Source organism: Flavobacterium branchiicola, assembly GCF_018383905.1.
Lineage (GTDB): Bacteria > Bacteroidota > Bacteroidia > Flavobacteriales > Flavobacteriaceae > Flavobacterium > Flavobacterium branchiicola.
Window position 1 is genome coordinate 185,402 of record NZ_JAGYWA010000007.1, and the last position, 57,671, is coordinate 243,072.

The 57,671-nt window shown below is 33.3% G+C and carries 55 protein-coding genes (2 of these 55 running past the window's edge); 23 read left to right on the forward strand and 32 right to left on the reverse strand.

Annotation, left to right across the window (positions count from 1 at the left end; all coding sequences use genetic code 11):
- The 5 genes from KHA98_RS18120 to KHA98_RS18140 form a co-directional block, all read left to right on the forward strand.
- Positions 1–195, forward strand: the final stretch of a protein-coding gene (locus KHA98_RS18120; protein WP_213259303.1) for a hypothetical protein. 399 nt of this gene lie to the left of the window's left edge; only the last 195 of its 594 coding nucleotides appear in the window; the start codon falls outside the window, past its left edge; its stop codon occupies positions 193–195.
- A gap of 53 nt (positions 196–248) precedes the next feature.
- Positions 249–593: a cupin domain-containing protein gene (locus KHA98_RS18125; RefSeq protein WP_213259304.1), complete on the forward strand. Its 345-nt coding sequence runs from the start codon at positions 249–251 to the stop codon at positions 591–593.
- A 198-nt stretch (positions 594–791) separates the two neighbouring features.
- Positions 792–1,928 carry an MFS transporter gene (locus KHA98_RS18130; RefSeq protein ID WP_246522414.1) on the forward strand — a complete coding sequence of 379 codons (1,137 nt, stop codon included), beginning with the start codon at positions 792–794 and terminating at the stop codon, positions 1,926–1,928.
- Between the two features lie 60 nt (positions 1,929–1,988).
- Positions 1,989–2,921, forward strand: a complete 933-nt coding sequence (locus KHA98_RS18135) for a peptidylprolyl isomerase (protein ID WP_213259306.1) — start codon at positions 1,989–1,991, stop codon at positions 2,919–2,921.
- Between the two features lie 92 nt (positions 2,922–3,013).
- On the forward strand, positions 3,014–3,313 hold the full coding sequence (locus KHA98_RS18140) for a cytochrome c (RefSeq protein WP_213259307.1): 300 nt from the start codon (positions 3,014–3,016) through the stop codon (positions 3,311–3,313).
- Between the two features lie 111 nt (positions 3,314–3,424).
- On the opposite strand, the gene KHA98_RS18145 is transcribed toward KHA98_RS18140, so the two are convergent.
- The 3 genes from KHA98_RS18145 to KHA98_RS18155 all read right to left on the reverse strand — a co-directional run bounded on the left by KHA98_RS18145 (position 3,425) and on the right by KHA98_RS18155 (position 5,799).
- Positions 3,425–3,820 (reverse strand): GreA/GreB family elongation factor, encoded by a 396-nt coding sequence (locus KHA98_RS18145; RefSeq protein WP_213259308.1) that lies wholly within the window; start codon positions 3,818–3,820, stop codon positions 3,425–3,427.
- Between the two features lie 384 nt (positions 3,821–4,204).
- Positions 4,205–4,759, reverse strand: coding sequence for a thioredoxin family protein (locus tag KHA98_RS18150; RefSeq protein ID WP_213259309.1), 555 nt, complete (start codon positions 4,757–4,759; stop codon positions 4,205–4,207).
- A gap of 146 nt (positions 4,760–4,905) precedes the next feature.
- Positions 4,906–5,799 carry an alpha/beta fold hydrolase gene (locus KHA98_RS18155; protein WP_213259310.1) on the reverse strand — a complete coding sequence of 298 codons (894 nt, stop codon included), beginning with the start codon at positions 5,797–5,799 and terminating at the stop codon, positions 4,906–4,908.
- Positions 5,800–5,932: 133 nt separating this feature from the next.
- On the opposite strand from KHA98_RS18155, the gene KHA98_RS18160 reads away from it, so the two are divergent.
- Positions 5,933–6,268 (forward strand): tRNA-binding protein, encoded by a 336-nt coding sequence (locus tag KHA98_RS18160; RefSeq protein ID WP_213259311.1) that lies wholly within the window; start codon positions 5,933–5,935, stop codon positions 6,266–6,268.
- 159 nt (positions 6,269–6,427) lie between these two features.
- Here KHA98_RS18160 and KHA98_RS18165 read toward each other — a convergent pair whose 3' ends face one another.
- The 3 genes from KHA98_RS18165 to KHA98_RS18175 form a co-directional block, all read right to left on the reverse strand.
- Positions 6,428–6,976: an RBBP9/YdeN family alpha/beta hydrolase gene (locus KHA98_RS18165; RefSeq protein WP_213259312.1), complete on the reverse strand. Its 549-nt coding sequence runs from the start codon at positions 6,974–6,976 to the stop codon at positions 6,428–6,430.
- A gap of 123 nt (positions 6,977–7,099) precedes the next feature.
- A complete protein-coding gene (locus KHA98_RS18170; protein ID WP_213259522.1) occupies positions 7,100–7,468 on the reverse strand; it encodes a PUR family DNA/RNA-binding protein in 369 nt (122 codons plus the stop codon).
- A 69-nt stretch (positions 7,469–7,537) separates the two neighbouring features.
- Positions 7,538–9,316, reverse strand: a complete 1,779-nt coding sequence (locus KHA98_RS18175; protein ID WP_213259313.1) for an ABC transporter ATP-binding protein — start codon at positions 9,314–9,316, stop codon at positions 7,538–7,540.
- Positions 9,317–9,519: 203 nt separating this feature from the next.
- On the opposite strand from KHA98_RS18175, the gene KHA98_RS18180 reads away from it, so the two are divergent.
- The 3 genes from KHA98_RS18180 (at position 9,520) to yajC (ending at position 12,061) form a co-directional block, all read left to right on the forward strand.
- Positions 9,520–10,626 carry a Glu/Leu/Phe/Val family dehydrogenase gene (locus tag KHA98_RS18180; RefSeq protein ID WP_317192580.1) on the forward strand — a complete coding sequence of 369 codons (1,107 nt, stop codon included), beginning with the start codon at positions 9,520–9,522 and terminating at the stop codon, positions 10,624–10,626.
- A gap of 195 nt (positions 10,627–10,821) precedes the next feature.
- A complete protein-coding gene (gene nusB / locus KHA98_RS18185) occupies positions 10,822–11,733 on the forward strand; it encodes a transcription antitermination factor NusB (protein WP_213259314.1) in 912 nt (303 codons plus the stop codon).
- 52 nt (positions 11,734–11,785) lie between these two features.
- On the forward strand, positions 11,786–12,061 hold the full coding sequence (gene yajC, locus KHA98_RS18190; RefSeq protein WP_213259315.1) for a preprotein translocase subunit YajC: 276 nt from the start codon (positions 11,786–11,788) through the stop codon (positions 12,059–12,061).
- A gap of 645 nt (positions 12,062–12,706) precedes the next feature.
- On the opposite strand, the gene KHA98_RS18195 is transcribed toward yajC, so the two are convergent.
- The 6 genes from KHA98_RS18195 to KHA98_RS18220 all read right to left on the reverse strand — a co-directional run bounded on the left by KHA98_RS18195 (position 12,707) and on the right by KHA98_RS18220 (position 20,876).
- A complete protein-coding gene (locus tag KHA98_RS18195) occupies positions 12,707–13,294 on the reverse strand; it encodes a YdeI/OmpD-associated family protein (RefSeq protein ID WP_379732262.1) in 588 nt (195 codons plus the stop codon).
- Positions 13,295–14,572 (reverse strand): peptidase T, encoded by a 1,278-nt coding sequence (pepT, locus tag KHA98_RS18200; RefSeq protein ID WP_213259316.1) that lies wholly within the window; start codon positions 14,570–14,572, stop codon positions 13,295–13,297.
- A gap of 115 nt (positions 14,573–14,687) precedes the next feature.
- Positions 14,688–15,824 carry a formylglycine-generating enzyme family protein gene (locus KHA98_RS18205; protein ID WP_213259317.1) on the reverse strand — a complete coding sequence of 379 codons (1,137 nt, stop codon included), beginning with the start codon at positions 15,822–15,824 and terminating at the stop codon, positions 14,688–14,690.
- 158 nt (positions 15,825–15,982) lie between these two features.
- A complete protein-coding gene (locus KHA98_RS18210) occupies positions 15,983–16,969 on the reverse strand; it encodes a DUF6515 family protein (RefSeq protein ID WP_213259318.1) in 987 nt (328 codons plus the stop codon).
- Positions 16,970–17,056: 87 nt separating this feature from the next.
- Positions 17,057–18,277 carry an OprO/OprP family phosphate-selective porin gene (locus KHA98_RS18215; protein WP_213259319.1) on the reverse strand — a complete coding sequence of 407 codons (1,221 nt, stop codon included), beginning with the start codon at positions 18,275–18,277 and terminating at the stop codon, positions 17,057–17,059.
- A gap of 160 nt (positions 18,278–18,437) precedes the next feature.
- The gene (locus KHA98_RS18220; protein WP_213259320.1) at positions 18,438–20,876 is read right to left on the reverse strand and encodes an arylsulfatase; all 2,439 of its coding nucleotides are present in this window, start codon (positions 20,874–20,876) and stop codon (positions 18,438–18,440) included.
- Positions 20,877–21,202: 326 nt separating this feature from the next.
- On the opposite strand from KHA98_RS18220, the gene KHA98_RS18225 reads away from it, so the two are divergent.
- On the forward strand, positions 21,203–22,237 hold the full coding sequence (locus KHA98_RS18225) for a quinone-dependent dihydroorotate dehydrogenase (protein WP_213259321.1): 1,035 nt from the start codon (positions 21,203–21,205) through the stop codon (positions 22,235–22,237).
- On the opposite strand, the gene KHA98_RS18230 is transcribed toward KHA98_RS18225, so the two are convergent.
- Complete coding sequence (locus KHA98_RS18230) at positions 22,223–22,939, reverse strand: DUF3307 domain-containing protein (protein ID WP_213259322.1); 717 nt, start codon at positions 22,937–22,939, stop codon at positions 22,223–22,225. The two genes, KHA98_RS18225 and KHA98_RS18230, sit on opposite strands and share 15 nt — an antisense overlap.
- On the reverse strand, positions 22,936–23,550 hold the full coding sequence (locus KHA98_RS18235; protein ID WP_213259323.1) for a SatD family protein: 615 nt from the start codon (positions 23,548–23,550) through the stop codon (positions 22,936–22,938). The genes KHA98_RS18230 and KHA98_RS18235 overlap by 4 nt, the downstream gene beginning before the upstream one ends.
- 477 nt (positions 23,551–24,027) lie before the next feature.
- Here KHA98_RS18235 and KHA98_RS18240 point away from each other — a divergent pair, with 477 nt between their 5' ends.
- The 4 genes from KHA98_RS18240 (at position 24,028) to guaB (ending at position 28,604) form a co-directional block, all read left to right on the forward strand.
- Positions 24,028–24,894 carry a beta/alpha barrel domain-containing protein gene (locus KHA98_RS18240; RefSeq protein WP_213259324.1) on the forward strand — a complete coding sequence of 289 codons (867 nt, stop codon included), beginning with the start codon at positions 24,028–24,030 and terminating at the stop codon, positions 24,892–24,894.
- Between the two features lie 79 nt (positions 24,895–24,973).
- Positions 24,974–25,525: a hypothetical protein gene (locus KHA98_RS18245; RefSeq protein ID WP_213259325.1), complete on the forward strand. Its 552-nt coding sequence runs from the start codon at positions 24,974–24,976 to the stop codon at positions 25,523–25,525.
- On the forward strand, positions 25,522–26,922 hold the full coding sequence (locus KHA98_RS18250; RefSeq protein ID WP_213259326.1) for a DUF5723 family protein: 1,401 nt from the start codon (positions 25,522–25,524) through the stop codon (positions 26,920–26,922). The genes KHA98_RS18245 and KHA98_RS18250 overlap by 4 nt, the downstream gene beginning before the upstream one ends.
- 209 nt (positions 26,923–27,131) lie before the next feature.
- Entirely contained in the window at positions 27,132–28,604 is a 1,473-nt protein-coding gene (guaB, locus tag KHA98_RS18255) for an IMP dehydrogenase (protein ID WP_213259327.1), read from the forward strand.
- A gap of 124 nt (positions 28,605–28,728) precedes the next feature.
- On the opposite strand, the gene KHA98_RS18260 is transcribed toward guaB, so the two are convergent.
- The 17 genes from KHA98_RS18260 to KHA98_RS18340 form a co-directional block, all read right to left on the reverse strand.
- Positions 28,729–29,874, reverse strand: a complete 1,146-nt coding sequence (locus tag KHA98_RS18260; protein ID WP_213259328.1) for an FAD-dependent oxidoreductase — start codon at positions 29,872–29,874, stop codon at positions 28,729–28,731.
- A 234-nt stretch (positions 29,875–30,108) separates the two neighbouring features.
- Complete coding sequence (locus KHA98_RS18265; protein WP_213259329.1) at positions 30,109–30,990, reverse strand: L,D-transpeptidase; 882 nt, start codon at positions 30,988–30,990, stop codon at positions 30,109–30,111.
- A gap of 88 nt (positions 30,991–31,078) precedes the next feature.
- The gene (locus tag KHA98_RS18270; RefSeq protein ID WP_213259330.1) at positions 31,079–32,035 is read right to left on the reverse strand and encodes an alpha/beta hydrolase; all 957 of its coding nucleotides are present in this window, start codon (positions 32,033–32,035) and stop codon (positions 31,079–31,081) included.
- Between the two features lie 43 nt (positions 32,036–32,078).
- Positions 32,079–32,663 (reverse strand): NUDIX domain-containing protein, encoded by a 585-nt coding sequence (locus KHA98_RS18275; RefSeq protein WP_213259331.1) that lies wholly within the window; start codon positions 32,661–32,663, stop codon positions 32,079–32,081.
- A gap of 53 nt (positions 32,664–32,716) precedes the next feature.
- A complete protein-coding gene (locus tag KHA98_RS18280; protein WP_213259332.1) occupies positions 32,717–33,988 on the reverse strand; it encodes an adenylosuccinate synthase in 1,272 nt (423 codons plus the stop codon).
- 91 nt (positions 33,989–34,079) lie between these two features.
- Complete coding sequence (locus KHA98_RS18285; protein WP_026981862.1) at positions 34,080–34,538, reverse strand: Fur family transcriptional regulator; 459 nt, start codon at positions 34,536–34,538, stop codon at positions 34,080–34,082.
- A 184-nt stretch (positions 34,539–34,722) separates the two neighbouring features.
- Positions 34,723–35,265, reverse strand: coding sequence for a hypothetical protein (locus KHA98_RS18290; RefSeq protein WP_213259333.1), 543 nt, complete (start codon positions 35,263–35,265; stop codon positions 34,723–34,725).
- A gap of 36 nt (positions 35,266–35,301) precedes the next feature.
- On the reverse strand, positions 35,302–37,521 hold the full coding sequence (locus tag KHA98_RS18295) for a RelA/SpoT family protein (protein WP_213259334.1): 2,220 nt from the start codon (positions 37,519–37,521) through the stop codon (positions 35,302–35,304).
- Positions 37,522–37,695: 174 nt separating this feature from the next.
- The gene (locus KHA98_RS18300) at positions 37,696–39,231 is read right to left on the reverse strand and encodes a serine hydrolase (protein WP_213259335.1); all 1,536 of its coding nucleotides are present in this window, start codon (positions 39,229–39,231) and stop codon (positions 37,696–37,698) included.
- A gap of 16 nt (positions 39,232–39,247) precedes the next feature.
- Positions 39,248–40,039: a TrmH family RNA methyltransferase gene (locus tag KHA98_RS18305; RefSeq protein ID WP_213259336.1), complete on the reverse strand. Its 792-nt coding sequence runs from the start codon at positions 40,037–40,039 to the stop codon at positions 39,248–39,250.
- A 188-nt stretch (positions 40,040–40,227) separates the two neighbouring features.
- Complete coding sequence (locus tag KHA98_RS18310) at positions 40,228–41,313, reverse strand: alkaline phosphatase family protein (RefSeq protein ID WP_213259337.1); 1,086 nt, start codon at positions 41,311–41,313, stop codon at positions 40,228–40,230.
- Between the two features lie 72 nt (positions 41,314–41,385).
- Positions 41,386–42,756 carry a S41 family peptidase gene (locus KHA98_RS18315; protein ID WP_213259338.1) on the reverse strand — a complete coding sequence of 457 codons (1,371 nt, stop codon included), beginning with the start codon at positions 42,754–42,756 and terminating at the stop codon, positions 41,386–41,388.
- A 54-nt stretch (positions 42,757–42,810) separates the two neighbouring features.
- Positions 42,811–44,142, reverse strand: a complete 1,332-nt coding sequence (locus tag KHA98_RS18320; protein ID WP_213259339.1) for a DUF58 domain-containing protein — start codon at positions 44,140–44,142, stop codon at positions 42,811–42,813.
- Between the two features lie 184 nt (positions 44,143–44,326).
- Positions 44,327–45,340 (reverse strand): AAA family ATPase, encoded by a 1,014-nt coding sequence (locus KHA98_RS18325; protein ID WP_213259340.1) that lies wholly within the window; start codon positions 45,338–45,340, stop codon positions 44,327–44,329.
- Between the two features lie 136 nt (positions 45,341–45,476).
- Positions 45,477–46,682, reverse strand: coding sequence for a DUF4350 domain-containing protein (locus KHA98_RS18330; protein WP_213259341.1), 1,206 nt, complete (start codon positions 46,680–46,682; stop codon positions 45,477–45,479).
- On the reverse strand, positions 46,675–47,448 hold the full coding sequence (locus KHA98_RS18335; protein WP_213259342.1) for a DUF4129 domain-containing protein: 774 nt from the start codon (positions 47,446–47,448) through the stop codon (positions 46,675–46,677). The genes KHA98_RS18330 and KHA98_RS18335 overlap by 8 nt, the downstream gene beginning before the upstream one ends.
- Before the next feature lie 27 nt (positions 47,449–47,475).
- Positions 47,476–48,441, reverse strand: coding sequence for a stage II sporulation protein M (locus KHA98_RS18340; RefSeq protein ID WP_213259343.1), 966 nt, complete (start codon positions 48,439–48,441; stop codon positions 47,476–47,478).
- Positions 48,442–48,461: 20 nt separating this feature from the next.
- Here KHA98_RS18340 and KHA98_RS18345 point away from each other — a divergent pair, with 20 nt between their 5' ends.
- The 6 genes from KHA98_RS18345 to KHA98_RS18370 all read left to right on the forward strand — a co-directional run bounded on the left by KHA98_RS18345 (position 48,462) and on the right by KHA98_RS18370 (position 54,209).
- Positions 48,462–49,205: an RDD family protein gene (locus KHA98_RS18345; protein ID WP_213259344.1), complete on the forward strand. Its 744-nt coding sequence runs from the start codon at positions 48,462–48,464 to the stop codon at positions 49,203–49,205.
- 115 nt (positions 49,206–49,320) lie between these two features.
- A complete protein-coding gene (locus tag KHA98_RS18350) occupies positions 49,321–50,184 on the forward strand; it encodes a hypothetical protein (RefSeq protein WP_213259345.1) in 864 nt (287 codons plus the stop codon).
- Between the two features lie 66 nt (positions 50,185–50,250).
- The gene (locus KHA98_RS18355) at positions 50,251–50,859 is read left to right on the forward strand and encodes a trimeric intracellular cation channel family protein (RefSeq protein WP_213259346.1); all 609 of its coding nucleotides are present in this window, start codon (positions 50,251–50,253) and stop codon (positions 50,857–50,859) included.
- Position 50,860: 1 nt separating this feature from the next.
- A complete protein-coding gene (locus KHA98_RS18360) occupies positions 50,861–51,811 on the forward strand; it encodes a GNAT family N-acetyltransferase (protein ID WP_213259347.1) in 951 nt (316 codons plus the stop codon).
- On the forward strand, positions 51,808–52,932 hold the full coding sequence (locus KHA98_RS18365; protein WP_213259348.1) for a DegT/DnrJ/EryC1/StrS family aminotransferase: 1,125 nt from the start codon (positions 51,808–51,810) through the stop codon (positions 52,930–52,932). Before KHA98_RS18360 ends, KHA98_RS18365 begins: the two co-directional genes overlap by 4 nt.
- 2 nt (positions 52,933–52,934) lie before the next feature.
- Positions 52,935–54,209, forward strand: coding sequence for an O-antigen translocase (locus KHA98_RS18370; protein WP_246522418.1), 1,275 nt, complete (start codon positions 52,935–52,937; stop codon positions 54,207–54,209).
- 97 nt (positions 54,210–54,306) lie between these two features.
- Here KHA98_RS18370 and KHA98_RS18375 read toward each other — a convergent pair whose 3' ends face one another.
- Entirely contained in the window at positions 54,307–55,212 is a 906-nt protein-coding gene (locus KHA98_RS18375) for a glycosyltransferase family 2 protein (protein WP_213259349.1), read from the reverse strand.
- Positions 55,213–55,266: 54 nt separating this feature from the next.
- Between KHA98_RS18375 and KHA98_RS18380 the strand changes: the two genes are divergently transcribed.
- The 3 genes in view from KHA98_RS18380 to KHA98_RS18390 are tightly spaced (at most 16 nt apart) and all read left to right on the forward strand, a layout consistent with a single transcriptional unit that may run on beyond the window.
- Positions 55,267–56,358, forward strand: coding sequence for a glycosyltransferase (locus tag KHA98_RS18380; protein ID WP_213259350.1), 1,092 nt, complete (start codon positions 55,267–55,269; stop codon positions 56,356–56,358).
- A gap of 16 nt (positions 56,359–56,374) precedes the next feature.
- Positions 56,375–56,767: a sugar 3,4-ketoisomerase gene (locus KHA98_RS18385; RefSeq protein WP_213259351.1), complete on the forward strand. Its 393-nt coding sequence runs from the start codon at positions 56,375–56,377 to the stop codon at positions 56,765–56,767.
- A protein-coding gene (locus tag KHA98_RS18390) for a glycosyltransferase family 4 protein (protein ID WP_213259352.1) crosses the window boundary here: on the forward strand, positions 56,764–57,671 show its 5' portion. 169 nt of this gene lie beyond the right edge of the window; the window shows 908 of its 1,077 coding nt (coding positions 1–908); it begins with the start codon at positions 56,764–56,766; the stop codon falls past the right edge of the window. The genes KHA98_RS18385 and KHA98_RS18390 overlap by 4 nt, the downstream gene beginning before the upstream one ends.

Sequence of the window (57,671 nt, forward strand, 5' to 3'; positions counted from 1 at the left end):
AGAAAATTCGATTATTATATGGGAATCTGGACTTCGGCAGTAGCAATTATGGGACTTTATATGATTATTCAAAAAGTAACAACAGTAAATATCGCCAATGCAATCGTGAGTATATGTTGTGCAATTTCAACGATTAGTTACGGTATAAAAATGATTATAAGCGGGCAGAAAGCCATAGTAAATAAAGAAAGTTAAGATTTCTAAAGTAAAAGCGACTTTTATCGTATTAAGAATTAAATTAAAAAATTATGCAAGCAACAAGCAAAGAGTTTATAATAGGAGATGAAATAGAGTGGGAAGTTGTAGGAGAAGGAATTAAACGCAAAATCCTGGCTTTTGATGATAAAGTAATGCTGGTAAATGTTCATTTTGAAAAGGGCGGAATTGGCGTTTTGCACGATCATTATCACTCGCAGGTGACCTATATTGCAAGTGGTAAATTTGATGTAACCATTAGCGGTGTAACTCAGACTTTAAAAGAAGGAGATAGTTTTTATATTCCGCCGCACGCAGTTCACGGGGTGGTATGTTTAGAAACCGGAATGCTTACAGATGTTTTTAGTCCGGCAAGAGAAGATTTCTTAAACTATTAAAAGGTTAAAATAAAAAAATAAACCATATAAGTAATATAAGAAAATTTAAGGGTTTAGTTTAAATGGACTTATATTACTTATATGGTTAAACAAAATGACGTTTATTTAAACCTAAAATTTATATTTTTTTTAAAGTTTTGATAAAGATTAGATTGGTATTTTTGCAAAATGAATTTATCTAAAACGAATGTCCTTTTTATGGCAGTTTGCACTGGTCTTATAGTTGCAAATCTTTATTACTGCCAGCCTTTGATTGTTTTAATTGCCAACGAATTTAAAATTCCCGAAGCCAGCGCCGGAACGATTACCTATCTAACTCAGGCGGGTTATGCAATTGGTTTATTTTTTATGGTGCCGCTAGGTGATAAAATTGAACGAAAAAAACAAATTTTAATGACCACTTTTGCTTCTGTTATTGCATTGTTAATCGCAGCAACAGCAAAAAGTTTTTTCATTCTGCAAATTGCATCTCTGTTAATTGGAATCTCTTCGATTGTACCACAGCTTATTTTGCCTTTGGCGGCTTCGCTAAGTACACAGGAACAGCGCGGAAAAGTTATCGGAACTATTATGAGCGGTTTATTGGTAGGGATTTTACTTTCCAGGACTTTAAGTGGCTTTATTGGTCAGATTTTAGGATGGAGATCGATGTTTTACATTGCGGCAGGAATTTGTCTTTTGATCTTTTTTGTCATTCAGAATAAATTCCCGGTAAATAAACCACAATTTCAGGGAACTTATGGACAGTTAATTCAATCCTTATTTACTTTAATAAAAACACAACCGGTTTTACGTGAAGCTACAATGATTAATGTTTTTAGTTTTGCTCAGTTTGGAGCTTTCTGGACAACAATGGTTTTATTGCTTTCGGGTGAACCGTTTCATTTTAATAGTGCTACAATTGGATTATTCGGTATTGTAGGTGCTTCAGGAGCTTTAGCAGCGCCGTTGGTTGGAAGAATTGGAGATAAAGGAAATTCGAGAATTGCTGTAGGTTATGGTTGTTTGTTGATATTGATAAGCTTTTTAGTGTTTTATTTTTCAATAGAAAGTGTAATCGGAATCGCAATCGGAATTGTATTTATTGATATCGGAATTCAGGGTGTTCACATTTCGAATCAAACCAGAGTTTATTCGTTATTACCTGAGGCCAGAAACAGATTAAATACCGTATTTATGTCATTTAGCTTTTTAGGAACAGCAGCCGGATCTGCATACGGATTATTTTTGTGGAATCTGGGCGGATGGCACGCAGTTGCTATTGGTTGTATGATTTTATCGTTATTAGCATTAACAGTTTACGGACTTACTTATAAATCAAAATCTAAAAAATAGAAAGCATAAATTGATAAAAAATTAATTTGTAAATTTGCATTCAAATAAAAAATAAGAACAATGGAAAACGGAATATACGCTAAATTTAACACTAGCAAAGGTTCGATTTTAGTAAAATTGACACACGATTTAACACCTGGAACTGTAGGAAACTTTGTAGCTCTTGCAGAGGGGAATATGGAAAATAAAGTAAAACCTCAGGGAAATAAATTTTATGACGGATTAACTTTTCACAGAGTAATTCCAGATTTCATGATTCAGGGAGGTTGTCCTAAAGGAACTGGAACTGGAGATCCAGGTTATAAATTTGATGATGAATTTCACCCAAGTTTAAAACACGATCGTCCGGGAGTTTTAGCAATGGCAAATTCAGGACCTGCAAGTAATGGTTCTCAATTTTACATTACTCACGTTCCAACTTCATGGTTAGACGGAAAACATACTGTTTTTGGTCACGTAATCGAAGGTCAGGATATCGTTGATGCTGTGGCTCAGGGTGACGCTTTAGAAAGTGTTGAAATTTTGAGAGTTGGAGAAGAAGCAGAGAAATTTAACGCTATCGAAGCTTTTATTGGTTTAAAAGGTGCTCGTCTAAAACGTGAAGCAGCTTTAAAAGCAGAATCTGAAGCAAAAATGGAACAATTAGCTGCTGGTTTTGATAAAACGGAAAGCGGTTTACGTTATAAAATGATTCAAAAAGGAGACGGAAAAAGAGCTGAAGCTGGAAAAACAGTTTCTGTTCATTATGAAGGTTCTTTAGAAAACGGAAAAGTTTTTGATTCTTCTTACCCAAGAAAAAAACCAATCGAATTTAGATTAGGTCAAGGACAAGTTATCGAAGGATGGGATGAAGGTATCGCTTTATTACAAGTTGGAGACAAAGCTCGTTTTGTAATTCCTTCTGATTTAGGATACGGACCATCAGGTGCTGGAGGAGTTATTCCACCAAATGCAACTTTGATTTTTGACGTTGAATTAATGGACGTTAAATAAGAATACACAAACAATTTAGTATTGTTTTAAATAATAATCCCATTCGGTTGCCGAATGGGATTTTTTTTATATTTACTTAAAAAACATAGTAAATGAAAAATATTTTAATCCTTGCCGGACTTGCATTATTTGTGGCTTCATGCGGAACGCAGAAAACTGCAGCCGTTGCTTCAGCTCCTGTTGAAACTGCAAAAGCAGTAGCATTAACACCTGAACTGGAAGCAGGTAAAAATTTGTATGATAACAATTGTGCAAAATGCCACAAATTGTATGAGCCAAAGAGTTTTACCAAAGAAGACTGGACTCCGATTTTGGTAAAAATGGGTAAAAAAGCAAAGCTGGATGAAACCCAAATGGCATCAATTACAAATTATATCGATTCGCAATTGTAATTTGGTATTTAAGAGAAAGCATAAAAAAAGTGTTCAATATTTATTGAACACTTTTTTTATTTTCAAATAGATATAAAAAAACACCTTCACAATATGAGGTGTTTAAAAAAGTTAAGAATGATGTACAGCCGAATTGTCTACTGTGATTATTTTTAAAGTTTTGATGCCGGCAGGTAATTCCCAATCAACTTCATCATTTTCTTTAAAACCAATAATAGCAACACTTAAAGGTGCTAAAATTGAAATTTTTGATTGTTTTAAATCAGCAGCTGATGGCAAAACAATCTGAATTTTCATTTGCTTCTGCGCCTTGACATCTTCAATAGTTACCATAGAATTGATTCTGATAACAGATTGGTCAAGTTCGCTTTCTTTGCTAATTACAGCACGATCTAATTCCTGCGAAAGCTGATTTGCTTCTTTAGTATTTGTCGAATTTTTACTTTTTAAAATCAATTCTCTTAGAAATTGATAATCTGATTTACAGAATGTGGGTGTTGGTTTCATATCTATTTGAATTTATTATGGTATTTAATTGAACGAATTTTCTTCTTTTGTATTTATAAGAACAAGTCGCTTTATAGCCTTGAGTTAAGGAGACTTTTCTAAAATGTTTTGAATGTGAAAAACAAAAAAATATTTGACCAAATTGATTTTTGTCAAATAAAAAGATGTTTAAATTGATGTAAATCCTCCGCCTGAAAGAAGAAATGAAATAGACGGAGGCCTAATTAATAAAGGCCTTACTATGTGAAATAAATACAGCAGAAAGCGGCTTTCTTGTAAAAGAAAACAGCAATAAAGAAACTGTAAATATTGTTATAGTGCTCACAATGAGTAATGTTAATTGATTTGCAAAGATAGTAAAACTTTTCCTATTGCTTACAAATTTTATTTCCATTTAATATTACAACCAATACTTGGCTTTTGGATTTCGCTTAAAGTTCGGTTATAAATTAAGGCATCGATCGCGCTTCTTAAGTCATTTCCGCTTAACGGGATGCCATTTCCTGGTCTTGAATCGTCCAATTGTCCTCTGTAAAACAATCTGTCCTGATTATCAAATAAAAAGAAATCCGGGGTGCAGGCTGCTTCGTAAGCTTTTGCAATTTCCTGAGTTTCATCAAACAAATAAGGAAAGTCTATTTTGTTTTTAAATGCAAATTCCGTCATCATTTCCGGTGAATCTTCAGGATATTTTTCAATATCATTGCTGGAAATCGCAACAATACCAAGTCCCTGAACACGATAGTCATTTGCAATCATTACAATTTCTGTAATTACATGAAGCACAAAAGGACAATGATTGCACATAAAAATAACAAGCGTTCCTTTTGAACCTTTTAAATCTTCAAACGAATAAATGTTATTCGAATTGGTATCTTTTAAATAAAATTCGGGAGCAATTGTTCCAAGCGGAATCATATTTGAAGGAGTTCGTGCCATTTTTACAGAAAATTAATAATCAAAAATAGCTTTAAATTTCTGTATAAAAAAAGATTGCAAAGGATAAATGTAGAGACAAAAAATAGTTTTTGCCACAGATTAAAATGATTAATGGGATTTTTAATCTGTGACAAAGAATATAGTTTTTATGAATTCAAAAAATCTAATAAATCCTGGTTTAAACGATCTTTTTCTGTGTAGAATAATCCATGTGGTGCGCCTTCGTAAACAATGTATGTATTGTTTGCAATGGATTGTGCTGCTTTTTTTGAGGTCAGATCTATAGGAACAATTTTATCATCGTTTCCATGAATAATTAACGTTGGAACATTTACAGTATGAAGTTCATCTCTAAAATCAGTAAGAGAAAATGATTCTGCACACTTTAAAGTTGCGCGAGGAGAAGCAAAGGAGCAAAGCATTCTGTAATATTCCAGTAAAGGTGTGCTCAGTGGTTTATTGATAATGTTTATTCCAAAAAAGGTCTTTCCGAAATTATCTACAAAACCAATTCGGTCTTGTTTTATGGCAGCAGCAGTTGAATCACTTTTTTCTCTCGGATGTCCATCAGGATTATCTTCGGTTTTTAATAAAAATGGAATTATAGAGGATATTAAAGCGGCTTTTGTTACGCCTTTTCCCTGATATTTACTGAAATAACGAACAACTTCGCCACCGCCCATAGAAAAACCAACAAGCGTTGCATTTTCTAATTGAAGCTGCTCAATAATTTCGCTTAAATCATCCGTTAAGGTATCATAATCGTAACCATTCCACGGTTGTGATGATTTGCCAAAACCACGACGATCGTAAGCAATTACCCTGAAGTTATTCTGCACCAGAAATTCAATTTGGTACTCCCACATTTCGTTTGAAAGCGGCCAGCCATGAATCAGGATTACAGGTTTTCCTTTTCCGTAATCTTTTACATAAAGCTTTACATTTTGGGCTGTTTCAATATATTTATCGCTATTTTGCTGATGGATATTAGAATCTAAATCTCTAAGAGAAGGACTGGTATTTATTACACTATTTTCCATTATTTATAATTTTTACAATTAGTTTATAAGAATGAATAGTAAAATTAAAAGCAGAATGTAAAAAGCGGTTATAGAATTAATGCTATTAATTACAAAATTAATAGGTTTGTAAATAAACAATATAAAAAGTAAAATGGATTTAACCTGGAATGAATTTGAAAGAACAGATATGCGCGTGGGAACAATCATTGAAGTTAATGATTTTCCTGAGGCTAGAAAACCAGCATTTCAATTAACGATAGATTTTGGCTCAGAAATCGGCATTCGCAAATCATCGGCACAAATTACCAAACGATATACAAAGGAAGATTTAGTAAACAGGCAAATTGTGGCTGTTGTCAATTTTCCAAGAAAACAAATTGGAAAGTTTATGAGCGAATGTCTGGTTCTTGGTGCTGTAGGCAAGGAGGGAGACGTAATATTGCTGGCTCCCGATTTTAAAATTGAAAATGGATTGCGAATTGGGTAAGTTTTTAATTAAACACATAGAAACATAGTTAAAAATAAAATTTTAAAAAAGGCATTTCATTTGCTTAAACAAACATAGCTATGTGTGAAGAAACGGGTTTCTTTTTTTGTTGCCTTTTTAGCGTTTTAAAATCTATGCTTCTATGTGTTAAAAATTTTACTAAGAGTTAATTTTATCAATTAATTGGCCTAAAATTTTCTGTCCTTCTTCCCAATATTTCAAATCAGAATCGGAGTTGATATGACCTTGTTCTCCGATATTTATAAATTCACTTCCCCATTTTTCAGCAAAATATTGTTTTCTTTCGAATGAAGCATAAGGATCATTTTCGCTGGCCACTATAATTGACGGAAAAGGCAATTTGTAAATTGGCATTGGTGAAAAATTTCGAATAATATCCGGAGTGTGTTGCGGTGAATCTACATCGGCTGGCGCTACCAGTAAGGCACCAATTATATTTTTGTTTGAATGAGTTTCTGCCCAGTGTAAAACTAAAGAGACTGCAAGACTGTGAGCGACGAGAACAGTTGGTTTGTCAAGTTTAGAAACTTCTTCATTTAAACGTTTTAACCAGTCTTCTTTAACAGGTTCGTCCCAATTGTCCTGAACTAATCGAATTGAATTTTTAAATTTTTCGTGCCAAAAGGTTTGCCAGTGTTTTTCTCCGGAGTCTCCTAATCCTGGTAAAATTAATAGTTGTGTGTCCATTGCCGTGGATTTTATTTAAAAGGTTGTTGTAAACTTCTATTAAAATAATAGAATTTAAATATATAAAAAAAGTCCAAAATGTAAAACAAATTGGACTTGTACTTTTTAAAAAGTTATTTAGGACTAAATATCGTCAAAATCAATATCGGTAAAGCTAGATCTTTGCCCTTCAGGTTTCTCAGAACCGTATTCTTTTTTAAAATCTTTTTGATGTCTTTCAGAGATTACTTCTTCGCCTTTGTGGTTCAAAACGTAAGATGTCATTTCTTCTAGTATTTCGGCAAAAGCACTAAAATCTTCTTTGTACAAGTAAATTTTGTGTTTTTTAAAATGAAAAGAACCATCTTCTTCAGTAAATTTTTTACTTTCAGTAATCGTGATATAGTAATCGTCAGCTTTTGTAGCTCTCACATCAAAGAAATAAGTTCTTCTTCCTGCTCGTAATACTTTAGAAAAAATCTCTTCTTTTTCTAACATGTCATTTTCTCTCATAATACGTTCTATCATTTTTTGGAATTAATAGTACTCAAAAATCATAAAAAATTATCTATTACGCAACAATTAAAGTAATTCTTTTTCCGAAAGTTGTTTTAAATATAACGATGCATAATAACCTTCCTGATTTATTAATTGATTATGAGACCCTTGTTGAATAATTTTTCCATCCTCTAAAATAATAATTTTATCGGCATTTTTTGCCGACGAAACACGGTGGCTTACAATAATTGTAGTTTTATCTTTACAAATTTCGAATAAATTATTCAGGATTGTTTCTTCAGTTTCTGTATCTACCGCCGATAAACAATCATCAAATAACAAAATAGCCGGTTTTTTAATTATAGCCCTTGCAATAGAGACTCTTTGCTTTTGTCCGCCCGAAAGTGTAATACCTCTTTCGCCCAGAATCGTATCATATTGTTTGTTAAAAGCTACAATATTATCGTGTACAACAGCATTTTTGGCAGCTTCAATTACTTCTTCATCAGTAGCATTCTGATTGCCAAATTTGATATTGTTTTTGATAGTATCCGAGAATAAAAAAGCATCCTGAGGTACAATTCCGATATTGTTTCTTAAATCATTTAAATTTAAAGTACTTATTTCATTTCCGTCAATAGCGATTTTTCCATCGGTAACATCGTAAAGGCGTGTAATAAGATTTAAAATTGTTGATTTACCAGAGCCAGTTTTACCTAAAATGGCTAAAGTTTCTCCATTTTTAACGGAGAAAGTAACATTCTTTAAAGCTTCAATATTGGTGTCTTCGTAAGTGTAACTAACATTTTCGAAAGCGATTGAGCCCTGAATATCTGAAGGATTTGGATTATTGTTTTTGATTTCCGGTTCAATTTTCAAAAATTCATTTAAACGTTTTTGAGATGCTTCGGCTTCCTGTACCATTGATGAAACCCATCCCAAAGATGCTACTGGCCAGGTTAGCATATTTACATAAAGAATAAATTCTGCAATTGTTCCGATATTCTTAATCGTTCCGTTAATGTACATTATACCTCCAAAGTATATTACAACCAGATTACTAATCCCGATAAGAGCAATCATTAAAGGTCCAAAAAGAGATTGTACTTTTGCCAGATCTAAGCTTTTACGTTTGCTTTCGTCGGCAAGATTAATCATATTGTTTTGATGTTGATCTTCCAGAGAATTCGCTTTAATGACACGAATCCCTGAAAAAATTTCCTGCGTAAAACTGGATACTTTAGATAAATATTGCTGAAAAGTGGTACTTCGTTTATTGATCTCAGAACTTAACTTAAAAATGCAGTAAGAAAGTAAGGGTAACGGAAGAAGTGTGTACAACGTTAGTAACGGCGAAACATTGTACATATATATAATGACAATTGCAAAACGAATAAATGTATTAATAGTATACATTACTGCCGGGCCAACATACATACGAACTTTAGAAACGTCTTCACTAATACGATTCATTAAATCTCCGGTACGGTTTTGTTTGTAGAAATTTTGTGACAGCGTTTCATATTGTCTGAAAACTTCATTTTTTAAATCAAACTCAATATGTCGTGACATCACGATTAAAGTCTGACGCATTAAAAAGGTTAAAAACCCCGCTACAATCGCACTTCCAATGATTAACAGTACGTTATGAATTAAATCTTGTCTATAAAAAGCTCTAATAATGGAAGAATTTTGATCTGCCTCTGAAAGTTTTAGAAAGCGCTCAATTACATTAAAAGAGTGACTGACAAGCTTTGGAGTGAATAAAAAGAAAATTTGTGCGATTATGGTGATTAAAATTCCAAAGGAGAAACTATATTTATATTTGATGAAATATTTGTTCAAATAGCTTAATTCTTTCATTTTTTTAAGAAATTCAATGTTGAAATGTTTTTGTTTTATAAATTACGTTCAATTAAAAGTAATGAATTGTACGATTTAATCAGAACAAATCGATTATTATATTGTTATTTTAAAGATAAAAAATTAGCACATGTGTATTTTTTAATTATGTTTGAGATGTCTTTTTGACAAATTCATAATTTTAACTAATTAATACTAGCGCTATGGATGCAACTTTCGCAACTGGAAAGGAACTTCAAAAAATGGATCCTGTTTTTGGTCAATTATCTTTTGACGATCACGAACAAATTGTTTTTTGCAATGACAAAGATACAGGTTTAAAAGCAATTATTGGTATTCATAATTCGGTTATGGGACCAGCTTTAGGAGGAACTAGAATGTGGAATTACAATACTGAATGGGAAGCATTAAACGATGTTTTGCGTCTTTCAAGAGGTATGACTTTTAAATCTGCTATTACCGGACTTAATATTGGTGGAGGTAAAGCAGTTATTATTGGTGATGCTAAAACACAGAAAACGCCTGAGTTAATGCGTAAGTTTGGTGAATTTGTTCACTCTTTAAGCGGAAGATATATTACTGCTGAAGATGTTGGAATGGAAACAAAAGACATGGACACTGTTAGAGACGTAACGCCTTATGTTACGGGAATCTCTGAAGAAAGAGGTGGTTCTGGAAATCCTTCTCCGGTAACAGCTTACGGTGTTTATTTAGGAATGAAAGCGGCTGCAAAAAGCCAGTTTGGTTCTGACGTTTTAGACGGTAAAAAAGTTTTGGTTCAGGGAATTGGACACGTGGGTGAAGCTTTGGTTGAGTATTTAACTAAAGAAGGAGCACAGGTTACAATTACTGATATCAATGAAGAAAAATTATATCAGGTTGCTTCAAAATATAATGCAACTATCTATACTGGCGAAGATTTATATACTGCAGATGTTGATATTTATGCGCCTTGTGCAATGGGAGCAATCCTTAATGACAATACAGTAGACAAAATTAAAGCAAAAGTTATTGCCGGTGCTGCAAACAATCAGTTGGCAGATGAGAATGTTCACGGTGCAAGATTACAAGAAAGAGGTATTTTATACGCTCCGGATTTCTTAATCAATGCTGGTGGAATTATCAATGTTTATGCTGAATTGGCACATTATGGTAAAGCTGAAATCATGACTAAAACCGAAAATATCTATAACACTACTTTAGAAATTATCGATTATGCTGTGAAAAACGGAATTACAACGCATAAAGCTGCTCTTACAATTGCTCAAAATCGTATTGATGCAAGAAAAATAGAAAACAGCAAAAAATAATAAAATTAGAATTTATTGTTGAAGAAGTCTCAGCTTCGGTCACAGTTTTTTGATATATCTTAGAACTGTGACTGAAATCTGAGACTTTTTTTGTCGATTTAATTTTATTATAAGCTCTGAAATACTTATTTTTGCAAACTAATTTTTAAAAGTTCTTACAAGGTGGTAAATAGAAGACACATACGCGTTAAAGTAATGCAATCCATTTATGCAATGCATCAAAGCGGTTCTGATAATATGGAAAAAGAAGAGAAATTTCTTTTTTACAGCATAGATAATATTCAGGACTTATACCTTATAATGCTTTCTTCATTGATTGAAATTTGCAAAAAAGAATCTGTATTCCTGCATTTATCAAGTAAAAAACACCTTGCAACTGCAGCAGAACGTAATCCGAACGAAAAATTTGTCAAGAACAAAATGTTTCAGCTTCTAGCTGAAAGCAATTCTCTTAGCATCGCTTTAGAAAACCGTAAAATCAATAACTGGTCTTTAAACGATGATTATATCATTTTGCTTTTAAATGATATTAAAGCGAGCGATTTGTACAAAAAATACATGAGCAATAACGTTAATACTTTTGAAGAAGACAGACAATTTGTAATTGACTTGTTTGAAAATGTTATTGTTCCAAATGAAAAATTATATGAGTATTTAGAAGACGATAAATTAACCTGGGTTGATGATATTCCAGTTGTAAATACACATATTATCAAACAGTTGAAAGCAGTTAAAACCGAAGATCCGGATGCTTTCAGAGTTCCGAAATTATACAAAGATGTTGAGGATAAAGATTTTGCAAAAGACTTGTTCAGACGTACTGTTTTGAATGAAGCAGTTTTAGCAAAAGAATATGATGACAAAACACCAAACTGGGACAGTGAGCGTATTGCCGAAATTGATACTATTATCCTTAAAATGGCGATTTGTGAGTTCTTGAAATTTCCATCGATTCCAGTAAAAGTAACTCTTAACGAATATTTAGAAATTGCAAAAGAGTATTCTACACCAAAAAGTAGTATTTTTATCAACGGAATTTTAGATAATTTGGTTAAAGAACTGGAAGCCAGTAAAAAGATGGTTAAAGTTGGACGAGGCCTTATGTAATAAAAGGAAATTCCAATTAAATAATATTAATTAAAAATCAAAAACAAAAATTATGCAAGATTTATTAAAGTTTGCTCCATATTTATTAATGTTCGTTGTGCTTTATTTCTTTATGATCAGACCACAACAAAAAAGAGCAAAAAATGAAAAAGAATTTGAAAGCAGCCTAAAAGTTGGTGATAAAATTATCACTAAAAGTGGTATTCACGGTAAAGTTGTTGAGCTTGCAGAAACTACAGTTATAATCGAAACAATGTCAGGAAAATTAAAATTAGAGCGTTCTGCTATTTCTATGGAAATGAGCGCAGCTTTGAATAAAAAAGCGTAATTTTTTTTCTAAAAAAATAAATTTGAAAATCCCAAATTCCATATGGAGTTTGGGATTTTTTTCTGCACAATTATGTCATAGTGAGGAACGCGGATAAAACGGATTTGCTATCGCAAAAGAGCGGATTAAAACGGATTTTAATCTGATAGTTTGTCACTTCGAACGAAGAGAGAAATCTTGGAGAGTAGCTCCGCAATGTATGTTGCCAATCTTTGTAGAGTTTCTAGTGCGATTTCTCTCTTCGTTCGAAATGACAAACGACTGGAGTTTGGTTTTTTTTGCACAATCATGTCATAGTGAGGAACACGGATAAAACGGATTTGCTATCGCAAAAGCGCGGATTAAAACGGATTTTAATCTGATAGTTTGTCATTTCGAACGAAGAGAGAAATCTTCACGAGTAGCTCCGCAATGTATGTTGCCAATCTTTGTAGCGTTTCTAGTGTGATCCTTCCTTCGTCAGGATGACAAACTGCACGGAATATAGCAATAAGAAAAAACCTTTGTCAAAGTTTAAAACTTTGACAAAGGTCTCATATTATTTGGTTCTTCTCCCGAAGCTTCGGGACGGTCAGAAGACAGGAGTATTGGAATTTGGAATTTGGAATTTTCCCGATAGCTATCGGGATTGGAATTTAAAAATACTTACCTGTATTTATCATTCAGTCCAATATTCCCTAATATCATCGGAATAACTTTTTCGATTCTTGTAATCTTTGTTTTTTCCTGTTTGGCAGTTTCTATATATTCTAAAAACTCATATTGCTTGTATGGAGAAAATTTCTCAAAAGCTGCTGCCAAAGCCGGATTCTGAGCCATTTCTTTTTCCAGAAGTTCAGATACAATCGCTTCTTTTTTTGAAGGTTTAATAACTTTTCCTTGTTTTTCGTTTTCAATCGACTCCTTGATGTATTCCAAAATCACTTTTTCGTCAATTTCTTCTTTAGAAGCAAATCGCCATTGCCTCAAAGATTTAGTAATTTCTTCCTGAGCATTGATTAGTTTCTTTTTCTCATCTTTCAGGAAAACACCATTAAAAAACCACAATGCAAAATAATCTTTAAATCCGCCAATCCCGACAACATTTTTCTTTTGATAAACATAAACCGGACCACCCCATTTAGTGGTTTCGGTTAGTTCTGTTTTGTCAATAATAGCTTTAAGCAGAAGCAATTCCTCTTCCCACTGTCCGCCATATTTCCACATGCCTGTATTTTCGGATTTAGATTCCAATTATTTTTTCTTTTTAGATTTTTCAGTTATATCAAAAATCCCCGGAGTTGCTGTTAATTCAGCAATTTTCACGATTACTTCTGTTGCTTTCTGGATGCTTTCTGCAGGAACATATTCGTATTTTCCATGGAAGTTATGGCCGCCCGCAAAGATATTTGGACAAGGTAATCCCATAAATGATAATTGAGAACCATCTGTACCACCACGAATAGGTTTTATAATAGGTTTTATATCCAGTTCACGCATTGCTTTTTCTGCAATATCAACAATATGTTTTACCGGAAGTACTTTTTCTTTCATATTGTAATATTGGTCTTTTACAACAGCAATTACAATATCTTCACCAAACTTCTTCGCGAATTTTTTATTGAATTTTTTAGCGATTTTAAGAACAAGTTCTTTTCTTTTTTCGAATTTCTTTTTGTTGTGATCACGAATAATCAACTCCAAAACAGTTTCTTCGATGTTTCCTTTAATGTGGTGTACGTGGAAAAATCCTTCGTAGCCTTTAGTTTCCTGTGGAGTTTCGCCTTTTGGAAGTTCATTGATAAATTCATTTGCCAAAAGCATTGAATTGATCATTTTTCCTTTTGCATAACCGGGGTGAACACTTTTTCCTTTAAAAGTAATTTTTGCTCCGGCAGCATTAAAGTTTTCATATTCTAATTCGCCAATCTGACTTCCATCCATGGTATAAGCCCATTGTGCGCCAAATTTTTCAACATCAAAATGGTGTGCTCCACGACCAATTTCTTCATCTGGTGTAAACCCAATTCTGATTTTTCCGTGTTTAATTTCAGGATGCTGAACTAAATATTCCATAGCAGAAACAATTTCTGTAATTCCGGCTTTGTCATCTGCACCTAATAAAGTAGTTCCGTCAGTTGTAATGATCGTTTGTCCTTTATATTGAAGTAAATCTTTGAAGTAATCCGGAGAAAGGATAATATTTTTTTCTGCATTCAGAACAATATCTTTTCCATCATAGTTCTCAATAATCTGAGGTTTTACATTCGCTCCGCTAAAATCCGGAGAAGTATCAAAATGAGAAACAAAACCAATTGTAGGAACTTCGTGATCAACATTACTTGGCAGTGTTGCCATAATGTAAGCTTTGTCATCGATAGTTACCTCTTGTAAACCAATTGCTTTTAATTCTTCAACAAGTTTATTGGCAAGGTTCCATTGTTTTTCTGTACTAGGAGTTGTTTGTGAATTTGGATCTGATTCAGTATCAATTGTTACATAACTGATAAAACGATCTATGATATGTTGCATTTTTTTAGTTTTTTAGCAAATATAGAAATTTTTCAGTGGTATGATTTTAAAACTTATCCACTGTTTAAACAAAAAAGAGGTCTGTACTATTTTACAGACCTCTTTTGTTATTTGTTTACTTGCTTTTGACACATCTAAAACCAAGATGGTTTGCAGCAGATCTAACTTCACCTTTTCCTCTTGTTCCAACCATGTATCGGGTACAATATTGATCTGTACATAAAAAGGAACCTCCACGGTGTACTCTCTTTATTTGAGTTGGGTCATTTGGATCATTGTAAGCATCAGGTCCTTGTGGGTTTTTTGCAACCTGACCGCTTTCTGCCAGGGTTTTGTAATAGTCGGTACTGTACCAGTCATTTACCCATTCCCATACATTTCCTGCCATATCATACAGACCGTAAGCATTTGGTTTAAACTGAGCTGTTGGTGCAATTCCTTTAAATCCATCTTCGCCCGTATCACCATCTTTTATTGGAAAATGCCCCTGATAAATATTGGCCTGAAATTTCCCTTCAGGTTTTAATGAATTTCCCCACGCGTACAAGTTTCCTGTTTTTCCGCCTCTGGCTGCAAACTCCCATTCAGCTTCGGTAGGAAGTCTTTTTCCTGCCCATTTTGCGTAAGCTTCAGCATCTTCATAAGCGATATGTACAACAGGATATTTTTCTTTTCCTTTTATACTACTTTGTGGACCTTCAGGATGTTTCCAGTCTGTGTTTGGTTCGTAGCGCCACCATTGTAAAAAGTCTCCTAAATTTACGGCAGAAGTAGTTGGTGTAAAAATAACCGATCCTGTTATTAAATCTTCCTCTCTGGCTGTCGGAAATTCTTCTTTTGTTGGTTTTTGTTCTGCAACGGTTACATAGCCTGTGGCTTTTACAAATTTTTCATATTCTTCATTTGTTACTTCGGTTTCATCCATATAGTAGCCATCAACATAAACGCGATGTATAGGAGCGGCATCTTTTGTGACCCCTTTTATACTGCATAAACTTTCGTCTTCAACATTTGATCCCATCGAAAACTCTCCACCTGGAATCCAAACCATTCCTTTTGGCGCTTTCCCGGTTGGTTTTGTTTTATTCTCGATAGTAGGCTTAAATGCAGATTCGTCTGTAGGATTTGGAGTTTCGGCACAATCCATAGCTGTTGCTTTTTGCGTTGGTGCAATTATTTTAGTATAGCTATAAGCAATTGAGATAATGGAAATGGTTAATATGGCAAGTATCCAATAGGTTTTATTTTTCATTATGGCTTGTTTGAAAGAATTAATAAAGTAAGAATAAAGTTATAAAAATAATATAATAGTAGAAATAAATTATTTCAGATCTGAAATATTTTTTTTCAAATATATAAAATATATTAATACTATAGGATTAATAGTATTTTATATGATTTTGCCAGATATTATTTATCTTCCTGAACATCAACAACCTCGTATTTGTCTTTGCCGTCGACTTGAACAGGTTGATAATAGGTTTCGCCAAATTTTACATATTTCGCATCACCTATGGTGACCTCTTCACCACCTTCTGGTAAATTATCTACTAGAGTTCCCGCTGTAGGTGCTACAACCTTGTAGGAGCTTCCGTCTTTTTCATAATAAGTTCCTCCATAATAATAGTTGTTGACTGTTCCGGTATTAACTGTTTCTGCACCACTAGGAATATTATTTACAGTTCCTCCAACCGGCGCAGGTACTGCAGTATAACCTCCACTAGTCGATGTGTACCAAACTCCCTGATCATAATGATATTTTGTGTTTTCAACACTAACTACAATTGCAGTTACGGCTAAGGTTGCCACAAAAAATCCCCAAGGATGCCAAACTGGTCCCCAGTAAAAAGGTCTGTATGGGCGTGGATAGTAAGGGTGATAGCAGTTATATCTGTACCCTCCGTATCTGTAAGGTGGTCTTGTATACGGTCTTACTCCTGGTCTTACAACAGTATTGCGATTGTTTCGAACATGTACACTATTGTTTACATTAATATTTACATTGTTTCTGTTTCGGTTAACCGTATTACCGCTGATATTGGTATTTCTGTTATTTGAATTTCTATTATTTGAGTTATTGTTTCTAACGGTATTATTGTTAACAATTTTTGAATTATTGTTAGAGGGCCTGTTTATTTTGGTTCCCGAATTATTCCCTCCTGGTCTTGTTGAATTAGAAGGCCTGTTTGCCATTGGTCTGGATTGTGTTGCAGGTCTTGCTTCTCTGGTTGGCCTTGCTTGTGTTGCGGGTCTAGCTTGTCTCGTTGCGCCACCACCACCAGCTCCGTGAAAACCACCACGGCCACGTTGTGCAAGGCCATCAGTCGAAATCAAAAAAAGTGATCCTGTAAAAAAAACAAGTGCTATTTTTTTTACTGTTTTGGTTATGTTTTTCATTATCAGATTTTTAGTTTTATAAAGTTATTAAAAAAAAGATTTTAGCTGTAAAATTTAACTATATTTCCAATTAAAGATTTTTCGCTGCTATAAGGAAATATCCCATTGAATTCTAAAGCGCCAGCCTTGCTCTAAGGGCAGTGTTTTGTCCTGAAAACTAAAATAACTGACTTCTGAGGTTAATTTATTTTTATGTCCTTTAAAAAACCAGTTAAAAGCAATCGTTGTTTCATCCTGCAGGTTTTGTCGCATTGAATTATCAGGACGATAGGCGGCATGTCTTGCGGCCATTTCTAAATGTCTTGGCCACCAGTCAAAAGCATTATTAAAGAAATAACCTGCCTGAACATAATATCCTTTTAATAGGGTGGTGTTATCATTATCAAGTTTATCAATTATTTCTTTGGTATGCCATTCGCTTTGCCAGGAGAAACCGCGGTACATAAAAGCAGTTTCAAGATTCCATTGATTGACGCGATACTGGCCCGGAGCTCCGTTTTCAAAACCTTCTAATGAACCTCCGCCTGCTTGCGAAAATCGGGTGTAAGGGCTTCGGTTTGTTAATCCGGAGAAAGCAATAATTGGAGTTGGTTTTTCATGGAATTCTAAATCGCTTCCTTCAAAGTCCAGAAATCTTCCCAGAAAATTCCATTGCGCTCGACCAAAATACATTAGGTTGTTATCATCATTTGAAGTATTTCCCCTTCCGGTTCCGGTAAGTGCCGCTGCCCAGTAATTAAAATCGGCAATACCTTTGCCTTTAAGATGTCCGTATACTTCGACACCCATTTGTCTGTCAGCTGTAAAAGGACGATTAATTAAAGATCGGTCAACCGTTTGTTGTTCTCCACTGCTTATATAACGTTCACGAGTATATTCTACTTTCCATTGACCAGCTTTAAAACTCAGCCATTCCCATTTTTCGACCATAAGTCTAAAATCTAATAGATTTGACTGACTAAGTTCATATTCCCAATAATATTTTAACCAGGGTTCAAAAGCGTGACCGCCAATTTTTAAACGGGCACGGTTGATTTTGAAAGTTGTTTCTTTATCCCGGCTATAATCGTCATAAGTCAACGGATCCTGATCATTTGGTGTCGAAAATCTAAACTGGAAGCGACTTTGCAATTGAAAAAGAAATTTATCGTCTTTAGTTCTCAGTTCAATTCCCTTTTTACCATAACTAACATTTATCAGTTTGGTTGTATCTTTTATTTGTTGTGCCGAAACATTTGTGCCAGTTAATAATAGAAAAAGAAACAGAAGTTTTTGGATGATTTGGGTTGTTTTGTTTTTGCTATACATATTTTTGATTGGTTTGTATAAAACTCATTTAGCGCGCGGATATTTTTTTCTGTCTTTTTCCAATTGTAATAGAACCAAATTCTTTGCTTTTATAGAAAAACAAAGAGGTATTTGATAAACATTTTACAGTTGTTTACCAAATACCTTTTTTGTATTATTTTTAATCTCTTCCTAAAGCTCTTTTTGCATCATTGTTTAAATTGGAATATTCAATTTTTCCAACATTAACGCCAACGCCGTAAATTTCTCCTCCTTTAAATTCTCCCGGAGTTTTGTATTCTTTGCTAACAGCATCGCCACTGTCAAAACCAACACAAAGACCATCTCCGGAAAGAGTAAATTTACCAGTCTGGGTTCTCATTGGTCCTGATGCCACTTCTTTCCCGTCGATATAAAGTTTCATCGTTCCAATTGATTCTCCGTTCGGACCTTGTTTTTCACGATTAAATTCCATCCCGAAAACATGTTTCCCAGGAGTGATAGCAACATTTGATGTAAATTTTTGTTCAGGAGCAATTCCTAAGAAATTGTATACATAATTTAATTTTTTGTCTTTAATGAATAACGTGTGACCTCCAAAACGAGAACCGTGTGCAAAAAGTACACCTGATGCATTTGCATCTTTCACATCAACATCAGCTACAATTTTATAAGATCGTCCGCGTACATTTACTGCAACTCCTTCAGGAACTGGTGAAGTGCCTGGATAATAAACATATTGATCACGTGGGGCTTCAGATGATGGTCTTTCGGTTCCTAATATTTCAATTGCAGAACGGTCGTCTAAAGGTAGTACCAAGTTCTTAGCAGCTTCCTGATTCCAGTCGTTAATAAGTTCTTTTAATTTGTCTGGATTTTTCTTGGCTAAATTATTTGATTCAGATCTATCAACATCTGTATTATATAATTCCCAAACATCTTTGTCAAAATTTCCTTTTCCGGATAATGGTGCATGCAATGCAACCGCTTTCCATCCGTCTTTCCATAAAGCGCGGCTTCCAAGCATAGCAAAATACTGAATGTGTTTTTGAGTTTTTGTGTTAGGAGCAGCATCAAAAGTATATTTCATTGAAACACCAGATAAAGGATATTGTGGTACACCATGATATTCTTTTGGCATTTCTAGTCCGCATATATCCAAAATGGTTGGAACAATATCTGTTGAATGGTGAAATTGATCACGAACAACACCTTTTGCTTTGATTCCTTTTGGCCATGAAATAACTAATGGATCACAAGTTCCTCCGGCATATTGACTGTATCTTTTGAACATTTTAAAAGGTGTAGAAAAAGCAGCAGCCCAACCTGTAGGATAATGCTCGTAAGTATCAGGACTTCCTAATTTGTCTAAATATTTTAAGTTCTCAGCCAATTCATCAGGGTATCCGTTAAAGAATTTATTTTCGTTAACAGAACCAGATTCTGAACCTTCACCTGAAGCACCATTATCTGCAGCATAAATTACAACTGTATTTTCCAATTGACCTGACTTTTCTAGATAATCAATAATTCGTCCAACTTGTGCATCGGTGTATTCTGAAAATCCTGCATAAACTTCAGCCAGTCTTGAAAACAGTTTTTTCTCTTCTGGTTTTAGTTTATTCCAGTCCAATACATTATCAGCTGGGTTTGCAACTCCAGGAGGCATTGGGTTAAAGTTGTCCAATTTTGTTCCTGCTGGAATAATTCCTTTGGCAACCATTCTAGGCAGAACCCATTTGCGATATGCATCATAACCATCATCAAATTTTCCTTTGTATTTTGCAATATATTCTGCAGGAGCATGATGCGGTGCATGATTTGCCCCCGGACAGTACCACATATACCAAGGTTTTGACGGATTGGTGGCTTGTTGGTCTTTAATGTATGCAAGAGCATGATCGGCTAAGTCTTTAGATAAATGATAGCCTTCTTCTGGAGTTGCAGGCGGTTCTACAAAATGATTATCTTCTACTAAGTCTGGATACCATTGATTGGTTTCTCCACCAAGAAATCCATAAAAACGATCAAATCCCATTTGTAGTGGCCAGGTAACACGAGGTCCTCCAGATGCAATATCTTGCTCCGGAACATTGTGGTTTTTTCCAATCCAAAAAGTACTCCACCCATTATCCTGAAGGATTTGTCCAATTGTAGCAGCTTGTTTAGGTATTCTTCCACTTGCACCAGGAAATCCGTCGGCAGTTTCTGTAATTGCAGCCATTCCATTTAAATGGTGATTACGACCGGTAAGTAATGTTGAACGTGTTGGCGAGCATAAAGCAGTTGTATGCCATTGAGAATAGGTAATACCATTATCGGCTAATTTTTGCATAGTGGGCATATTAATTGCACCTCCATATGGAGACCAGGCTGCAAGTCCTGTATCATCATATAAAACAAAAAGAATATTTGGAGAGCCAGCTGGAGCTTTTTTCGGTAAATATGGGCTCCAGTCGCTTTTAGAATCGCGAATATCCAATGCTATTTTACCTTTAAAAGTTTCTTTGGTAACTTGTTGGGGATCTGCTTGGGCAAATATTTTCGAAGTTGTTCCTAATGAAAAACAAAATTGAAGTACGAAAATACTTTTCAGAATGAATTGTGTACTGAATTTCATGTTTTTAGTTGTTGATTAATATTGATTTTGAAGTGGAATTATCTCAAATTTAAATATTAAATAAATCACAGGATTTTTTGAAGGGACTGAACATGTTTCATTTTGTAATTTGCAACCTAAAAAATAGATTTTGAGCTAGTTTTTTAGTTTTTATAAAGAGTTTTTGTTTTATTGATTGTGTCGTTGTTGTAAGTTTTTAGAATAGTTTTAGCTGTAAGAAAAATAATGGAACAAAATTGAAATCATTTGTTTTGGTAAAAAAAGTACCTTTTTAAACTATAATATTTAAATTTGCATCCGAAAAATAACAACACAACAACACTCACATGTATAAATTGATAATCCGTCCGATACTTTTTTGTTTTGATCCAGAAGAAGTACATTATTTTACTTTTTCATTCGTTAAATTCATTTCAAAAATTCCTGGAGTTTCATCAATTATAAAGTCTGTTTATGAAGTAAAAGACACGCGATTAGAGAGAGAAGTTTTCGGAATTAAATTTAAAAACCCTGTAGGACTTGCTGCGGGATTTGATAAAGATGCCAAATTATATAAGGAACTTGGTGATTTTGGTTTCGGTTTTATTGAAATTGGAACTGTAACTCCGGTTGGACAGGAAGGAAATCCTAAGAAACGTTTGTTTCGTTTAAAAGAAGATCAGGCGATTATTAACCGTATGGGATTTAATAACGGTGGAGTTCTGGAAGCTGTAGAACGTTTAAAAAAGAATTCAGGGGTTTTGATTGGAGGAAATATCGGAAAGAATAAAGTAACTCCAAATGAAAATGCCGTTGATGATTATATCATTTGTTTTGATACATTGTTTGATCATGTAGATTATTTCGTAGTAAATGTAAGTTCTCCAAATACACCAAATTTAAGAGCTTTACAGGATAAAGAACCTTTAACAGCTTTGTTGCAGACTTTGCAAAACAGAAATGTTGAAAAGCAAAAAACAAGTACTCAAAAAGTAAAACCAATTCTTTTAAAAATTGCTCCGGACTTAACAGATGAGCAATTATTAGATATTATTGATATTGTAAAAACTACTCAGATTGCGGGTGTAATTGCTACAAATACTACAATTTCAAGAGATGGATTACAATCTGCTAACCAATCTGAAACTGGTGGTTTATCGGGGAAACCATTAACAAAGCGCTCAACAGAAGTAATTCGTTTTCTTTCGGAAAAAAGTAATAAAGCATTCCCAATTATTGGAGTAGGCGGAATTCATTCTGCCGATGATGCTATCGAAAAACTAAATGCAGGGGCAAGCTTAGTGCAATTGTATACCGGTTTTATTTATGAAGGTCCGGCATTGATAAAAGCAATTAATAAAAAAGTTTTAGGACAGTTGTAATAAAAGCGCCTGAATAATTAATCCAACGATTATTGCGATTCCGAAACTTAGCAAGGTTCCGATCATTACATATTCAGTAAGTTTTCGGTCTTTGGCTTCTTTTAAATCGCCAAATCTGAAAATAGATTTTGCGGCCAATAGAAAACCTATTGCTTCAAAATGTCCAGTTAGAATAAAACAGACTACAAATAAACGTTCCAGTATGCCTATGTATTTTCCTGCATGGGCAAGAGAATCGTCTTTATGACTATTTTCGGTTTCGGGACTCCAGATCGAAATGATTGTTTTAATGAAAATAGAAGTTGGTTTGGTTACCAGGATAATTCCCGTAATCAGAATCCAGAAATCATTCTCCAGCCAAAAATAGGCAATACTTTTATTTTGATAAAGAATTACAATTGCGATTAGAACTAAAATGTGCGCAATTTGATCGACAACAAACCAGGTACGTTTTGTATTTTCTTTCTGAAAATTTAGTTTTATTAAATCGATGATACCGTGAGTTACCGCGATTAAAATCGCATAAGGTATAAAGCTGATTTCTCCGGCTACAATTGCGGCCAAAATTCCGTGAAGTAAAATGTGAACATACAAGTAAATACTTTTATGTTTTTTAATTTCTTTATTGACTACCCATGAATTAGGCTGCCAGACAAAATCTCCCAGTAAATGTGCTAAAAGCAGTTTTATAAATAAAATCATGAGGCTGTAAGCTGTTTTATTTGTTTTCTAAAATATCGATCTAAATTCAGTACCAAATCAAATTGAGCGCGTTTTTGTCTTCGGCTCACGGCTGCCTGATTAATACCTAATTTCTGTCCAAGTTCTTCCTGAGATAAAGTAGGGTTTTCTATTGCGACAGCAACAAATTCAGCCGATTGTACTAACCAATTATCCATAAAAGTTAATGCCAGCTGTAGCATTAAATTCATTTTTTCATCTATCTCCTGATTCGCGGTTCGCATTGCTAAAGTGACTTTTTGCTTTTTTAAAGTTTCAAAAAGTTCACCCGAATTAATAAAAGCAGAACCGTTACTTTCTGATATTCGTTCGGCTGTATGTGTCTTGTCTCCAAAACCAATACTCATACGCGCATCAGATTTTATAGTTCGTAAATGTGCTTTAATTAAAATAGCAGCTAATAGAGTATCCTCAGGTTTTTTAATCTCAACCTGAAATTCATCGCCTCTGTAAATCTCCCACTGAATTGGTGTTTCACCAAAAGAACCTAAAATCTTTTTTAAATCCTCAACCCAATGTTTTGATTTTTGCTGTCTAGAACCAATTATGTCACCCGTAATTACACTAGTCATAATCAAATATAATTAAAAAATAATAAACTTTCTATTACAAATATAAGGAATAAAAATAATTATTACGGTTATCCGTAATATTTTATATTATTACGTTTTTTGGTAATATTTTTTTATAATTAACCCGTTGAGTGCAATTATATTTAAAAATGCTCCTTTGAATAAAGTAGCACATGGATAAAACGGATTTACTTTGTAAAAACGCGGATAATGAATCTGTTTAATCCGTGCCAAAATTTATAATATTTTAATTACACCCAACGGGTTATCATTACATATTTGCATAATAATCTGTTCGACAAATTGTAGAGGCGCACCGCAGTGCGTCTACGTTTTGTATTTCCAGCATTGTAGATTCTCTTTGTGTAGACGCACTGCCGTGCGCCTCTACAGAGATATGGTTTCAGAAAAACAAAAAAACATAATTTTTATTTCTTTAAAAAAGAAACTAACTTAGCCTTTACAAATGAATACGTTTTGAACAAAGAGATCAAGATTATCGAATGTCCACGTGATGCCATGCAAGGCATTAAGGATTTTATTCCAACAAAAAATAAAGTTACTTACATTCAGGCACTGCTTCGTGTAGGGTTTGATACGATCGATTTTGGAAGTTTTGTATCTCCCAAAGCAATTCCGCAAATGCAGGATACGGCTGAGGTTCTGGCAGAACTCGATTTATCACAAACCAGTAGCAAACTTTTGGCTATTATTGCCAATACACAAGGTGCAGTATCAGCGTCTGAACACGAGGCGATTCAATATTTAGGCTTTCCTTTCTCTATTTCTGAGAATTTTCAAATGAGAAATACACATAAAACAATAGCCGAATCGTTGATCACGCTTCAGGAGATTCTTGAAATCGCAGATCAAAAGAACAAAGAAGTGGTAACCTATCTTTCAATGGGATTCGGAAATCCTTACGGAGATCCGTGGAATGTTGAGATAGTAGGAGAGTGGACGGAGAAACTTGCCGGAATGGGCGTTAAAATTTTATCGCTTTCAGATACCGTAGGAACTTCAACACCAGATGTTATTACGTATCTTTATTCTAATTTAATTCCGAAATATCCTCAGATCGAATTTGGTGCTCATTTACATACCACACCCGACAGTTGGTTCGAAAAAATAGATGCAGCAGCAAAAGCAGGATGTACTCGATTTGACGGCGCGATTCAGGGTTTTGGTGGCTGCCCGATGGCAACAGACAAGTTAACAGGGAATATGCCTACAGAAAAATTGGTTTCTTATTTTACTGCTAATAAAAAAATAACAGGACTTAATTCTTTAAGTTTTGAAAGCGCTTATAATGAAGCTTCAAAATTGTTTGGGAAGTTTCATTAAAAAATGATTATATTTACTATACATTGATGTAATTAGCTACAAATTAAAGTTGTAGAATATTATCCGTAATTAAAATGTTATGAAAGCAAACTTCATTTACAAAATTTTCAGGATATTACTATTGCCTTTATTATTTCTTTCCTGCTCAAGTAATTTAGATTTTGATCAGGTAAAAGATTTGAAGCTGGAACCTGTACTTGTAGCCAACCTCGCTTATTTTGATGTTGATGCTAAGGAACTGGTAAATGACGGTGGAAATCAAATTGCGTTTGATATTAGGGATTTTGACATTTTTAAGGATAAGTTTTTTAATGAACATTTAAAGAAAGCTGCCTTTGATGTACAAATAGACAATACAATAGAAAGAGCCTTTGCCGTAAATCTGCTTTTAATCAACGCTAAAGACGAAATTGTTGAAACGCTTTCTTATAGAGTTCCAGCCTACAAAGGAACTCCTAATACAACAAAATATCCCACTGAAGTTTTTGAGAATCAAAGACTGGATCTTTTAAAACAAACCGTAAAAATTGCTTTTGTTGTTCTAATTACTGCTGGGCCGCCACTAACAGAACAAAGTCTTGGAAAATTAAATTTAAAATCAAGCGCAACCGTTTATATGGAAATAGAATGAAAAAGGTATATTTAATTTTATTTCTGTTAACGATATTTTCTTGTTTTTCGCAAAACAAAGAAGTCTTATATAATTTTACCTCGATCCCACAAGCTTCCCTAGTTAATCCGGGAGCAGATGTTTCGTATAAATTTTATTTTGGTTTGCCAATCCTATCCGGAGTTTCGGCTAATTTAGGATCAAGCAGCTTTTCTGCTTATGATTTGTTTGCAGATAACGGAGTAGATTTTAATGATAAAGTTAGAAACGTAATCAACAAATCTTCAAGAAACGATAAAGTCATTACAAACCAGCAATTGGAAATATTTTCGGGAGGATTTAGAGTAGGAGGCAAAGACAGTCGTTCGTATGTTTCTTTTGGAGTCTATCAGGAATTTGACTTTTTTATGTACATGCCAAAAGATTTGGCGATTTTGGCTTTGGATGGAAATCAAAATTATATTGGAAAAGCATTTAGTCTTACCGATTTAAATCTAAAAGCAGAGGTTCTTTCGGTTTTTCATGTTGGTTTTCATAAAAAAATGAATGACAAATTAGTACTTGGCGGAAGAGCAAAAATTTATTCCAGCGGAGCCAATGCAGTTTCAACACATAATTCAGGTTATATATACACAGGTCAAATGGCAGGAACACCAAATCTTTATGATCAGGTTATTTCCTCTAACTTAGAACTTAAAACCTCAGGAATTGCACGTTTTACAAAAGACGAATACGAAGGAAATATTGCAGAAGATATTGCTCATAATACTTTTTTTAATGGGAGTTTGGGTTTTGGTTTAGATGCCGGAGTTACTTATAATATAAAAGAAAATCTTCAGCTTACAGCCAGTATCATTGATTTAGGTTTTGTGCATCAATCCAAAGATATTGAAACAATAACTTATAAAGGAACGTACCATTACAATGGGACAAATCCTGATTTTATGGGTACAGATGATCCTGAAAATGTATTTGATGAGTTTGAGAAAGCAATTCCCAGAGATACACTATACAATAAATATACTACCTGGCGTCCAACAAAAATTTATTCTTCTCTTAAATATTCATTTGGAAAATCCCGTGCATATGAAGAATGTAATTGCGAAATGCCACAAAGTGTAGAAAAGTATAAAAATGCAGCAGGAGTTCAGTTTTTTGCCATGTCAGCGCCTAGAGAAGCTATTGCGGCATTGACGCTTTTTTATCAAAGAAAACTATTAGAGAAATTAGATGTAAAAGCAACGTATACTTTTGATACCTTTTCAAATAAAAATATAGGGCTCGGACTTTCCGGAACAATTGGTATGGTCAATATTTATGCTTTGGTAAATAATGTTTTAGAATACAAAGATGTTTCTAAAGCCAACAGTACCGCATTTCAGCTCGGAATAAATTTTGTCTTTCAGGATAAAGACTAAAAAACAATTTTTTAAATTCCAAATTCCAAAACTCGGCAATTTCAAATAATAAACGACCTATTCAATCGCAGATTTGGAATTTGGAGCTTAATTATTTGGATTTGTAAACCGTAGGTTTTTTCCTGTAAGAGCAATTTTATGAATAAGTTAGTGATCAAGTTAGCAATTTATTCACTATATTTGCACGCAATTCAACTAGAAATTGCAACATGATAGCACACAACTCCAAGATTATCGGCGAAGGTTTAACTTACGACGATGTATTATTAGTACCTAACTACTCGAATGTGCTTCCCCGCGAAGTAAGCATTAAATCAAAATTCTCAAGAAACATCACATTAAACGTTCCGATTGTATCTGCTGCTATGGATACAGTTACAGAAAGTGCAATGGCAATTGCTATGGCGCAAGAAGGCGGAATTGGTGTTTTGCATAAAAATATGACGATCGAACAACAAGCAGGAAAAGTTCGAAAAGTAAAACGTGCAGAAGCTGGTATGATTATCGATCCGGTAACATTACCAACAACTTCTACAATTGCAGATGCAAAAAATGCAATGAAAGAATTCGGAATCGGTGGTATTCCAATCGTTGACGAAAACAGAATCTTAAAAGGAATTGTAACCAATCGTGACTTACGTTTTGAGAAAAACGGTGCAAGACCAATTGCTGAGGTTATGACAAGCAAAAACTTAGTAACGGTTGCTGAAGGAACTTCTTTAGAACAAGCCGAAGTTGTTTTACAAGGTCATAAAATCGAAAAATTGCCAGTTGTAAATGCTAACAACGAATTGGTTGGTTTAATCACTTTTAGAGATATTACAAAACTGACTCAAAAACCAATCGCTAATAAAGATTCTTTAGGTCGTTTAAGAGTTGCTGCTGCAATTGGAGTTACAGGAGATGCAGTTCAAAGAGCTGAAGCTTTAGTCGCTGCCGGTGTAGATGCAATTATTATTGATACTGCTCACGGACATACAGAAGGTGTAGTGAATGTATTAAAAGAAGTAAAATCAAAATTCCCTCAAATAGATGTAATCGTTGGAAACATCGCAACTCCGGAAGCTGCTAAATATTTAGTAGAAAATGGAGCAGATGGTGTAAAAGTAGGAATCGGACCTGGTTCTATCTGTACTACACGTATCGTTGCTGGTGTTGGTTTCCCTCAATTTTCAGCAGTTCTTGAAGTTGCTGCAGCAATCAAAGGAACTGGAGTTCCTGTTATTGCAGATGGTGGAATTCGTTATACAGGAGATATCCCGAAAGCAATCGCTGCAGGTGCTGACTGTGTAATGTTAGGATCATTATTGGCAGGAACAAAAGAATCTCCGGGAGAAACTATTATTTTTGAAGGAAGAAAATTCAAATCTTACCGTGGAATGGGTTCTGTAGAAGCAATGCAAACAGGTTCTAAAGACCGTTATTTCCAGGATGTTGAAGACGACGTTAAAAAATTAGTTCCGGAAGGAATTGTTGGTCGTGTTCCTTACAAAGGAGAATTAAACGAAAGTATGCTTCAATTTATTGGAGGTCTTCGTGCAGGTATGGGATACTGTGGTTCAAAAGATATTCCTACTCTACAGGAATCAGGACGTTTTGTTAGAATCACTTCTAGCGGAATCACAGAGAGTCACCCTCATAACGTTACAATTACAAAAGAAGCTCCAAATTATTCAAGATAATTTTTAGTTTTTAATATAAAGCAAAAGGCGCAAGATTTAAATCTTACGCCTTTTTTAGTTGTTGCCAAGTGATTTGTAAACCAACTTAAATATACTTACATCACTTATATGGTGAAAAAAATCTTTAATCGTCAACACGACTACTCAGGATATCTTCCGCTGTAATATCAGAATGCAATAAATCTTCCATTTTTTTAGTCATGCGTTGTGCTTCAAGAGCGTAGCCAAACATTTTTTTCTCATAATCTTCAATTGCAGCATCAATGGTGTCGAATTTTCCGTTAGTTAAATTTTCTGTCAGATGATAAGCATCAAACAATCCCATATTTACGCCTTCGCCTGCAAAAGGAGGCATCAAATGTGCTGCGTCACCAACAAGTGTAATGTTAGAATGTTCTTTCCAGGATTCTTCCAAAGAAAATAAACGTAAAGGTAAACCTGAAAATTCAGTAGAAACAGCAAAGAACTTTTTATAATCTTCACCCCAGTTTTTAAAAGTCTCGTTTAAAAAGGAAATTACTGCCTGATCATCTTCAAAGTTGATTCCGTGATTTGAAATCCAGTTTTCATCCGCTTTAAAAGAAACTCCAAAATGTACAGAACCGTCACTCATGGTATGGGTATAAAACATTTTTTGTTCCCCCATTGCCATTACATTCCCATTTCCGTATTTGGGTTTAAATTCAGGATAATCTTTCTCAGGATTTACAATTTCTCCCTGTATAATATAAGTTCCTGAAAGTTGAGGTTCCTGATCACTAACGAATTTTCGGGCATTAGATCTTCCGCCATTAGCTACAATTACAAAATCTGCAGTTGTTTTATTTCCATTTTTAAATTCCAGAATATACTGATTTGCAATTTTTTCAATATTGATTAATTGACTGTCCCAGACAACCGTTTTTTCCTGAAGATTATCCAGCATAATTTTGCGTAAATCATTACGATCGATTTCAGGTCTTGAATACGCATTGGTTTCGTCCGGTATTTCGTCAGAAGTAATATTTCCGTCTATATCAGCCATTTTTTCGCCTGTTGGTCTCGCATGTTTGTAGAATTCCTCCATCAAGCCGGCTTTTTGAATGGCAAACTGTCCCGAACCGGAATGAATATCCAGCGTTCCTCCGGATGTTCTCGCCTGAGCATTTAGATCTCTTTCATAAACCGTTACATCGGCGCCGTTGATTTGTAAAATTCGTGCAGTGGTAAGCCCAACGGGACCGCCGCCAATAATGGCAATTTTTTTATTTTCTATAAGTGAAGTTTTCATTTTGTATGGAATTTGATTCGTGTTAAAAATTTGAAATATCAAATGAAATAATTCGATACAAAGATATAATAATAAATGAATGTTCATTTATTTATGAAATATTTTTTTAATTTTGAACACAGAAATGCACTGCAGTGTGTCTAACTTAAGATTCGGGAAATTCTTTTTGCATTTAAATTAAAAAAGACCGTATCATTTATAACGATACGGTCTTTTCTCTTCAATAAATATATTTTAAAGTGTGGCGGTTTGCTCGGCTTCTCTCAATTTTTGATTTTCAAGAATTTGCTGGAGAAAAGGTTTTACCTGATTTTCAATTTCAGATTCAGGAATATTTAAAGATTTTGGATCTTTTGCTAATTGCAGCCAAGGTTTTGAACTGTTAAAATTATAACTTCCAAAAACAACAACAGGAGTTCCTTTTACTTTTACATTTTCTTTGTCTTTTAAAATCCATTCATCTGCAAATGTGTATAAATATTTAGCATCTTTTTCCTGTAATCTTAAGCAAGAGTGGGAGGCAGGATAACCCGGTAGATCATATTGATGAAAACCAACCCCAAGTTTATTTTCAATATTAAAATTCCATTTTAAATCCCATTCGTCATTAAAAGTGCTGGTTGTTTTTTCGGCTTTCCAATTGGTGAAAAACAATCCGGTTGGCGTTGGATCTTTTTTTCTTCCCATATTGGTCGGGCCTGTATAAACCAGTTCTCCGTTTTCGTAAGCCGCAAAAGTTTGCGTCGGATAAGAGAAAATAATAATTTTAGAAACTTCTTCTAAAGCTGAAACATGAAGCGGAAATGGAAGGTAATAAACCAAATCTCCGCTAAAATCTGCCGGAATAACAACAGAATCCAGTTTCTTGAAATTAGCTTTGTCAGTTCGGTTTAAAGCGTAAACAATATCCATTTTACTGCTGTCTGCTTCGTTTGTTTTAAGCCATTCTTTTGTTTTTTCAATTTTATAAGAAACAGATTTTGGTTTCTTGTATTCAATTACTTTTTTGGGCTTTTTATTTTCTGTAATAGTTGTAGTTTCATTTTTTTTGCAGGAAGCTAATAAAACTAACATCATTATAAGTAGGGCATTTGCTGAATAATATAACTTTTTCATAGGTACTAATTTTATGAAAATAAAGTTATAAATCATTACAATCAAAAGCTTACATAATTTTTTGTTTTGGTTTCGGGATTTTCATTTTTTAGTGATTTTGCTGATTTGCTGATAAAAAAATGGAAGTATCAGCTATCCATCTACTTTTGTTTTTAATTAGATAATTTTCATGACCAGTATTTTTGTAAGTGCTAAGTTTTTTTAAACCTTTCAAATTGGTGTAAATTTCATCAATTTCTTTTCGACTTACACTTTTATCTTTTTCACCATAAAGTAATAAGGTGGGACAAGTAATATTCTTAGCGTATTCGGATGGATTATGATTAAATCCCCAAAAGCCATTTTGTAAACCACCCCAAAAAACTAATAATCCTGCCATAGGAAATATTGGTGCATTCATTTTATTAAATCTGGCACATACTGTCGTGTACATCGAACCAAATGGGCATTCAAGTAGTATTCCTTTTGGTTTTATATTCGTATCATTAATACATTTCATGATTGCAACAGCTCCCATTGAAGTACCAAAGAGATATATGTTTTGTTCGCCTGATCTTTGCAAATAATCAAATGTTGTTTTAACTTCTTCCGCTTCTTTAAAACCAATTGTAGTTTGATTTCCTTCGGAATTTCCACTTCCCATAAAATCAACAAGTAATGTATTGAAACCTAATTTTATAAATTCATCCGATTTTGAAAGCATTGAAGATTTCTCTCCGCCATAGCCATGGAATAGTATGACGGTTCCCTTTGAGTTTTTATTTTTAATTAGCCAGCATTCAATTTCTTTATTGCTATGCAGCTTTAAAGTTGTATATATCTGAGAAGGAAATTTATTGTTTCTTGGTTTTGGATTATTTACTCCTAGAAATAAAGTTTTGGCTTTTTCAAAAGAAGATAATTGCTCCGGACTTCTTGTTTTCTGAGATTCATTCGCTGTAAAGTGGGTGAATTTGTAGGCATGAAAAAAAGCAACAACATTTATAAGAATAAATATTGTTGCCAATGTTATAAGGAGTATGGTTTGCTTTTTTAGTCTTTTCATTTCATGTTTGCTAAACTTTCGAAAACTAAAATACTCATTTTTTTTAAACCAGTCCTTTTATTTTAGCATGCTGTAATAACAAAATGGTTTTTGCATCAGTTATTTCACCAGATTCTATCATCGCATAAGCTTCATCAAAAGTATATTCCAGAACTTCAATGTTTTCCTGTTCAGCATCAAGACCGCCACCTTCGCTTACTTTCATGCTTTCGTTATATTCTCCAACAAACAAATATAAAATTTCTGTTACAGATCCCGGAGACATATAGGTTTCAATCACTTTCTGAACTTTGCTTAAGCGATAACCTGTTTCTTCTTCTGTTTCACGAATAATCGCCTGTTCAGCATTATCCTTATCCAAAAGTCCTGCACACGCCTCAATCATCATTCCGGTTTTATTTCCGTTAAGATAAGTTGGCAGACGAAATTGTCTTGTCAGGATTACTGTTTTTTTAGATGAATTATACAATAGAATAGCAGCGCCGTTTCCGCGATCATATACTTCGCGAATATGCGATTCTGTTTTTTGGTTTTCTTTTGTGTAATTAAAAGTCACCTTGTTTAATACATACCAATTGTCTGATAATAACTTCGTTTCAGTTATTTCTATTTCCGGATTTTTTCTCATGTAGATTTTGTTTCAAAAAAAAACGCTCTGATTATCAGAGCGTTTAAAATGTATTATTTTGTTATTGTTTGTTTTCTGTCTGGTCCAACCGATACAATTTTGATTGGCACTTCGATTTCTTTTTCAATAAACTCAATATATTCTTTTAGCTCAATTGGCAATTCATCGTAAGTTGTCAATCCTGTTAAATCAGCTTTCCATCCTTTAAATTCTTTGTAAACCGGAGTAACATTTTCCGGCTCAATGTTGTAAGGAAAGTGAGCAATGTTTTGTCCTTTATAGTTGTATTCTGTACAAACTTTTAAAGTTTCAAAACCAGAAAGAACGTCACCTTTCATCATCATTAATTGCGTAACTCCGTTAACCTGAACAGCATATTTTAAAGCTACTAAGTCTAACCATCCACAACGTCTTTGTCTTCCTGTTACAGATCCAAATTCGTTACCAACTTTTGCCATTGTAGCTCCAACTTCGTCAAAAAGTTCAGTAGGGAAAGGTCCGCTACCAACACGAGTTACGTAAGCTTTAAAAATTCCGTAAACTTCTTTGATTTTGTTAGGAGCAATTCCTAAACCTGTACAAGCTCCGGCTGCAGTAGTGTTTGATGAAGTTACAAACGGATAAGTTCCGAAATCAACATCTAATAAAGATCCCTGAGCACCTTCACAAAGAATAGATTTACCTGCTTTTTGAGCCTGGTGAATGTATTCTTCACTGTCAATAAAATCTAATTTTTTTAATTCTTCGATAGCTTCGAAAAATTCTTTTTCTAATTCAGCTAAGTTGTATTGAATAGCAACATCATAAAAAGCAATCATTGCTTCGTGCTTGTCTGCCAAAGCTCTGTAACGCTCTTTAAAATCTTCTAATTCAATATCACCAACTCTTAAACCATTTCTTCCGGTTTTGTCCATGTAAGTTGGTCCAATTCCTTTTAGAGTAGAACCAATTTTAGCTTTTCCTTTTGAAGCTTCAGAAGCCGCGTCAAGTAAACGGTGTGTTGGTAAAATTAAATGTGCTTTTCTTGAAATGATTAATTTCTTTTTGATATCAAGGTTGAATTTCTCCAATCCTTCAATTTCTTTTTGAAAAACTACAGGATCAATTACAACTCCATTTCCGATGATGTTTATTGAATCTTTATGAAAAATTCCAGAAGGGATTGTTCTAAGTACGTGTTTAATACCGTCAAATTCTAAAGTATGTCCTGCATTTGGTCCTCCCTGAAAACGTGCAATAATATCATAATTTGAGGTAAGAACGTCAACAATTTTTCCTTTACCTTCATCTCCCCATTGTAATCCTAGTAATAAATCTACGGTCATTCTGTTTTAATTTGCGTTGAGACAATCTGAGTTGCCCTACTGATTAATGTAGTTAATTTTCTTTTTTATTTTTGAATAATTCCTTTCCGGATTATTGTTTTTGCTTTTTGTTTCCGTAGAAATATAAAGAGTGATTTGTGATCTCTATATCAAATATTTCTTCGATTGTTTTTTTGATGGTCTGAATTCTTGGATCGCAAAATTCAATTACTTCGCCAGAATCAGTCATGATAATGTGATCGTGCTGTTTGTCGAAATACGATTTTTCGTAATAAGCCTGATTTTGTCCAAATTGATGTTTTCTAACCAAAGCGCAGTCTAACAATAACTCAATCGTGTTGTAAAGCGTAGCCCTGCTCACACGATAGTTTTTGTTTTTCATTTTGATATACAAGTTTTCAATATCAAAATGTTCTTCGCTATCGTAAATTTCCTGAAGTATAGCATAACGCTCAGGAGTTTTGCGATGCCCTTTTTGCTCAAGATACATTGTAAAAACATTTTTTACAATTTCTTGATTTTTAGTGTTGTCAGTTGAAATGAGTGTCATATCCGGCAAAGATAATTTTTTATTTTTAATGAATAAAAGTTTCGGGTTTAAAGTTTAACGTTCTATTCTGAATTTGAATTCGAATATCGCATCAAAAACAGGCTTTTACAATGATATATTTTAAATAAAAGGAATAAACTTAATTAACATAATTATTTTTATTTATGATAAATCTAACAAAGTTTTATTTCGTTTTGGACATGTACATATACCAGTTCCATTCCCAGGTTTTTCCTTTATCATCAGACATTGCCTGACTCCAGACCGGATTGCTTTCATCTCTGGCATCCCATCTGAATACTTGTAAAACCTCTTTGTCTTCAAAAATATCTTTAGAAAAAAAATGGCCCACTTTATTTTCAAAAGAACCCACTACAGGTTTGTCTAAAGTGCCAGAATTAGAATCCGCCCAATAAATACTCCAAAGTTTTGTAACGGGATTAAATAATCGGACTGTCATTCCTTCAAATGGTTCACCATCAAAAGTAGCAAGGAAATTATCGATATTGTCAATGCCGTTTAAAATCTTGTACATTTCCTGTGTAGAAGGAAATTCAATCCATTCGGTACAATTTGCAAATCTCTTTTTTAGTTTTTTATTTCGAATAACAGATTTTCCCTGAAAAAAATCAAAATCATCTTTGGATGAAGTTGCTGAGGCAAGAATTAAAAGATCGCCTTTTTCATTAAAATTTACTTTCGGAATTTCTAAAATTTCGTTTTGCATAATTAAACTAAAAGTCTTTTGAATTGTATTAAATCGTTAGGTTCTATACTCTCGTGTTACTTTATCAACTCCGTCAATTTTTTTGATGGCATTGATCATTTTTTTCAAAATCGTATTATTTTTTACAATTACCGCGATTTGACCATGAAATATTCCCGCATCAGTGCTCAATGAAATACTTTGAATATTTACACTCATATTATTCGAAATAACACGTGTTAATTGGTTTGTAAGACCTAAAACGTCCATTCCGGTAATATTTATAATGGCTTTAAATTCTTCCTGAGATGAGTCAATCCATTTAGCACTCATGATTCTGTACGCATAATTCGATTGCATGCCAATAGCATTTGGACAATCTTTTTTGTGTACTTTGATTCCTTCGTTTATCGTTACAAATCCGAAAACATCATCTCCGGGAATTGGATTGCAGCATTGCGAAAGTTTATAATCAAGTTTATCATGTTCGGTTCCAAAAACCAACATATCGTAATTACTGCTGATGACTTGTTTGTGAATATCCTCGTCGGCAGTATCTTTGTTTCGTTTGATTTTATTCTTAAAGAAATTGATAAACGAATTGCTTTTTTGTGCCGCATAATCTTTTAACTGCTGATTTTCGATGGCACCAATTCCAACTCTGTAAAATAAATCTAAACTTGTTTTTAATTTAAAAAAGTTAACTAACTCGTTTGTTACTTGTTCGTTAAACGTAATTTTTAAATGTTTTAATTTTCGGGTAAGCAGTTCTTTTCCTTCTTCGGCAATTTTTTTAGTGTTCTCGTTAAGAACATTTTTTATTTTATTTTTTGCTCTTGAAGTCGTTACATATTCCAGCCAGTTTATGGTTGGTTTTTGATTTGCCGAAGTTATTACTTCAACCTGATCACCGCTTTTAAGTTCGTGATTTAATGGAACTAAACGCCCATTTACACGGGTTCCTCTGGTTTTGATTCCAATTTCAGAGTGAATACTAAAGGCAAAATCCAATGAAGTTGCTCCTTTTGGTAATGATTTGATTTCTCCTTTTGGAGTAAAGACAAAGATTTCTTTTGAATATAAATTCATTTTAAAATCTTCGACAAAATCAACCGCATTGGTTTCCTGATTTTCTAACGCTTCGCGAAGTAAGTTCAGCCAAACGTCAAGGCCACTTTCTTCGGTTGCTCCGTTTTTGTATTTGTAATGCGCTGCATATCCTTTTTCTGCAATTTCATCCATACGCTCGCTTCGAACCTGAACTTCGACCCAACGACCTTTTGGTCCCATTACAGTAATGTGAAGTGCTTCATATCCGGTTGATTTTGGAGATGAAATCCAGTCACGTAATCGGCTAGGGCTAGGTCTGTAATGATCGGTTACGATTGAATATATTTTCCAGGCAATAAATTTCTCATCATGTGGATCTGATTTATATACAATTCGAAGGGCAAATTTGTCGTAAACTTCATCAAAGCTTACATTTTGAGCGCGCATTTTTCGACGAATCGAATAAATGGATTTCGGACGCCCTTTTATAATGTAATCAATATCTTCGCTATCAAGGGATTTCTTCAAAACATCCGAAATATCTTTGATGTAAGCATCCTGTTCTTCTTTTGTCTCTCTGATTTTGCTTACAATGTCATTGTAAACATTGGGTTCTGTATATTTTAAACCTAAATCTTCCAGTTTGGTTTTGATGTTGTAAAGTCCTAAACGGTGGGCGAGAGGAGCGTAGATATAAAGCGTTTCAGAAGCAATTTTGGTTTGTTTGTATTCCGCCATGGAATCCATTGTTTGCATATTGTGCAAACGATCCGCCAGTTTAATCAGGATAACACGCACATCATCGTTAAGAGTAAGGATCATTTTACGGAAATTTTCCGCCTGCATTGAAGCATTTAAATCCTTTTGTACTAATGAAATTTTGGTTAAACCTTCAACTAACTGTGCCACCTTTGGATTGAATAAACGTTCAATCTCGTCAACAGTCATTGGAGTATCTTCAACAACATCATGCAATAAAGCCGCAGCAATTGAGGTCGCGCCCAGACCAATTTCTGAGGCAACAATTTTTGCAACTGCAATAGGGTGAAAGATATACGCTTCTCCTGATTTGCGTCTTTGCTCTTTGTGGGCATCAACGGCAACGTCAAAAGCTTTACGAATTAATTTTTTGTCTGCGGGGCTTAAAGTCTGATAACTAATTCGAAGTAATTCTTTGTATTCCTGCGCAATAGCTTTATTTTCTTTTTCAATATCAATTTCTGTCATAACGGCATAGTTCAAGTACTAAAAATAAGAATTAGTTTGAACATACGCAAGGGAATGGAGGGTTGATTTTGGAATGGAAATATTTTGTTTCAGGTTTAAAGTTTCAAGTTATGAACCATCGTTTATGTTTCAGTTTTTAACCTGAAACTTGGAACCTGAAACTTGAAACAAAAGTTATTCTTTCGAAAAATCCAGATCCTGAAAATCATAACTAAAGTCAGTCAGGTCAGAGATTGGAAGCATTTTTAAGTTTGTAACTTTTCCATTTGCATCATAGGTAAACAAAAGATGAGCATCGGCATGGAAAAAGGCATTATTCCATTTTACAACATAATTTCCGTCTTTGTAGAAAAACACTTCTCCGGCTAATTGTGGAGAACGCTTTGATGCAAAATATAATTTTCCTTTTTTTTCTGTAATGGTAACTTCGCCAAACCAATTGTCTTTGTAAGTTCCGGTGATTTTAGAGAAGTCCGTTTTTAGTTTGTCTTTCTTGTTTTTTGCAACGGTTGCCCAGACTTCAGCAGTAACTTTATCAGCAGAATCTTCACTTTCTTTCATTTTGCTGCTGTAAATCGACACATAATCTTCTGATTTTATGCCCAGATAACTGTCTTTAATAGTATTAGTTATCGCGCTAAATGCAGCTCCCGATTGTTGATTGGTGAGTACAATAATTCCTAAACCTAATTCAGGAATTAAAGTCGTCTGCGTTACATTTCCTTCTAATCCTCCCGTATGTGAAACCTGTTTATAACCTTTTACATCACTTAAAAACCAGCCCAAACCATAACCGGAAAAATGAGTATTGTAAGGAGGTCTTGTTTTAGCCGGAATAATAGTTTGCAATTGCCACATTTCGTTGTGTTCTTTTTCCGAAAACAATTGCTTATCGCCGTATTTACCATTGTTGATTTGCAAAATAGCCCATTTACTCAAATCATTTACACTTGAATAAATCCCGGCAGCACCATCAAAAAGCTGGTTTTCGTATCTTTTTATTGTTTTTAGTTTTCCGTCAATTGGTACGTGCGGAGTAATAACGTTCGAAGTATCTTTTAAGCGTTTTATTGAGGCGACACTTCCGTTCATTTCCAAAGGCTTCATAATGCGGTTTTCTACAAAATCTGCCCAGGTCTGTCCGCTTACAACATGCACAATTTCACCGGCAATAATGTACATTAAATTATCATAATCGTATTTGGTTCTAAAACTTGAAACCGGTTTTAAATAACGCAAATTATGTACGATATCTTTTGCGGTGAAATCACTTCCGTCAGGCCAGATCATTAAATCTCCGGCACCAAGTCCAAGTCCGCTTCTATGGGTTAGCAGGTCGCGAATGGTGAATTCATTCGTAACATAATCATCGTACATTTTAAAATCAGGAAGATATTTAATCACTTTATCGTCCCATTTTATTTTGCCTTCGTCAACTAACATCGCCAGTGCAGCGCTGGTAAAAGCTTTGCTGTTTGAAGCGATTCCAAAAAGTGTATTAGCGTCTACTTTTTGTTGTGTTATGATGGATTTTACGCCATATCCTTTTGCCAGAACTACTTTTCCATCTTTTACAATTGCAACTGAAATTCCGGGAACATCAAATGCTTTTATTGTTCGGTTGACCAATTCATCTACTTCCTGATTCGTAATTTGTGCCGAAACTGAAAAACTAAATAATAAGGCTAAAAGTGAAATTTTGTAATTCATAGCTTATGGTTTAAGGTTATTTGAATTCTCTCTGACGTTTTGCTTCAAAAATTAAAATTGCAGCAGCGACAGAAACATTCATACTGTCAATTTCTCCCTGCATCGGAATTATAATATTTTGTGTTGCTGCATCACGCCAATCCTGCGTTAAGCCTGTTGCTTCTGTGCCGACAACTAAAGCGGTTGGAGTGGTGAAATTCTGCGTATGATATGAAGTTGAATTTTGTAAAGTCGCACAGTAAAAATCAATCTTGTTTTCTTGTAAAAAAGCAATTATTTCTGCCGTGGTTCCGGTTGCTATCTGGTTGGTAAACAAACAACCAACACTCGAACGAACGATATTTGGATTGTATAAATCACTTTTAGGATTTGCAATCAAAACAGCATCCAGATTTGCGGCATCTGCGGTTCTTAAAAGCGCACCAATATTTCCTGGTTTTTCTGGAGCTTCGGCAACCAAAATCAAAGGATTTTTGGATAGTTTTAAATCGGATAATTTCAGCGATTTGGTTTTTGCAACGGCCAATATACCTTCAGTAGTGTCTCTGTAAGCGAGTTTTTGATAAACTTCTTTATTGATTTCTATAATTTGAAATGGAGAAGGAATCAGTTTGTTGATTTCTGATTCAGAAACTAATTCCGGTAAAAATAAAACGGTTTCAATTTCATATCCGCCTTTTATAGCAATTGAAATTTCACGTAATCCTTCAATCAAAAAAGTTCCGGTTTGTTTGCGGGCTTTTGCTTTTTCCTGCAATAAAACAAGAGATTTTATAAACGGATTTTGTACTGAAGTAATTTGTTTCATTTTTTTTGAGCGACTAAGTTTCTAAGGTGCTAAGATACTGAGATTTTTTTTTAAGATGCAAAGTTGCGTAGATACAAAGGTTCAGAGTTTTTTCTGCCACGAATTTCACAAATTTTCACAAATTATAATTAAGCAGAGTTGAAAGAAATTAGTGTAAATTAGTGTAATTTGTGGCAAAAGAAAGAAAATTATTTCTGTAAAACTTCAGGGATTTCGTTTGCTACCGGATGTTCGGCAGTAAAAGTATATCCCATAATTTTAGCAAGTGTCTGCGCAAACTGTTTTTGATACAATTGAGAATCGGTTTTAATTTCACCTTTTGCTGCAATTTCCGGACCCATTGCGGCAAACCATATTTGTGAAGCTCCGGCAATATCTGAGCCATGATCTGTCCATTGCGATTTTATTTTGTCACCACGGCCATGATCTACGGTTATCAAAATAGTGGTTTTGTTTTTGTATTGCGGATCGTTTTGTACAAAAGTCCAGATTTCCTGAATCCATTTATCTACCTGATTTGCGGCATCCAGATAAGAACGATATTGACCGTGATGTGCCCATTCGTCAGTTTCCCCGTAAGCAACATAAAGTACTTTTGGCTTTTTAGTTTTAAGTTCATCCATTGCCTGATAATGCGTGAAAACATCTAAACATTCATCCAGATGGAAAGGTTTATACGAGTTATTACGCATCTCATTTAATAGTTTTTGACTCTGAGTTGGTTTGCTTCCGCCCACATTATCAAAAGCAGAAATTACTGGAAAACCACTTCTTTCTTCATTTAAAATTCGGTCAAAAGCATCCCAGGCACCAAACGCAGCAACTTTTCCTTTTAGTTTGGATTGCTGATTTAGAAATTCTAAAACATTTACGTTAGGATTGGCTTTGTAACTGTTTGAATTGACTTTTAGATCAACATTTCCGGTCATAATTTCACTATATCCCGGATAACTAAACCAGTATGGGTTTGCAACATCGACTTTGTTTCCAAGATCGCGATTACCATAAATTTGCCCTTTCGAAACAATTTCTGACCAGAAAAAAGGCATTAATTTTTTTCGGGATTCCTGAATGTCTGGACTTCCGTAATTTTTATAAATATAAGTACTGTCTCCCTGATTGAATTTTTTATCATTTGCAATTGCAGGATCAATACCCTTAAAAACTTCCTGCCATCTAAAACCGTCTGTGGTTATTATGATAATGTTTTCTGTTTTTTGAGCCTGAGAAAGAAAGCTCGTTAAAACGACTGTTAGTAGAATTAATTTTTTCATTTCTTATTTTTTTAATGGACAATTTCAATAGTGATTATAACAAATTAGAATTAACTGACTAACAAAATTAGGTTACTTCATTTTTGTTTTCAAATATTTTACAGCTTCTTCAAGCGTGGCATCTCGTTTGTTTAAGTAATCTTTTAAATTTGGAATAATTTCAATATCTGGTTTTATTCCAAAACCAACAAATTCTCTACCATCAGGATAAGTATCTTTTTTGGTACAAACCTTTGCAGAACCTCCACCGGGTAATTCAAATACATATGGTTCTCCAGTACTACCATTTGACTTTTCGCCCATTTTTATCATATGCTTTTGATTGTCAGTAAATATTAAAAAATCTTCTGCAGCCGAAGCGGTATTGTGCCCTATTAAAAGTACAGTAGGAACAACTACTCTTTGGGCTTTTAAATGGATAGTGTCGGGACTATATTCAAAATCATGATAATATTGGTCGTGATAAGACAAATAGGCTTTCTTTTTCCAGGCATTGTTTATGGTATCTTTAACATTAGCATATTTTCCCCAGGCTTTAAATGCAGGAATGTGCAATCTGCTTTTTGTTTTTGAACCATAAAGGATGGTGTCGTTTGTAAGATATTTTAATATTTCTCTTCCTATTTTTGTGCTGCCACCAGTATTAAAACGTAAGTCCACTATTAATGACTTAGCTTTATACAATTCAGGAAGTTTTGTGACAAATAAGCTGTCAATCTTTTTATTACTAAATCCGTTTAAAGAGACATAAGCTGTTTCTTTGTTTATCCATTTAAAATCTAAAAGCTGTCTATCAGGTTCATAAGGAGGGAAAACTTCTTCCTCTTCTGTTTTTTTATGGGTTAAAGTTAACTCGATTATTTTCTTATTTGGTTTCTTTATTTTAATGATGAAAGTCTCTCCATCTAAACCTCTAAGTAAATTTGTAATACTCCAATCTTGTAAAACATAATCAGTTGAGGAAGAGATGTACGGTGCCACATTTTCAGCGATATATTGAGGAGTTGGTTTTCCATTAACTTCTATAATTTCACTCCCTGTTGGAATTTCTTCCTTTTTACTTAAATTCGTTCTGACTATAATTGCCTTTCCCTCAATATTCTTAATCATAAACCTGTAATCTCCAAACATAGTATTCATTTGCTCAATGTTGTTAGGAAAAGAAATATTTGTATGTCCATCTTTTAGCAACGCGCAAAATTTTTGAAGTTCACGATAATATTCGTAATCATTAGCTGTATTTTGAACAGATGAAATAAGCTCTTTATATTTGTTATCCCACATTGTACGGTCGACTTTGTCCAGATAAACAAAGTTGTAATTTACTTCCTCCCAGAATTTTGAAAGACCATAGACTTTATCACTTGGAGATAATTTGTTTGGAACTTGCGCAAAAGTGTTCATTGCGAAAAAAAAAGATAACATTAAAAATACTTGTTTCATTTATATGGTTTGTTTTTGGTGTTTAGATAGTTAAGGTGGTTTTTTAAAAGTGATTTACAAGATTCCTCTCGCTTTAATTTCTAAATACTTATTTATAGCATCCAAAGTCAGATTCTCGGGTTGAGTAAGAACAGAGTGTATTCCGTATTTTTTAAGTTCGTTTACAATAAGGCGTTTCTCGAAGATGAATTTCTCCGCAATTACTTTATCGTAAACTTCCTGAATGGTGTTTGTTTTTTTGTTGATGATACTGTTTAACTCGGTATTCTGAAAGAAAACAACAACCAGTAAATGGCTTTTTGCAATTCCTTTTAAATAAGGTAATTGTCTGTTTAGTCCATCCATGGTTTCGAAGTTGGTGTACAGAATAATTAAACTTCTTTGGTTGATGTTTTTCTTGATATCGACATACAATCGGCTATAATCACTTTCAAAAAAGTCAGTTTTGATATTATACAGAGTTTCGAGGATTTTTTGCATCTGCGAACCTCTTTTTTCTGCAAAAACTCTGTTTTCTACTTTTTTAGAAAAAGAAAAAAGTCCTGCCTTATCTTGTTTTTTCAGAATCACATTCGATAAAACAAGAGTTGAGTTTATAGCATAATCCAGCAAACTTAATCCATTAAAAGGCATTTGCATCACGCGCCCTTTATCAATTGCCATATAAACCGATTGGGATTTTTCGTCCTGAAACTGGTTCACCATCAAAGCATTTTTTTTGGCAGTGGCTTTCCAGTTTAAAGTGCGCAAATCATCACCCTGAACATATTCTTTAATTTGCTCAAATTCCATTGTATGACCAATTCGGCGAATTTTCTTTATTCCGTATTGGAATAAATTATTCGAAAAAGCCAGTAAATCGTATTTTCTTAACTGAATATAGGAAGGATAGGTGGGAACCATTTTGTTTTTATCAAAAGAAAATCTTCTTGAAATCAATCTAAGAGGAGAAGAAACATAAATATTTAAAGCACCAAAATTATATTCGCCACGTTCTGTAGGACGAAGATCATAACCAATTTCTTTTTGAGAAGATGCTTTTAATGTTTTTATAATTTTAAAATCGCGAACCTGAAACTGAAACGGAATTTCATCAATAATCTTAATAGAAACCGGAAAAGTATACTGATTTTTCAGATTAATGGTAATAGGATTTAAATCTCCATTTGATAATTTTTCAGGGGTAATTCTTTCCGCTTCAAATCCGTTTTTTGTGATATATAAAAGTAAAATATCAAGCCCTAAAAAGGTAATAAGCGCTAAAACTCCAAACCAAACAGCATTGTAGATATTAGGAAAAATAAAAGCACAAACAAATAAGGCTATAATGCCCAAAAGCAAATAGAAAAAGAAGTTATTGAGATATAGACTTTTTATGAATTTCATTTTTTGTTTATTGGGTTTCGGATTTTAGGTTTCAAGTTTCAGGTTTGAGGTTTCAAGTTTTGCTACTCTTTGTCAGGCTGATCGAAGTCGAAGTCCTACTTTGCGCCCTTCGACTACGCTCAGGGAGACATAAGAATTTAGCAAGATCATTTATCTTCTCACATTCACAATTAACCATTAACAATTACCTAGGTATTTCTACAGTTTCAATAATTTGTCTGATAATTTCGGCACTCGAAATTCCTTCCATTTCTCTTTCCGGAGCTACAATAACACGATGTTGTAAAACTGGGATCGTAGCTTCTTTAATATCTTCGGGAGTAACAAAATCACGTCCACGGATGGCAGCAAAACCTTTGGCAGCGTTCAAAATTGCGATTGAAGCACGCGGTGATGCACCAAGATATAAAAAGGCATTTTCTCTCGTGTTTACAACAATTCTTGCGATATATTCAAGTAAATTTTGTTCTACTCTAATTTGTCTTACTAAAGCCTGATATTCTTTTATTTCTGCGGATGAAAGTAGCGTTTTAATAGCTTCCAGTTTGCCGTGATTCTGTAATAGATGCTCTCTTTGAATAATCAGTATTTCTTCGTCTAATTTTGGATAATCGATCGTGATTTTGAATAAAAAACGGTCTAATTGAGCTTCTGGCAAACGATACGTTCCTTCCTGTTCAATTGGATTTTGAGTTGCAAGTACTAAAAATGGAGTATCAAGCTGATAAGTTGTGCCGTCAATTGTAATCTGGCGCTCTTCCATAACCTCAAATAATGCGGCCTGAGTTTTGGCAGGCGCACGGTTAATCTCATCAATTAAAATCAGGTTAGAGAAAATAGGCCCTTTTTTGAATTCAAATTCAGAACTTTTTAAGTTGAAAATTGAAGTTCCCAAAACATCAGAAGGCATTAAATCTGGTGTAAACTGAATTCGGCTAAAGCCAATATTTAGTGTTTTTGAAAGCAATTTTGCCGTAATCGTTTTGGCAACTCCGGGAACACCTTCAAGTAAAACATGTCCGTTGGATAAAATGGCCACCAAAAGCTGATCGATCATTTTATGCTGCCCTACAATCACAGTTTCCAATTCTTTTTTAATGCTATTGATGTGATCTAATAAAGGTGTTAGATTTATTCTGGTTTCAAAATTCACATTTTCATTTGTGATTTCTGTTTCTGAGGTATTAAAATCGTCCATATTTTGGTTTGTTTTCTTTTATTGATATGTGTTTTTTTGCCACAGATTGAAAGGATTAAAAATGATTTTAGTCTGTTGTTTTAAATTAAACTTTTATTAATCTGTGCTAATCATTTTAATCTGTGGTAAAATATTTCTAATGTAAAATTTTTTCTATTGCATTATTAATTCGGATTAAATCTTCTTCCAGACTTCCGTGGTAACTTTTTCTGTGTTCATTAATTAGGAATACAAGTTCCTGAATATCGGTGATGTTTTTACCTGTTTTATAATGCAGTTTTTTGATGAAATCATCATCCAGTTTTGTTGTATCCATTAAATATTCATTTCTCATTTTCTCTAAGAAATAAATAATTTTTTTATCGATAATATTGGTGTGATCGCCTTCCTGATAATATAAATTACCAATGGTTTTGGTAAAATCAACGGTTAAATTAGGCAACGGTTTAATAATCGGAACTATTCGCTGTTTTCGTTTAACATTAAAAATAATAAAAATCAGAATGCCAATAATCCCAAAATAATACGCCCATTTTAATCCCGGCTGACTAAAAATATAACGTAAAGGTGAATTGGAAATTGATTCTCCATTTTGGCCTTTTATATACCAGAAAATATCTCCTTTTGGAATATAAGACAATACATTTTCGGCATATTGATAATGATTTCCTTTTAATAAATGATAATTGGTAAAAGCTGCCGGCTGTGTGTGCAAATAAAAGTAACCGTTTTTGTAGGGAACTTTTATAAAATTAATATGTTTTTCGTTTTTAACAGAAGTCTGATAACCTAAAACAGTGGTTTTTAAAGTGTCGATTTTAGTAAAATAATCTTCCAGCGATTGTTTAAAAAAGTATTTTTTTGAACTCATTTTTTTGTTCGCCATCCAGATCGAAGTGCTGTTTAAATTTTTAAAATTTGTTTGCACTTCTAGTTTTAAACTGTCCATTAAAATTTGAGGAAAATTTCTCATGCTCAAAAAAACATTATTACCATGCGAAACAAAGTAAAAAAGTTCTTTTACAGACTCATCATCAATATCTTGCTGTTCTGCTATATTGATGAAAGTGCCTTTTATTCTGTATGCAGAAACCAGAGAATCTTCATCATATTGTGAATCTAAATATTCATATGGAGTTACAGTCGCTATTTTTTCAATCTTAGAACCTTTCATAAGCGTATTGATCTCTTTATCAAAGATAAACAGACCATAAGGAATCTTATCCTGAACAGAAAAAGTAGGGCTCCAGTCGATAGGTTTTGGCTTGTCCCGGTCTGCAATTAGAATTAAGGCTAAAACAAAAACCAGAATAGCCACATAAATTTTGATAGATTTATTCATTGCTAAAGGTTTTTATGGCTTTTTTAAATCGGTTTTCGGTTTTTATAAAAGTACGTTCATCAATTTCAAATTCACCATACCAAATATAATTATAGAGATAAGATAAATAGGTGAACTCTTCTTTATGAACAGGGTTTTGAAGTTCGTATAAATAATCTGAATTGGTTTTTTCGATATCCCATTCGATGTATCGATTTTGTGCCATGACTTTTAGCAACCATAAATAATAGTATCGAATAGCGGCTCTTTTTTGTCCGGACTGAATGCTTTCTTTTATTAATTTTTCGAAATCTAAAAGATGGATGTTTTTTTCTGCATCGGAATAAATAATGCTTCTTTTTTGAGCATCTTTCCCAAATATCCAACGACCTTCTTTATTGATTAATGCTTTTACAATAAGATAAATAACAACAATAATTACCAAAACGGCGATTATCTTTAATAGCAATGCGACAAAATTAAGTGATGCCTGCGGATTTTTAAACGTAAACATTTTTCTAAACAAGCTGGCAAGCCATTCTTTGAAGTCATCCCAAAGTGTTTTTTCCAGAGGTTTTGTTTCGTAAACAAAATCAGCATCAGTGTATTTCTTTTTGAAATCTTTAGCAAAAGTTTTCGCTTCAACAGTAGTAGTGTCAATTTGAATGTCTTTTTCAGTATACTTTACTGTAGCAATTTTTGGAGGTTCTTCGGTCGCCAAAGAATCCTGCGCATGAAAAGTTGTGCAGAAAAGAAGAAAAAGTAAAAGGAAGAAAATTCTGTTCATTAGGTGTTCCGATTAATTCAGTTAGGCTTATAATTGTTGTGTTTTTTTGTGTACAATAAACGGGTATACCAAATAATAAAATGAAATTATTCCTAATGTAAATAAAATGATAAAGCTACTTAACCAATTGGGCATATCGATAGAATAACGCGTAATAAAACCTTCCAGAAATCCGGCACTGATGGTAAACGGAAATGTACTAAGGAAAATTTTGAAACTGTTTTTAAAACCAATTTTAAAGGAATTTAGTCTCGAAAATGTTTTTGGAAATAACATAGAGGCCCCCAAAATAAATCCGGCTGTTGTTTCAATTACAATGGCAAATATTTCCATAGAACCGTGAATCCAGATTCCTCTGACACTTTTCCAGAAAACACCTTGTTCATAAAAGAAATACTGAAATGAACCCAGCATGATACAATTATTCAGGAAAATAAAAAAAGTTCCAATTCCGGCAAAAATTCCGAAGAAATAACATTTTGCTCCCACATAAAGGTTGTTCATCGTGATGCCAATAAAACTTCCCCAATTGCTTCCTGAGCCATATACGGCCATTGGGTCTCCTTTTTTAATGTTTTCTAAGGTCATATTGACATAATCATTGCCAAGGATTAAACGAACAAAGCTAGGATCGTATTTTGCTGAAACTACTCCAATAGCGACAGTTACCGCAAACAAAATAAAAGAATACATTAAATAACGTCTGTATTCATATACAAGCAACGGAACATCGGTTAAGAAAAATTCCAGTACGGTGTTTTTTTCTGTTCTTTTGGTTTTGTAAATTTTCTGATAGATTTGCGATGCAAGATGGTTTAAGTAAATTACTGTTTTACTTTTTGGATAATACGTTTGCGCATACGACAAATCATTCATCATTTGAATGTATAAATTAGCTAACTCGTCAGGATTTTTTTTAGCTTTGCCAAAAATAGCTAGCTCAAATTCCAGCCATTTTTCTTTGTTCTGTTTTATGAAGGCGACTTCTCTCATTGTAGGCTAAAATATAAAATATGTCAGAATTATCTATTAATACAACACAAAATGTTAAAATAAATTTCATCGCTGCCTCTGTTGGTGAACGATTGGGTGCTTATTTTATTGATTTACTGATTAAAGGGTCTTATATTTTCGTGATTTCGATGGTGGTTTTTTACTGGCTTCATCTGGATAAATTGATGGATGGTTTAGATTCCTGGTCAAGAGGTTCTATTCTGCTAATCATTTATTTTCCTGCTATAATTTATTCCATCACTTTAGAAAGTATTTTTGAAGGTCAGTCGTTTGGAAAAAAACTGGTCAAAATAAAAGTGGTAAAAATTGATGGCTATCAGGCCGGATTTGGCGATTATTTAATTCGCTGGTTTTTTAGAATAATTGATTTTTCGGCTTTGTATGGTTTGGTGGCGCTTATTACTGTTGTTACAAGTAAAAAAGGACAACGACTTGGTGATATTGCAGCAGGAACCGCAGTGATTACCTTAAAAAATAATATTAATATAAGTCATACTATTCTGGAAGAGATAGGAAATGCTTATGTTCCGACATATCCTTTGGTGATTAAATTATCTGATAATGATATGCGAATTATTAAAGAAACATTCAAAAAAGCAGATGCTAAAAACGATCACGAAATCATCTACAAATTAGTTGCTAAAATTGAGAGTGTTACAGGAATTAAAAATCAATCTGGAAATAATAGTGATTTTATCAGAGTGATTTTGAAAGACTATAATTACTATACGCAGAATATGTAAAGAAAATTTACTGTTTTTCTGGTTTATTTTGTGAGAAAATAAATTGGTTTTGTATCTTAGTGGCAATCACAATACCACAAATTTTTAAAAACAAAATATTGAAAATTAAGACCTTATGAAAATTAAAAATGTATTTGCCATTGTAATTATGTTACTCGCTTCGGCTACAATTTTTGCTCAGGCAAAAAAAATAGATAAAATTATAAAAAGAGACTATCAAATCATTGATTGTACCATTGCTAAAATATCAGATAAAGAGGTTGAATATTCTTTACCGGGAGAAACTTTGTTAATTGCGCTTGATGTTTCTCAAATTGCACGTATCGATTTTGCAAGCGGACGTTCACAGACATTTGATGTTTCGAATTCCGGTAATGTATCGCAAAATAATACCTCTCAAAGTAGTGCTGATCAAACGATAGCCGCTGCAACATTCAAACCCAATACCATAGCCGTATTACCAGTTCCTTATATGAATTCTGATAATCAGCAAAGTTCTGAGGATATGGCTAAGTTTGCCCAAAATGATCTTTACAATAAATTATTAGACAAATCAGCGAATATTTTCCCTCTGACCGTTCAGGATTTAAGAACAACCAATAGTTTGTTACATAAGGCAGGAATTGATCATAATACGATAGATGAAACACCTATCGAAGATTTGCAAAGAATATTGGGAGTAGATAACATTGTAGCAGCAAAAGTATCTTATACTATGAATTCTGGTACAACTGCAACAACTTACAACAGTGGTAACGCAAAAGTAAGTAATAATAATAAAAAAGTAACAACCAATGATATTTCGACTACAACAGCAAATACAACAGTTTATTACTACTACACAGTTTACTTTGACATGTATAAAAATGGCACAAAAATTTACTCACAAAGCCGTAAACCATTTTTAGCAGTAAAAGACAGTTGGATGGAGTCAATTTCCTATCTGTTAAAAAGAAGCCCCATTTACGTAAAAAAATAATTAGTATAAAAGAGGTAATCAATTCAAGTTTTTTACCTCTTTTTTTTGCCCTTTTAATGAAATAAAATGTTTGATTTACTTGATATAATAGGAACAATGGCATTTGCCATGTCAGGAGCGTTAACAGCAATGCATAAAAAATTAGATCCTTTCGGGGTCTTTATAATTGCGTTTGTAACTGCTGTAGGGGGCGGAACGCTGCGTGATGTTCTTATTGGCCGGACTCCCGTAGTCTGGATGCAGGATTTAAAATACGTTTACGTAATTATTTTAGGTTTTTTCCTGACGATTCTATTTAGAAAAAGGCTGGACAAACTTAGAACTTCCTTGTTTTTGTTTGATACCATTGGACTTGGTGTTTTTACATTAATTGGACTTGAAAAAGGAATTGTTACAGGTTTACATCCTGTAATATGCATAGCATTAGGAACCATGACGGCTTGTTTTGGAGGCGTGCTTCGTGATATTTTATGTAATGAAATTCCTACTATTTTTAGAAGAGAAATCTACGCGACCATTTGCATCTTTGGCGGAATTGTATTTTTTGGTTTAAAAAAGCTAAATTTAGATAATGATATTCTTTATCTTTTAACGTCTGTTGTTATAATTTCAGTACGTTTATTAGCCGTAAAATTCAAATGGTATCTACCGGCTTTTGATCATAAAAATAACTAAAGTGAATAAATATAGCGTAAAAAAATATCAAGCGTCAGATTACGAATTATGGAACAATTTTGTCCATCAGGCTAAGAATGCGACGTTTTTATTTCATCGTGATTTTATGGAGTATCATAACGATCGCTTTGAAGACTATTCTCTTTTGGTTTTTGAAGAAGAAAAATTACGGGCAATTCTTCCCGCCAATAAAAATGGAAATTCCGTATACTCACACCAGGGACTTACCTATGGAGGTCTGGTTTATTTACCAAAATTAAAAGCAGAGAAAGTAGAAGCTATTTTAGATGAAATTCTGTTTTTTCTGAAAGAAAACGTAATAGAAAACTTTTATTACAAACCCATTCCGGGATTTTATTTTCCAGCAGGAAATAAAGAAATGGACTTTTTTTTATTTAAAAGAGAAGCCAAATCCGACAGAAAAGAAATGAATCTGGCAATCAACTTAAAATTACCTTTGAAGATTTCAAAAAGTAAAATGAAACATTTCAGGAGAATTGAAAATCTTGATTTGGATATCATTGAAGAAGAATATTTTGAACCTTTTTGGGAATCGATTTTACAGCCAAGGTTGTTGGAAAAATTCAACACAAAACCAGTTCACACTAAAGAAGAAATCACACTTTTAAAACAAAAGTTTCCGGATAAAATCAGACAATATTCCGTTTATCAGAACGATCAGATTATTGCCGGAATTACCATTTTTGAAACTCAAAATGTGGTAAAATCGCAATATGGAGCCACTTCTGAAAAAGGCGAAGAAGTAAGAGCTCTAGATTTTTTATTTATTAATCTGATCCATAAATATAAAAGAAAAGGAAAGCATTTTTTTGATATGGGAATTGTGAATGAAGAAAATAAAAGCGGATATCACACCGGACTTTTGCAGCAAAAAGAAGAATTGGGCTGCTCTGTTTACAATCAGGATTTCTACAAAATTGTTTTAAAATGATACCCTTTCTGGATCTGAAAAAAATAAACGAACCGTATGAAACTGCTTTTCAGGAAAAACTGAAAGAAGTTTTAGAAAACGGCTGGTATATTTTAGGAAAAGAATTGCAAACTTTTGAAAAGGCTTTCGCCGAATATTGTCAGACCAAATATTGTATTGGAGTTGGAAACGGATTGGATGCTTTAGTTTTAATTTTTAAAGGCTATATCGAACTCGGAAAATTAAAAAAAGGCGATGAGGTAATCGTTCCGGCAAATACTTATATAGCAAGTGTTTTAGCCATTTTACAAGCCGATTTAGTTCCGGTTCTGGTAGAACCAAAGTTGGAAACCTACAATATAAATCCCGATTTGATTCAGGAAAAAATCACTTTAAATACAAAAGCTATTTTAGCTGTTCATCTCTATGGGCAATTAGCAGAAATGGATAAAATAAATGAAATTGCAGAAAAGCATCATTTAATTGTTGTGGAAGATTGTGCGCAATCGCATGGAGCTTATGCAAATGTAAAATCTCAAATTCCAAATTCCAAAATCCAAAAGGAGGGAAATCTAAAATCTGCAATGGCTTACAGCTTTTATCCCGGAAAAAATCTAGGTTGTCTGGGCGATGGCGGAGCGATTACAACAAACGATTCAGAGTTGGCAAAAGTGCTTTATTCTCTTCGAAATTATGGATCAGAAAAGAAATATTATAATGACTATATTGGTGTAAATTCTAGATTGGATGAATTACAGGCCGCTTTTTTAAATTTAAAATTGCCAAATTTAAATACAGATAATGAAAAGCGCAGAACAATTGCAAAACGATATTTAGCCGGAATTAAAAACGATAAAATAATACTTCCGTTTTGGGATTTATCTTCTAATCATGTTTTTCATTTATTTGTTATCAGAACCAGAAACCGTGGTGATCTGCAAGACTATTTAACTCAGAATAATATTCAGACCGTTATTCATTATCCAATTCCGCCACATCAGCAAAAGGCATTTTCAGAATGGAATAACTTATCATTTCCTATAACGGAGAAAATTCATAATGAAGTGCTAAGCTTGCCAATGAGTCCCGTTTTAACAGAAACTGAAGTAGATTTTATTATCGAAATTTTAAATAAATATTAAAATTGAATTTCATAAAAAAAATAACCGGAACAACTTTGTTTAAGATTACCTCTTTGAATAGTTTTAATGTAGTTTTAAAGATTAGTACGGGATTGATTACTTCTAAATTTTTAGCCATTTTTGTGGGGCCGGCGGGAATGGCTTTGGTTGGAAACTTACGTAATTTTTTAACCTCGCTTGAAACTATTCTGACTTTGGGTTTTCAAAATGGAATAGTTAAGTATGTGGCTGAAAATCAAAAAAATAGTGATGAATTGCAAAAAATAATGGCAACTGTTTTTATCAGTTTGGTTTTTATTGCGCTAATTTCAGGCTGCGTTTTGTATTTTTTTGCTTCTTTTTGGAATGATACTATTTTTAGATCTTATTCGGATTATTCTTTGGTTTTTAAGGTTTTGGCATTTACATTACCATGGTATGCGGTATCCATTTTTTTATTGGCGTTGCTAAATGGATTAAGTAAGTTTAAGAAAGTAATTTTGGTCAATATTATTGGTAATATTGCAGGATTGCTAATCTCTCTCTTAATGATTTTTAAATTCAAGATTTTGGGAGCATTACTTGCTATTTGTATTTTGCCGTGCTTGCTTTTTTTCAGCACTTTTTATTTTGTAAACAAAGAAATTAAACTTTCAGAAGTAATTTGTTTTCGACTTTATGATTTTAAAGTTATAAAAAATCTTTTGCCGTATTCTCTAATGGCTTTGTTTTCGTCAGTTTTTGGGCCAATTGTCTTTTTAGCGATACGGAATAATGTAATTGAAAAGTTAGGTATTAATCAGGCTGGTTTTTGGGAAACAATGACACGGATTTCTTCTAATTATATGCTATTTGTCACTACGATTCTAATGGTGTATTTTTTACCTAAACTTTCAAAAGCTCAGAATACAAATGATACCAAGATTGTTTTTTGGCAATATTATAAATTTATTTTACCGGTTTTTTGTCTGTGTATAATTGTCGTTTATCTTGGCCGTTCCGTTATTGTACAGTTGTTGTTTACCAAAGAGTTTCTTCCTGTTACAACCCTGTTTTTTTGGCAATTGGTTGGAGATGTTTTTAAAGTGGCATCTTTAATTTTGGGATATCAGTTTTTTGCAAAAAAGTTAACTTTAGCATTCATCGTTTCCGAGACATTATCTCTCACGGTATTGTATTTTTTAAGTTTACTTTGTATTGATTATTGTGGAATTGAGGGAGTAATAATGGCACAAGCGTTTGATAATTTTCTTTATTTTATAGGTTTGTGTGTGTATTTCAGGAAGAGTTTATTCTAAAAATAGTTTTTAGAAATTAATCATATTTTGTCCCTAAAATATGTAAATGAACAAAAGTGCAAATAGAGCGTGAAATAAAAAAGCTATTATAATTTTTCTAACTTTTAATAAAAAATATTCGGATTCTTTGCCTTATTTCTATTAATGTATATCTAAATAATAGATTTAGATTTGAAGTTTTAAAACTAAGAATCATCTCAAAATGTATCCTTTTCAAAATAGCTTTGTGTTCCTCTTTTGTCTTATTAAGAAGAATAGCTTTTTGCAATAGTAAGAATGTTGAATTATTTATTTTTTTTGCGTGTGCATCATTTTTTAAATAGAATTTTGAAATCAGAGAGTTTTTCAAAATCCTTTTTTGTACTAAAATAGAGTCTATAAAATCAATGTCATAATTTCGGGATACTCTTATCCAAAAATCTAAATCTTCGTAAGCAAGACTTTCATCATAACCTTTTAAATCATCAAAAACTGATTTTTTGGTCATCGACGAAACAGAACAAAAACTATTTCCTCCGGAAAGAATTGAAAGGTAAATATCGCCTACAGGTCTTTTTTCGGTCGTTTCTTTTGAACTATTTACAGGAAAAAAATAAGATTCAAAAGTTCCATTTTCATCAATTAGTTCAGCGTTTCCGTAAACAATACCCAGATTTTTAAAATTACTTTCCTTAAAAGCCTGAACTTGCAACGAAACACAGTTGGGTAGTAAAACATCATCGGCAGCCAAATCAATAATAAATTCCCCTTTTGCCAATTTTAAAGCTTTATTAAATGATTTTGTATTTCCTAGATTCGTTTCATTAGCAATAAACTGAAATTGAGGATAATTGGCGCCCCATTTTTCTATTGTTTTCTTTGAATTATCGGTACTATAATCATCTACAATAATTAATTCAATAGCATTATAATCTTGTTTTAAGACTGAATCTAAACTCTCCACAACAAATTTCTCATGATTGTAGCATAAGCAAATAATAGTGACTAATAATTTATCTTGCATATTGTTTTTAAAGAGTTATATATTTGATACGAAAATAAGAAATCAAGAATGATAATGTCTGACAAAAAAAAGAAAATTGCTTTAATTGGTTACCGTCTTAGCGGAGGTGGAAGCGATAAAGTAATGGCAAATTTGTCTATTTTTTTTGAAAGACAAGGTTTTGAAATTGATATAATTATTGTTTTAGATGAAGTTAGTTTTCCCTATTCCGGTAAATTGGTCAATCTCGGGCTGCTTAAAAACAAAAGCAACGGATTTTTTAATAAAGTCAAAAGATTGTCTGTTTTACGAAAATATTTAAAAGAGAATCATTTTGATTTTATTATTGATTTTCGATTCAGGACCAAGATTATTCAGGAGCTTATTCTCGCCAGATTTATTTATAAAGCCAAGACAATTTTTACAGTTCATAGTTTTCTTATTGATCATTATATGCCAGATAATTCGTGGCTGACACGTATAATGTACAATCATTGTCTCGCAAATGTTGCGATTACGAAAGAAATGAAAATCCTAATTGAAACAAAACATAAACTAAAGAATGTAATTACAATACATAATCCCGTATACATAGCTGAAATTCAAGAAAAAAGAGATGAAGAAATTGAAGTGAATTTTGAATTTGTTATTGCAGTAGGGCAATATGAAAATGAAATTAAACAGTTTGATAAACTAATTTCAAGTTATGCCAAATCAGTTTTGCCACAAAAACAAATTCATTTGGTCATCGTTGGAAATGGAAATAAATTGAGTCTCGAAAAAACAATTTCAGAAAATAATATTTCAGGATTTGTTCATCTTTTAGGGTATCAAAACAACCCCTTTAAATTTATGAGCAAAGCAAAGTTTTTAATTTTAAGTAGTAAAAATGAAGGTTTTCCAAATGTTATTTTAGAATCATTAGCTTGTAAAACTCCTGTAATATCATTTGATTGCGATTTTGGTCCCCGCGCTCTCATTCTTAATTTTGAAAATGGTATTTTAGTAGCAAATCAAAATTGGGAAGAACTTACCCGAGCTATGAATTTATTTATCTCAGATGAAATTTTATATAAATATTGTAAGGAAAATACATTAACGAGTGTTCTTAATTTTTCATTAGAAAAAATAGGAAAACAGTGGATTGAACTGATGACCGCAAAATAGCCAAATCAAAATTAAAATGAACGTAAAGATTATTGACATCCCTAAAATAGAGAATAGTTTAGGTAATATTGCAGTTTTAGAAAATGATATTCTTCCCTTTGAGATTAAAAGGGTTTATTATTTATATGATATACCATCGCATTCCATGCGAGGAGGTCATTCTCATAAAAAATTGAGGCAAATTTTAATTGCAATATCAGGAAGTTTTGATGTTGTCCTGAAAGATGGACAATCAGAAAAAAAAGTATTTCTGAATAAACCGGATAAAGGATTATTAATTGAAAATAATATCTGGAGAGAACTGGAAAATTTTTCTTCGGGTGCAATTTGTCTTGTTCTGGCTTCCGATGTTTTTGAAGAAACCGATTATATTCGGGATTATCAGACTTTTTTGAATTCCAAAAAATGAAACTTCTTTACATTGTTCCCAAAATAAAAAATGCCGGTGGGGTTGCGCGCGTTTTGTCTGTAAAAGCAAATTATTTTACAGAGCATTTTAATTATGAAGTGCATATTTTATCTCAAAATGAAGAAGAGGAATTGCCTTTTTATGATTTTAATTCTAAAATAAAATTTCATAATATCATTTTAAAAGGAAATGCTTTTCAGTTTTTAAAAGCGTATCAAAAGCAATTAAATCAAAAGATTAAAGAAATTCAGCCTGATGTTATTTTGGTTGTAGATAATGGTTTAAAAGCTTTTATTTTTCCGTTCCTAATTAAAACAAAAACTCCGGTTGTTTTCGAAATTCACGGTTCAAAATTTATAGAAGAAAATAAGCCGAATACAGATTTATTTTCGAAATTCATTCAAAAAATAAAACAAAATTTTAAAGATTTTAGTGCGCAGAAATTCACAAAAGTGGTGGCACTTTCAGATGAAAGTCTAAAAGAATGGAAAGTGAAAAATGGAATTGTAATAGCAAATCCTTCCTGGTTGAAAACAGAAAAAAGCGCCTCTCTAAACAATAAAAAAGTTATCGCAATTGCCCGAAATTCCTATGAAAAAGGTTTAGACCGATTATTGGTGATTTGGAAAAAAACATATAAAAATCATCGTGATTGGACATTAGAAATTTATACTGATGAAATTGAATCTTTAACAAAAATAGCAAACGTAAATTATTATGCTTTTGTAAAAGATATTGAAGAAAAATATCTTGAATCTTCAATTTATGCAATGACTTCAAGAACCGAAGGTTTTCCTATGGTTTTATTAGAAGCAATGGCTTCAAGTTTACCTTGCATCGCTTTTGATTGTCCGATTGGTCCACGAACCATTATTACAAATGCTGAAAATGGCTTTTTGATTCC

Coding starts and splice junctions, on each gene's coding strand:
- KHA98_RS18125 (WP_213259304.1), top strand. CDS start 249: ATGCAAGCAACAAGCAAAGAGTTTATAATAGGAGATGAAATAGAGTGG.
- KHA98_RS18130 (WP_246522414.1), top strand. CDS start 792: ATGGCAGTTTGCACTGGTCTTATAGTTGCAAATCTTTATTACTGCCAG.
- KHA98_RS18135 (WP_213259306.1), top strand. CDS start 1,989: ATGGAAAACGGAATATACGCTAAATTTAACACTAGCAAAGGTTCGATT.
- KHA98_RS18140 (WP_213259307.1), top strand. CDS start 3,014: ATGAAAAATATTTTAATCCTTGCCGGACTTGCATTATTTGTGGCTTCA.
- KHA98_RS18145 (WP_213259308.1), bottom strand. CDS start 3,820: ATGAAACCAACACCCACATTCTGTAAATCAGATTATCAATTTCTAAGA.
- KHA98_RS18150 (WP_213259309.1), bottom strand. CDS start 4,759: ATGGCACGAACTCCTTCAAATATGATTCCGCTTGGAACAATTGCTCCC.
- KHA98_RS18155 (WP_213259310.1), bottom strand. CDS start 5,799: ATGGAAAATAGTGTAATAAATACCAGTCCTTCTCTTAGAGATTTAGAT.
- KHA98_RS18160 (WP_213259311.1), top strand. CDS start 5,933: ATGGATTTAACCTGGAATGAATTTGAAAGAACAGATATGCGCGTGGGA.
- KHA98_RS18165 (WP_213259312.1), bottom strand. CDS start 6,976: ATGGACACACAACTATTAATTTTACCAGGATTAGGAGACTCCGGAGAA.
- KHA98_RS18170 (WP_213259522.1), bottom strand. CDS start 7,468: ATGAGAGAAAATGACATGTTAGAAAAAGAAGAGATTTTTTCTAAAGTA.
- KHA98_RS18175 (WP_213259313.1), bottom strand. CDS start 9,316: ATGAAAGAATTAAGCTATTTGAACAAATATTTCATCAAATATAAATAT.
- KHA98_RS18180 (WP_317192580.1), top strand. CDS start 9,520: ATGGATGCAACTTTCGCAACTGGAAAGGAACTTCAAAAAATGGATCCT.
- nusB (WP_213259314.1), top strand. CDS start 10,822: ATGCAATCCATTTATGCAATGCATCAAAGCGGTTCTGATAATATGGAA.
- yajC (WP_213259315.1), top strand. CDS start 11,786: ATGCAAGATTTATTAAAGTTTGCTCCATATTTATTAATGTTCGTTGTG.
- pepT (WP_213259316.1), bottom strand. CDS start 14,572: ATGCAACATATCATAGATCGTTTTATCAGTTATGTAACAATTGATACT.
- KHA98_RS18205 (WP_213259317.1), bottom strand. CDS start 15,824: ATGAAAAATAAAACCTATTGGATACTTGCCATATTAACCATTTCCATT.
- KHA98_RS18210 (WP_213259318.1), bottom strand. CDS start 16,969: ATGAAAAACATAACCAAAACAGTAAAAAAAATAGCACTTGTTTTTTTT.
- KHA98_RS18215 (WP_213259319.1), bottom strand. CDS start 18,277: ATGTATAGCAAAAACAAAACAACCCAAATCATCCAAAAACTTCTGTTT.
- KHA98_RS18220 (WP_213259320.1), bottom strand. CDS start 20,876: ATGAAATTCAGTACACAATTCATTCTGAAAAGTATTTTCGTACTTCAA.
- KHA98_RS18225 (WP_213259321.1), top strand. CDS start 21,203: ATGTATAAATTGATAATCCGTCCGATACTTTTTTGTTTTGATCCAGAA.
- KHA98_RS18230 (WP_213259322.1), bottom strand. CDS start 22,939: ATGATTTTATTTATAAAACTGCTTTTAGCACATTTACTGGGAGATTTT.
- KHA98_RS18235 (WP_213259323.1), bottom strand. CDS start 23,550: ATGACTAGTGTAATTACGGGTGACATAATTGGTTCTAGACAGCAAAAA.
- KHA98_RS18245 (WP_213259325.1), top strand. CDS start 24,974: ATGAAAGCAAACTTCATTTACAAAATTTTCAGGATATTACTATTGCCT.
- KHA98_RS18250 (WP_213259326.1), top strand. CDS start 25,522: ATGAAAAAGGTATATTTAATTTTATTTCTGTTAACGATATTTTCTTGT.
- guaB (WP_213259327.1), top strand. CDS start 27,132: ATGATAGCACACAACTCCAAGATTATCGGCGAAGGTTTAACTTACGAC.
- KHA98_RS18260 (WP_213259328.1), bottom strand. CDS start 29,874: ATGAAAACTTCACTTATAGAAAATAAAAAAATTGCCATTATTGGCGGC.
- KHA98_RS18265 (WP_213259329.1), bottom strand. CDS start 30,990: ATGAAAAAGTTATATTATTCAGCAAATGCCCTACTTATAATGATGTTA.
- KHA98_RS18270 (WP_213259330.1), bottom strand. CDS start 32,035: ATGAAAAGACTAAAAAAGCAAACCATACTCCTTATAACATTGGCAACA.
- KHA98_RS18275 (WP_213259331.1), bottom strand. CDS start 32,663: ATGAGAAAAAATCCGGAAATAGAAATAACTGAAACGAAGTTATTATCA.
- KHA98_RS18280 (WP_213259332.1), bottom strand. CDS start 33,988: ATGACCGTAGATTTATTACTAGGATTACAATGGGGAGATGAAGGTAAA.
- KHA98_RS18285 (WP_026981862.1), bottom strand. CDS start 34,538: ATGACACTCATTTCAACTGACAACACTAAAAATCAAGAAATTGTAAAA.
- KHA98_RS18290 (WP_213259333.1), bottom strand. CDS start 35,265: ATGCAAAACGAAATTTTAGAAATTCCGAAAGTAAATTTTAATGAAAAA.
- KHA98_RS18295 (WP_213259334.1), bottom strand. CDS start 37,521: ATGACAGAAATTGATATTGAAAAAGAAAATAAAGCTATTGCGCAGGAA.
- KHA98_RS18300 (WP_213259335.1), bottom strand. CDS start 39,231: ATGAATTACAAAATTTCACTTTTAGCCTTATTATTTAGTTTTTCAGTT.
- KHA98_RS18305 (WP_213259336.1), bottom strand. CDS start 40,039: ATGAAACAAATTACTTCAGTACAAAATCCGTTTATAAAATCTCTTGTT.
- KHA98_RS18310 (WP_213259337.1), bottom strand. CDS start 41,313: ATGAAAAAATTAATTCTACTAACAGTCGTTTTAACGAGCTTTCTTTCT.
- KHA98_RS18315 (WP_213259338.1), bottom strand. CDS start 42,756: ATGAAACAAGTATTTTTAATGTTATCTTTTTTTTTCGCAATGAACACT.
- KHA98_RS18320 (WP_213259339.1), bottom strand. CDS start 44,142: ATGAAATTCATAAAAAGTCTATATCTCAATAACTTCTTTTTCTATTTG.
- KHA98_RS18325 (WP_213259340.1), bottom strand. CDS start 45,340: ATGGACGATTTTAATACCTCAGAAACAGAAATCACAAATGAAAATGTG.
- KHA98_RS18330 (WP_213259341.1), bottom strand. CDS start 46,682: ATGAATAAATCTATCAAAATTTATGTGGCTATTCTGGTTTTTGTTTTA.
- KHA98_RS18335 (WP_213259342.1), bottom strand. CDS start 47,448: ATGAACAGAATTTTCTTCCTTTTACTTTTTCTTCTTTTCTGCACAACT.
- KHA98_RS18340 (WP_213259343.1), bottom strand. CDS start 48,441: ATGAGAGAAGTCGCCTTCATAAAACAGAACAAAGAAAAATGGCTGGAA.
- KHA98_RS18345 (WP_213259344.1), top strand. CDS start 48,462: ATGTCAGAATTATCTATTAATACAACACAAAATGTTAAAATAAATTTC.
- KHA98_RS18350 (WP_213259345.1), top strand. CDS start 49,321: ATGAAAATTAAAAATGTATTTGCCATTGTAATTATGTTACTCGCTTCG.
- KHA98_RS18355 (WP_213259346.1), top strand. CDS start 50,251: ATGTTTGATTTACTTGATATAATAGGAACAATGGCATTTGCCATGTCA.
- KHA98_RS18365 (WP_213259348.1), top strand. CDS start 51,808: ATGATACCCTTTCTGGATCTGAAAAAAATAAACGAACCGTATGAAACT.
- KHA98_RS18375 (WP_213259349.1), bottom strand. CDS start 55,212: ATGCAAGATAAATTATTAGTCACTATTATTTGCTTATGCTACAATCAT.
- KHA98_RS18380 (WP_213259350.1), top strand. CDS start 55,267: ATGTCTGACAAAAAAAAGAAAATTGCTTTAATTGGTTACCGTCTTAGC.
- KHA98_RS18385 (WP_213259351.1), top strand. CDS start 56,375: ATGAACGTAAAGATTATTGACATCCCTAAAATAGAGAATAGTTTAGGT.